Genomic DNA, 56256 nt, shown 5'->3' on the forward strand with positions numbered 1-56256 from the left:
CTGGCCGGCAACGGCAGGATGGCCGAGGTTGCCGGCCAGCGGCCGGCACTACCTGCATGCGCTCAGCGCGGATCGCGCGAGGCGCGGCGGCCGAACCACCAACCGGCCAGCAGTTGCAGCGGCAGCGATGTCAGCAGCGAAATGACGAACCAGAACGGGAAATCCGCACCGGCCGTCCACATCGCGTAGCCACAGCCCAGCGCGATCAGCGACCAGATCGAGAAGCCATGCGAACGCGGCCAGCAGGGGGCGTAATAGGTGGCAAAGGAAACGCCCGCGATGCCACCAAGAACGCTGAAGGTGAGGTCCCAGCCCAGCTGCACGCTGTTGTTGTCCGGCGACAGGCCCAGCAACGGGGGCAGCCAGCTGGCGACGCTGCTGACCAGCGCAAGCGACAGGACGCCGCCGATCAGGGCGACGATGGACAGGAACAGGGTCTTGAGCAGGCCGGGCATGCGCGCATTGTACGGCGGCCACAGAGTGCCCGCGTTGCCGGCCAGCGGCCGGCACTACCGAACCGCCTGGGGTTTGCCGGCCAGCGGCCGGCACTACCGATGAATCGGCATGGCCGCCGTGTCCGTGGGAGAGGGGGACGGAGCGACGGCGGCCATGCACGGGCGGTCAGGCAGCGAAGTCGAGTACCACGCGGCCCTCAATGGTGCCCGCGTGCATGCGCGCGAACACGTCGTTGATGTTCTCCAGGCGGTCGGTGCTGACCGTGGCCGCGACCTTGCCTTCGGCGGCGAACTGCAGCGACTCCTGCAGGTCCAGCCGGGTGCCGACGATCGAGCCGCGCACGGTGATGCCGTTGAGCACCATGCCGAAGATGTCCAGCGGGAAATTGCCGGGCGGCAGGCCGTTGAGCGAGACGGTGCCGCCACGGCGGACCATGCCCAGCGCCTGCTCGAACGCCTTCGGTGAGACCGCCGTGACCAGGGCGCCGTGCGCGCCGCCGATCTCCTTCCTGAGGAAGGCGGCCGGATCGGTGGTACGCGCGTTCACGGTGATCTGCGCGCCGAGCTGCCGGGCCAATGCCAGCTTGTTGTCGTCCACGTCCACCGCAGCCACGTTCAGGCCCATCGCACGGGCGTACTGCACCGCCATGTGGCCCAGGCCACCGATGCCGGAAATCGCCACCCAGTCGCCGGGCTTGGTGTCGGTGACCTTCAGGCCCTTGTAGACGGTCACGCCGGCGCACAGCACCGGTGCGATCTCGACGAAGCCCACATCCTTCGGAAGCAGGCCGACATAGTTGGCATCGGCCAGTGCGTACTCGGCGAAGCCGCCGTTGACCGAGTAACCGGTATTGCGCTGTGTCTCGCACAGCGTTTCCCAGCCACCCAGGCAGTGTTCGCAATGGCCACACGCCGAGTACAACCAGGGGATGCCGACCCTGTCGCCTTCCTTGACGTGCCCTACCCCGCCTCCCACGGCCACGACGTGCCCCACGCCCTCGTGGCCGGGGATGAACGGCGGGTTCGGTTTCACCGGCCAGTCGCCCTCGGCGGCGTGCAGGTCGGTGTGGCAGACGCCACAGGCCTCGATCCTGACCAGTACCTCGCCCGCCCCCGGGCGTGGTACCGAGACTTCCTCGATCACCAGTGGCTTGCCGAACTCACGCACGACAGCGGCCTTCATGGTCGAATTCATGTTCGGATCTCCGTAGTGCGCTTGCCCACAGAATGACGCCGGCACGAGGCCGGCGCTTTGATCACGATCAAACCTTTGAAGATTCGCGGAGCAGGTTCAGCTGGCCAGCACGGACGCCTCGCGGGCCAGGCGTTCGATCGCCTCCCAGTCGCGGGTCTGCAGCAGTGCCGGGGTGGTCAGCCACGAACCGCCCACGCACAGCACGTTGGGCAGGTGCAGGAACTGCGGTGCGGTCTGCGCACTGATGCCGCCGGTCGGGCAGAAGCGCACATCGGCGAGCGGACCGTGCCAGGCGGCCAGTAGCGCGGCGCCGCCGGCCTGTACCGCCGGGAAGAACTTGAAGGTGTCCTGGCCATGCTCCAGGCCCAGGATCAGGTCCGAGGCGGTGGCGGCACCGGGCAGGTACGGCAGGTCGGCATCACGCGCGGCCGCATACAACGCCGGCGTGGCACCGGGGGACACCGCGAAGCGCGCGCCGGCCTGCTTTGCTGCCTGCATCTGCGCGGCGTCGAGTACGGTGCCGGCACCGATCACCGCGTCCGGCACGGCCTCCACCATCGCCTTGATCGCATCCAGCGCCTGCGGCGTGCGCAGCGTCACCTCGATTACCGGCAAGCCGCCGCGGAACAGTGCCTGGGCGACGTCGACCGCTTCATTCACATCTTCGGGGGTGTACACCGGGATCACCGGTGCCAGCTTCAACAGCGCGCGCAGGCGCGGATCAGCGCTGGACATGGTCTTGCTCCTTGCCCGACGGGGCATCGCGGATCGCCGCCGGGTACGGCAGCGCAGCGGCGCATGATGCCACGTGGCTCACGAAGGTGCTGGCAGCGTCGCCCCGCCCTGCCCCGGTCAGGCCGGGTCGGCCTGCAGTGCCTGGATGCGGCGCTGGTACCAGTCGCCACCGAGCGGGTCGAACACCGCCGAGCGTTCCATCTGCGACTCGTACACGTGCACAGAAATCGCCAATGCGTCGTCGCTGGCGTTGCGCAGGGTGTGGTACTCGTGCGGCGGGATCAGGCTGCCGGCGCTGCCGCAGCCTCCGCGCAGCGTGGCGTGGCGGTGGAAACGCCAGCGCTCGCCGGCGCGCTCCAGCAGCTCGTAACGGGTGATCTCCAGTTCGCCCAACCACACTCCCTCCACACACCACATGGCATCGTGGTCGTGCAGCGGCGTGCCCTGCCCTGGGCCCCAGCTCATGGCGATCACGCTGTAGCCGTGTTCGCGGCTGTGGTACAGCGGACGTCGCGCGTAATGATCACTGACCGGCCGATGCACGCATTCGGGCAATTCGATGCGGCTGTCGGTTATGGCTTCCTGCAGCGCCAGCTGCAGGTCGGCGGTGATGCGCCCGGCATCACCGGCGGTCACCGCCGCGTCGACCGCAGCGATCAACCGGTCGCGGCCACGGAACGGCGGAAACGGAGAGGTCTGCAGGTCCATGCACCTGACTGTAGCGGAGCATGGTTAAGGGAATGTTGGCGTTCGCGCGCGTCGCGTCCGCATTCAGGGTGAACACGCGCAGAAGAACGGTTCAGATGCAGAGACACTAGAGCGATCACAAGGGAACCTCGCGCAGCAAAACGTGTCGAACACGACGCGATTCAGATCCGCTGCGACGTTCCGCAACTTCGCATCCGACGGGTGCAAGGCTAGAATTCTCCGACTTACCTGGTTCTATACATGTCAGTGCGAAATATGAGCGATGCCGCGTTGCCGGCATCGAAAGGCAAGGCTGCCACGATCAACGACATCGCACGACTGTCGGGAGTTTCCAAGAAAACGGTTTCAAGAATCATCAACAACTCGCCGCTGGTGCGCAAAGACACCCGCGACAAGGTCGAGGCGTTGATGCGCGAGGTCGGTTATGTGCCCGACCCGCTGGCGCGCGGACTCGCGTTCCGCCGCTCCTTCCTGATCGGGCTGGTGTACGACGACCCCGGCGCCCAATGCATTGTCGACCTGCAGCACGGCGCGCTGGAAGCGCTGCGCGGCACCGGCTATGAGCTGGTGGTGCACCCGTGCAACAGCCAGGATCCGGACTGTGCGGACGGCGTGCGCCGCTTCGTGCAGCAGCAGAAGCTGCATGGGGTGATCCTCGGCCCGCGTGCATCCGAATCGGTTGCACTCGCGCAGATGCTGGACGACATCGACTGCCGCTACGTGCGGATCAACGCGCATGCGTCGGAAGAAGACGTGCAGGCGGTGGTCACCCACGATCGCGATGGCGCGGCAGCAGCAGCGGGCTACCTGCTCTCGCTCGGCCACCGCGACATCGCGGTGATTGCCGGTCCCGGTGACCGGCGCGCTGCCCGCGAGCGGACCCACGGCTTCCTTGAACGGCTGGCGCAGGTCGGCCTGACCCTGCCGGGCGAGCGCGTGCTGGAAGCGGGCGACACCTTCGAGTCCGGCGTGCATGCCGCCGAACGCCTGCTGATGGGCGGACAACGCCCCAGTGCGATCTTCACCGGCAACGACGAAATGGCCGCGGGCGTCTACCAGGTGGCATTGCGTGCGGGCATCGCGGTGCCGCAGCAGTTGTCGATCGTCAGTTACGACGACAGCCCGCTGGCGTCGCGGCTGTGGCCGCCGCTGACGTCGGTACGCCGCCACGTCTCCGACATCGGCCGCATGGCTGCCGCGATGCTGGTGCAGACCGACGTACCGGAGGCGCCGGCTGCGGCCAGCGTGCATCCGCAGCTGATGGTGCGCGGTTCCTGCCGGGCCGTGGACGGCTGAGTGTCCTGCCCTCGCCTGCGCCGTCGCGACAGAACGGTGCAGGCAACAACGAAAACGGCGCACCAGGGTGCGCCGTTTCCACTGCGAAGCGGTGTGCGTTACGCGCTTACACGTCGCCGCCGTCGGCCCAGCCTTCACCCGTGCCCTTCTGGAACACGCGGTCATCGCCCTGCACCTCGCCGGCCGGCAGATGCGCCTGGTCGGCCAGTGCCGCGTAGATCGGGGTGAAGTCCGGCGACGTCGCCTGCATCAGCTGTTCGAAGCTGTCGATGACGAAGTAGGTCTTCTGGAAGGTGTCGATGCGGTACTTGGTGCGCATGATCCGCTGCAGGTCGAAACCGATGCGGTTGGGCGCGGGCGATTCCAGCGAGTACAGCGACTCGCCCTTCGACGACACGATGCCGGCGCCGTAGATGCGCAGGCCGTCGGGCGTATCGATCAGGCCGAACTCCACCGTGTACCAGTACAGGCGGGTCAGGTTCTGCAGTGCATCCGGGCCGATCGCGTGGGCCTTGACGCCGCCACGGCCGTACGCCTCCATGTAGTCGGCGAACACCGGGTTCATCAGCAGCGGCACGTGGCCAAACAGGTCGTGGAACAGGTCCGGTTCGGCGATGTAGTCGATCTGGTCCGGGCGACGGATCCACCAGGTCACCGGGAAACGGCGGTTGGCCAGGTGGTCGAAGAAATCCAGTTCCGGCAGCAGGCCTTCAACGCCGACCAGGGTCCAGCCGGTGGCGGCGCCCAGTACTTCGTTGAGCTGGTCGAAGCGCGGAATCATGTGTGCGCTCATGCCCATCTCGTCCTGCGCGTCCAGGAACTCCTGGCAGGCGCGGCCGACCAGCAGTTCGCGCTGGCGCTGGTACAGCGTGCTCCAGGTGGCGTGGTCATCGGCGCTGTAGGTGTCCCACGGCTGCTCGACGAGCGCGGTGGTATACACCGGCACGTAGCCCTTGTCGGTCTGCTGGTGTTCGACGCGGCGGGGCTGGGCGAGGTCCATGGGGCACTCCTTGACGGGATACCCACGATGCTAGGGCAGGGCGCGCGCAACAGGGTTGCAAAAGTTGCGTCGATTGGCCTTGTTGGCGCAATATCCTTGCGTACTCACCATGTTGCGGGGCAACAATGGCCGGAGAAGTCCAGTTCGATCGCACGGATATACGTCTACTGGCTGAAATCCAGCGGGATGGGCGCGCCACCAACGCCGAGCTGGCGACACGGGTGAACCTCTCGCCCTCGGCCTGCCTGCGCCGCCTGCAGCGGCTGGAAAGCGAGGGCGTGATCGTCGGCTATGGCGCGCGGCTGGAACCGCGCCAGCTGCGCCTGGGCCTGCAGGCCTTCGTGCGCGTGCAACTGGAAAAGCATGACCAGGCCGCCATCGGCCACTTCGTGGACAGCGTGCAGGGCTGGGATGAAGTGGTGGCCTGCCATGCGCTGACCGGCGACATGGACTACCTGCTGCACGTCTACGTGCGCGACCTGGAGCACTTTTCGCACTTCCTGCTGGACCGGCTGCTCAACGCCGGCGGCGTGGCCGATGCCAATTCCAGCTTCGTGCTGCGCACGGTGAAGGGTTTCCAGGCGTTGCCGTTGTCGCAGCTGGAGCCCTGAGCAGCCACCAGGCGTGCCCGGTGGCCTGGCATCAATGGATCAGCACTTGTCCTTGCGACCCATCAGCTTGCCCAGGCGCGAGGCTTCCTCGCACTTTGGTGCGGCCACCGGCGCGGGTGCCGCCGCGGCGGCGCGCGCGCGCTGCAACTGCTGGATCTTCGCGCGGATCTGCGGCATGGCCGCCATTGCGGCCTTCTCGCCTTCCAGGATCGCGGTGCCGCGCTGGCTGAAATCGGCGGCGCCGATGTCCAGTACCTTCGGACGGATGACGATGTCGGCGCGCGCCAGCTCCTGCTCGCCCAGGCGCTGGCCCATGATCGAGATGGACTGGTTGACGATGCCCAGCATGTCCGTCGGTGCCTTGCCGCTGGCCTTGCTGGAGATGTCCACGGCGATCACGAAGTCGGCGCCGAGCTGGCGCGCGGCGTCCACCGGCACCGGGCTGACCACGCCGCCGTCGATATAGTTGCGGCCGCCGATCTTCACCGGCTCGAACACACCGGGGATGCTGCTCGACGCGCGCACCGCCTGGCCGACGTTGCCGCGCACGAAGATCGCGCGCTCGCCCGTTTCCAGCTGGGTGGCAACGGCGGCGAACGGTTTCTTCAGGCGCTCGGCGGGACGGTTGGCGACCTGCTCGTTGACGTAGTCCTGCAGCTTCTGGCCCTGCACCAGGCCACCGGAGAACAGGCGTACGTCGCGGATGCTGGCTTCGTCCAGCGCGACTGCCTTGCTCTGCATCTGGAAGGCGTCCATGCCGCTGGCGTACAGCGCACCGACCACGCTGCCGGCGCTGGTGCCGGAGACCACGGCCGGCTCGAAGCCGTTGGCTTCCAGCATCTTGATCACGCCGATGTGCGCGAAGCCCTTGGCCGCGCCGCCACCGAGGGCGATGCCGATCCTGATCGGCTTGGCCTGCGGCACCACGGTCGGTGCCGGCGGCGGCGTGGGGCGGACCGGGTCGCCACCGCAGCCGGCCAGCAGGCCGATCAGGGCGACGGACAGCAGCATGCGGGGGCGGAACAGGCTCATCGGCAGTGCGCTCGCGGCGCTGGATTCAGGAAAGGGCGCCAGCATACCGAAGCCGTGGCGGGGCGGGCAGGGTGGGGGGAACTCCCTATTCAGCAAAAAAAACGTGAATCGCTTCTGGTGGGTGCGGACCTTGGTCCGCACAAATGCCTGGTCGCGCGCTGAAGGAATGTGCCAACCAAGGTTGGCACCTACCAAATGAGTGGGTCAGAACCGGTTGTCACCATCCAGCATCCGGCCCAGGCCGCCCAGCACCGAGCCTTCGCCGCGGCTCTGGCCGCCGCCCTGCGGTGCGGCCATCCACATGCGGCCGGCCAGGCGCGAGAACGGCAGCGACTGAAGCCAGACCTTGCCGGGGCCGGTCAGCGTGGCCAGGAACACGCCTTCGCCGCCGAACAGCATGCTCTTGATGCCGGCCACCCGGCGCACGTCCATGTCCACGCTGGAGTGGTAGGCCACCACGCAGCCGGTATCCACGTCCAGGCGCTCGCCGGCGGCCAGCTCGCGCTCGATCACGCAGCCACCGGCGTGGATGAACACCCAGCCGTCGCCTTCCAGCTTCTGCATGATGAAGCCCTCGCCGCCGAACAGGCCGGTCATGATCCTGCGCTGGAACTGCACGCCGATCTGCACGCCGCGCGCGCCGGCCAGGAAGCTGTCCTTCTGGCAGATCAGGCGGCCGCCGTGCTGGTCCAGTTTCATCGCCAGCACCGTGCCGGGGTAGGGCGCGGCGAAGGCGACCTTGCCCTTGCCATGCCCGCTCTGGGTGTAGACGGTGGCGAACAGGCTCTCGCCGGTCAGCACACGGCGGCCGGCGGCCATCACCTTGCCCATGAAGCCGCCCTGGTCACCGTTGGCAGCGCCAAACACCGTGTCCATCTGCACCGTGGCGTCCTTGAACATCAAGGCGCCGGCCTCGGCAATGGCGCTCTCGCCGGGGTCGAGCTCGATCTCCACGAACTGCATTTCATGGCCGACGATGCGGAACTCGATGTCGTCGGCGCGGCCGCTGGCGCCGGCGGGGACCGGGACCGGCGGCGGTGTGTTGGGCATGCCCGGGGCTGGAGCCTGCAGCTCGGCCACCTCGGCGATCGGCGTCCACCCGCTCATGCCCTGGCACCATGCCAGGGCGCGTGGATTGGCCTGCGCGTAGCGGCGTGCGGCCCCGTCATCAAGCGGGCCGATGCGCTCGGCCTGGGCGGAGGCATGGAAGTACCACTGGGTCATGGCGGCGGGTCCGTCGCGTGGAAACCCCGAGTCTAGCGAGCGCCCGGGGGTGCCGGCGACGGGGCCATGAACGGCGGGCATTTGCGGCGTAGGTGCTGTATTGCAACAATTATCTGGTAGCGCCGTTTTACCACCCCTCCAAACACAGCCTACCGCCATGTCCCCGACCCGCACTTCCCGTGGCCGATTTCCGGTCGCGCGCCCCCTCGTTGCCGCTCTTTCCGCCCTGCTGCCGCTGGTAGCAGCCGCCCAGGAAACCCCCGCTGCCAAGGATCCGGTTGCCCTCGACGCCCTGCAGGTGACCGCGCAGCGCCGTGTCGAGAACGCCAAGGACGTGCCGGTCGCGCTCTCCGCGATCCAGGGCGAGAAGCTGGATGTGCTCGGTTCGGCCGGCGATGACATCCGTTTCCTGGCCGCACGCGTGCCCAGCCTCAACATCGAGTCGTCCTACGGCCGTGCCTTCCCGCGCTTCTACATCCGCGGCCTGGGCAACACCGACTTCGACCTCAATGCGTCGCAGCCGGTTTCGCTGGTGTACGACGACGTGGTGCAGGAAAGCCCGCTGCTGAAGGGCTTCCCGCTGTTCGACCTGGCCAACGTGGAAGTGCTGCGTGGTCCGCAGGGCACGCTGTTCGGCCGCAACACCCCGGCCGGCGTGGTCAAGTTCGATTCGGCGCGTCCGTCGCAGGATGCCGATGGCTACATCCGCGTCGGCTACGGCAGCTACAACAGCTGGAACGTACAGGGCGCCTACGGCGGCCCGCTGACCGATCGCTGGTCGGCACGCGTCTCGGCGATCTACCAGCGCCGCGATGACTGGGTCGACAACACCCGCGTCGGCGCTCCCAACAGTGGCTTCGAAGGCTATGACGAAGCCGCCGGCCGCGTGCAGTTCCTGTACGAAGGCGATGACTTCGAAGCGCTGTTCAACCTGCACAAGCGCAAGCTCAATGGCACCGCCCGCCTGTTCCGCGCCAACATCATCGAGAAGGGTGGCAACTCGCTGGTCGAGAACTTCGACCGCGACAAGGTGGCCAACGACGGCGTCAACTTCTCCGACCTGAAGACCTGGGGTGGCAGCGCGCGCCTGCAGTGGAACCTCGGCTCGGTGACGCTGCACTCGATCACCGGCTACGAAACCGCCGAATCGCTCAACCGCGGTGACATCGACGGTGGCTACGGCGCGGCGTTCCTTGGCGCCGGCAACTACGGCCCCGGCCTGATTCCGTTCTCGTCGGAGTCGGCTGACGGCCTGCCGCATCACCGCCAGTGGACGCAGGAAGTCCGCATCGAGTCCAACGAGTGGGGCCGCTTCGACTGGCAGGCCGGCGTCTTCTACTTCGATGAAGACGTGACCATCAACAACTTCAACTACGACTCGCTGGCCCCGGCCAATCCGCAGACCGGCCACGTGGTGCAGAACCAGCGCAACAAGGCCTGGGCGGTGTTCGCCTCGGGTGACTTCGATGTCACCGACCGCTTCAAGCTGCGTGCCGGCGTGCGCTACACCCAGGACAAGAAGGACTTCAGCGCCAGCGTGCTGCAGGCCGTTCCGTTCGGCACCCCGGTCAGTGGCCCGTACCTGGCCAACACCGACGTCAACGACGTCAGCTGGGACCTCAGCGGCGTCTACAAGCTGACCGACGACATCAACGCCTATGCCCGTGTGGCCAAGGGCTTCCGCGCGCCGTCGATCCAGGGCCGCCTGGCCTTCGCGCCGGGCCTGTCGCAGGCCGATTCGGAGAAGGTGATCTCGTACGAGGCCGGCATCAAGGCCGACCTGTTCGAGCGCCGCGCGCGCCTGGGCCTGAGCGTGTTCCGCTACAACGTCGATGGCCAGCAGCTGATCGCGGTGGGCGGCAGCAACAACACCGCCACCCTGCTCAACGCCGACAAGACCATCGGCCAGGGCGTCGAGCTGGACCTGGAGGCCTACCTGGCCGACAACGTCCTGCTGACCTTCGGCAGCAGCTACAACGACACCGAGATCAAGGACAAGAACCTGGCGGTGGCGATCTGCGGCGGTGGCTGCACCATCACCGACCCGACCACGGTGATCAACGGCCAGACCTATGCGCTGGTGAACGGCAACCCGCTGCCGCAGGCGCCGAAGTGGATCCACAACGCGACCCTGCGCGTGGGCTTCCCGCTCAGCGATGGCAGCGAGCTGTACGCCTACACCGACTGGGCCTACCGCAGTGCGGTGAACTTCTTCATCTACGAGTCGCCGGAATTCCGCGGCCGTAGTTCGCTGGAAGGCGGCCTGCGCCTGGGCTACAACTGGGATTACGGCCAGTACGACGTGGCGGTGTTCGGTCGCAACCTGACCAACCAGACCCGCGTGGTCGGCGCGATCGACTTCAACAACCTGACCGGCTTCCTCAACGAGCCGCGTACCTGGGGCGTGGAGTTCACCGCGAAGTTCTGATGCGGTGGCTGCGTTGATGCAATGCAGAAGGGCCGGCGCAATGCCGGCCCTTCTGCTGTGCGGGGTCAGAGCCCTTCCCTGCGGAAAGGGATCCGACCCCGATGGGGTCGGCATTCCGCGCCGGGGTCAGATCCCTTTCCGCAGGGAAGGGCTCTGACCCCGAACCATCACTTACAGCGCGCTCTGCGGGCGCACCTTCAGCACCGCATTCTCGGTGGCGCAGTCGCGGCTGGAGTGCCGACCGGCCTTGCGCGCCGCCTCGATCTCCTTGCGTGCGGCCAGCAGGTCCTTGTTGAAGGCAGCGTTGTCATGCAGGCGGGCCACGGCGGCCGCGCCCATGAAGCGGCCTTCGAGGATGTCGCTCTGCCAGTGCACGTTGCACACCAGGCGGCTCTCGCCGTAGTTGCGGCCGCGGGCCTGGATGGCATCGGCGCGGTCCGGCGCGATCTCCGACAGGATCAGGGCCCAGGCCCAGCCGATCGAGGTGTGGCCGGACGGATAGGAACCGTTCTTGCGCAGGCCGTCCTCGTCCTTCGGCGAGCAGGTCGGCTCACCGTTGACCATGAACGGGCGCGGGCGCTGGTAGTGGTTCTTGGCCGCCTTGGTGGCGGCGCTGGCGTCGATCCGGCTGCGCTCCAGCAGTCGGTACAGCGCCGGGGTCTTCACTGCATCGACGTCGATGTCGGCGGCGCAGGAGAAGTGGTTGGCGCCTTCGGGGAAGCCGAGTTCCGCATCGACGCCGGCCTGGGCGAAGCGCGGGCTGCCACGCAGCGCGCGGGCTTCACGGCTGACCTGTTCGTCCAGGGCGAGGGCGGCCGAACCGGCCGCCGGTGGTGCCGGCACCAGGTCCAGGCTGGCCGGAACCGCGCTCGTGTCCAGATAGCCCACCGCCTTGGTGGTGATGTTGGCTTCGACGGCGGTCGGCTTGCTGGCGGTGGCTGCGCAGCCAGCCAGGACCGCGACAACGGTGAGACCGAGCAGTGGGCGGGCGGTGTGGGAAATCAGCGACATGGACGGCTCCAGAGGAAAAACATCGCGTCATGATCGCAGCCCGTATGCGACACCGCAGTGGCCATCGGTCATACGGCCAGACCCGGCATGGTCATCGGGGCAGTATGAAAAACGTCATCGAGTGTCGTCAGTCTCCTGAATCCGGGCGCAGCGCACGGACTTTCACGCGCCTGCGCCGCGAGCATCGACACAACGGTGGTCGAGAGGCCGTCCAGTTCCAGCCGGGTCGGGGGGATCCACTGACAGAGGGAGAGAAGCGATGCGCAGCACCGCAACAGGAAGTACCGTCCTGGCCCTGCTCCTCGGGCTGGCAACCGCCCCGGCGCAGGCCGCCGACGTGGTCGGCGTGGCCTTCGTGCATGGCACCGGCGCGCAGACCAATGCCACCCAGGACTACTGGCAGCCGGCGATCATCGACACCGTGCGCCAGGGTCTGCCGAACAGCAGCAACTACGTCGTCATCAACTGTGACTTCACCCAGTACATGTGGAAACCGGAAGCGGCCGGTTGCCTGGCCAACCAGCTGACCGGCTTCATCGACAGCCGTGGCATCACCCAGCTGGTGGTGATCACCCACTCCAACGGCGGCAATGTGATGCGCTGGATCCTGTCCAACCCGACCTACGACAGCCGCTATCCGAAGATCATCCGCACGGTGCGCAAGGTCAATGCACTGGCTCCGTCCTCGGCGGGCACGCCGCTGGCCGATGCGGTGCTCAACGGCAATACCTTCGAAACGTCGCTGGGCTGGCTGCTGGGCTACAAGAACGACGCGGTACGCCAGCAGCAGGTGGCGAGCATGGCCACCTACAACGCGCAGAACCTGTACGGCACGGCCGGTCGCCCGGCGCTGCCCAAACCGTTCCGTGCGGTGGTCGGCAGCGATGTGGAATCGGCGGTGTGGGACAGCAACAGTTACTGCGGTGGCTACGCCGCCAATGTCGGCCTGGAGTTCACCCAGAACTGGCTGTCGTCCTGCTCCGATGGCTTCCTGGAGTGCAGCAGCCAGAAGGCTGCCGGCACCACCTGGTTCACCGACAAGGCACGCACCCAGGGCGCCGAACCACTCAGCCACAACCAGAGCCGGCGCGAGTGCTTCGGCCTCGGCACCCTGCTGCGCAACGACCTGAACCAGTGAGGGAGATGACCATGACGAACCATTCCACCCTGCTGGCCAGTGCTTTGCTGGCCGTGCTGTCCCTTTCCGCAGCGCAGGCCGCGCAGCCGCTGCAGGCCGCCCGCGCGGGCGATCAGGTGCCTGCCGCACTGGTGGCCGCGCCGCTGCCCGCCGATGAAAGCGAGCACGCGCCGCTGTCCTTTGCCTGGGCGCTGGACCCGGCACAACCGCTGCAGGCGGCCACGCCGTATGCCTCGTTCAGCCGCAGCTACTGGCAGCAGGTCGATGGCACGCAGCTGCAACGCGGCCTGGACCTGCCGCTGACGGCGCCCGATGCGGTGATCCAGCTGAGCCCGGCCGCAGGTGCCCGCGCGCTGCCTGCCAACACCCTGCAGGTGCGCGACCCGGCCGGCCGCAGCAGCGTGGCCCGCAGTGTCGATGCGCGCGCGCTGCAGGATGCCGGCATGCCGGTGAGTGATGGCAGCAGCATGCTGCGCACCGGCGCGACCAGTTCGGCCGGTGCGTACACGCTGCAGAGCACGCAGGCGCAGGGCCGCTATGTGGTGCAGGTGCTTGAGCCGAACAGCCCGCTGCGGCTGGAAGTGCAGGCCAACCAGGCGCAGGTGCTGGCTGGTGGCAACGTGCAGCTGCAGGCACGCCTGCTGGAAGACGGCGCCACCACCGCGCAGCTGGCATCGCGCCGTGGCGGCCTGGGCGGTGAAGCCCTGCTGGTCGCACCGGATGGCCGCAGCTGGCCGCAGCGCCTGCTGCGCACCACCGACGGCAGCCTGCGCGCGCAGGTGCGCATCCCCGCCGATCTCGGCAGCGTGCAGGGGCTGTGGGAACTGCAGGTGTTTGCCCAGGCCGATGGCGTGCCGCGCGACGGCAAGGTGGCTTTCGCGGTGGCACGGCCGACCGCGCGCTTCAGTGGCCAGGCGGCACCGGATCCGTCCAGCCGCCAGGTGGCACTGCCGCTGCAGGTGGCCGCCGCTGGCCGCTACGAAGCACGCGGCACGCTGTACGCCACGGCCCGCGATGGCCAGTTGAAGCCGGTCGCGCAGGCACATGCGGCGGCGTGGTTCGATGGCCCCGGTGCAGGCCAGCTGGTGCTGCCGTTCGACCAGGCCGCATTGCCGGCCGGTTTCGGTGCGCCGTACGAACTGCGCGACCTGCAGCTGCAGGACCAGAGCCGGATGGCACCGATCGAGTCGCGCGCGCTGGCGTTGCGGTTCTGAGCACGGCGGTGGCGGGCCGGGATATCCGGCCCGCTGCATTGCATCCTGTAGAGCCGAGCCGATGCCCGGCTGCTGTTTGTCGTGATCAGGAGCAGCCGAGCATCGGCTCGGCTCTACAGTGGCATGTCGATCACCCCGCGTACGCGGTCAGCCGGCCTTCCTGCTCGCATACGGTGATCGCGCCGCCGAACACCGCCGACAGCGGTTCGTTGCGCAGCAGCTCGGCGCGGGTGCCGTCGGCCAGTACGCGACCATCGCGCAGCAGCACCACGCGCTCGATCTCGGGAATGATCTCTTCGATGTGGTGGGTCACCAGCACCAGGGTGATGCCCTGCTGCGCCAGCACCCGCATGGTCGCCACCAGCTGCTCGCGCGCGACCAGGTCCAGCCCGGTGGAGGGTTCGTCCAGCAGCAGTGCCTGCGGTCGATTGACCAGCGCGCGGGCGATCAGCACGCGGCGGGTCTCGCCGGCCGACAGCTCGGCATAGGCGCGCTCGCGCAGCGTCAGGGCGCCGGTCATCGCCAGCGTTTCACCGACGCGTGCACGCATGTCGGCGGTCACCTCGCGGAAGGCCGGCACCACGTAGCTGGCGAAGAAGCCGGACAGCACCGCCTGTTCCACGGTCAGGCCGGGCATGTCGGCCAGGTTGCTGCTGAGGTCGCCGGTGACGATGCCCAGCTGCGAGCGCAGCCGGTCCACCTGCCAGCGGTTCTGGCCCAGCACCTTCACCGCCACCGTGCCGTCGCCCTGCGCCAGTGGATACAGTTCGCGGGTGATCAGCTTGATGAAGGTGGACTTGCCGCAGCCGTTGGGGCCGAGCAGGGCGGTGTGCTGGCCCTGCGCGATGCGCAGGCTGAGCCCGTGCAGCACCTTCACCTGGCCGCGCACCACGGTGGCGCGGTCCAGTTCGATCAAGGGGGGCAGCTCCGCGACGGGCGGGGCGGCGGTCATGGCGCTGGCGCGTGGATCAAGGCTCGACAACTCAGGTCCCCAACTGTGAACGGTGCCACGGATGGCGATGCGATACATCGCCGCAGGGATGCAGTTTGCAACGCAAGCGGCCATCATGTCTGCCATCCCCGCGTCGATCCGGAGAGCCGTCATGCCTGATGCCCTGATGTCCCTGTTGACCGGTGGTGTGCTCGGCCTGGGGTGGTGGGCCATGCTGGCAGTGCTGCTGGTCTTCACCCAGATCACCATCTTCTCGGTGACCCTGTACCTGCACCGCAGCCAGGCCCATCGCGGGGTCGATTTCCACCCGGCGCTGGCCCACGTGTTCCGTTTCTGGCTGTGGCTGACCACCTCGATGATCACCCGCGAGTGGGTGGCCATCCATCGCAAGCACCACGCCAAGGTGGAGACCGAGGACGACCCGCACAGCCCGGTCACCCGCGGCATCGGCAGGGTGTTCTGGCACGGCGTGGAGCTGTACCGGGAGGCACGCGGCATGCGCGCGGACATCGAACAGTACGGGCGCGGTACCCCGGACGATGCGATCGAGCGCCACCTGTATACCCCGCACGCCACGCTGGGCCCGGTGCTGCTGCTGGTGATCAACAGCGTGCTGTTCGGCCTGCCCGGCGTGGCCCTGTGGGCGATCCAGATGGCATGGATCCCGTTCTGGGCGGCCGGCGTGGTCAACGGCCTGGGCCACTGGTGGGGCTACCGCAACTACGAGTCTGCCGATACCTCCACCAATCTCACGCCGTGGGGGTTCTGGATCGGTGGCGAGGAGCTGCACAACAACCACCATGCCTTCCCCAGCTCGGCGCGCTTCGCGATGCGGCGCTGGGAATTCGACATCGGCTGGAGTGCGATCCGCCTGCTGCAGGCGCTGCGCCTGGCCAAGGTGCTGCGGGTGGCACCGGCCATGGACGTGCGTCCGAACATCGCCGTGCCCGATGCCGAGACCCTTAAGGCGCTGCTGTCGCACCGCTTCCAGGCGATGACCGACTACCAGCGCAATGTGTTCATGCCGGCCCTGCGCGAGGAAGCCGCCCAGGCCGGAGCCAAGCTGCGCCGCCTGCTGCCGCGCCGGCTGCGCCGTGGACTGGTCAACGATGGTCGCTGGCTGAAGCCGGACAGCCGTGCCCAGCTCAGCGCATGGGTGGCACAGCGCCCGCGCATCCGCACCCTGGTTGAGTACCGCGCGCGGCTGGCGGCGTTGCTGGAAGCCCGAGGCCACGACGCCGCCGAGCGCCTGCACCAGTTGCAGGCGTGGTGCCGCGAGGCCGAGGAAAGCGGTATCGCGGCGTTGCAGGCCTACGCCGCACGCTTGAAGGGCTACAGCCTGGTGGGCGCATGAGGGCAGGGTACGGGCTTCTGCTGGCGGCACTGCTGCCGGGCGCGGCGCTGGCCCAGGTCACCGACACCGCCAGCTATCTGCAGCGGATGGACAGCGATGGCGACGGCAGGGTCAGCGAGGCCGAGTACGTGCAGTGGATGCTGTATGCCTTCGACCGCATGGACCGCAACGGTGATGGTGTGCTGACGGCCGAGGAGCTGCCCGGTGGCAAGGGCAGGGCGATCAGCCGCGAGCAGCAGCGGCAGGTGATCGTGCAGCGCTTCCACAAGCAGGATGCCAACGGTGATGGTTTCCTGGATGCGCGCGAACTGGCGGCGCCTCCGCGCTAAAGATTCCCGGCGTGCTGCCGATGGTGGGTTCGACGCGATCCCGGGTACCGGTCGATCCGCACGGGTAAGGCGATCTGGCATGTCGATCGCGATGGATCGCGGTAGGGGGAAGGACATGGAAGGGAGTGCGGTGCCATTGCGATGATCGATGCCGAACGGAATCGCCTGCACTGGCCCGACACGACCCAAGGATCCCCCATGAAATCGAACCCACCGCTGCTGGCGGCCGCGCTGCTCGGCAGCCTCGTCATCGCCTCGCCTGTGCTGGCCAACGAGCCACCCCCGACCGCCCCGTCCGACACGGCGACGGCTGCAGACGTTCCCGCCGCTGATGCCGGCGTTGTCGCCGCCGTGGCGGAGCTGCCTGCCTGGGAAAGCCGGGTGCCGGTGAGCGTAAAGCTGCAGATGGGCGCGGATGGCCAGCCAGTCGGCGACAAGACGCTGCGCCTGGTGCAGCGTTCCACCACCGGCAAGCTGGTGGCCGCGCAGGTTGCCGTGTCATTGTTTTCCGGCACGCTCGTCGGCAGCTCGTTCAAGAAGGACCAGCTGAAGGGAACCCGGGTGGAGACCGTTCCGAACCCGGCCTTCGGTTACCTGCAGGACCAGGTGCGCATGCGCCTGGCCGAGTACTTCACCGCGCATCCGGGCGCCGTGCCGGCAGAGGTACGGCCGGTGCAGATCACCGCCGATGGCTTCACCCTGATCTACAAGGAACTGGGCGATGCCGATACCCAGTACGAGCTGCGCCAGACCCAGCACGTCGGCTTCCCGTATACCCGCAAGCTGTTGCGCCTGGTCGGTGGCGAAGGCGTGCAGTGCCAGGTCGACGCACCGGTGGCCGCACCCCTGGAAGCCTGGCAGGCCGACGACTATGCGTTGGTCAAGCAGACGGCCGAGCGCTACAGCGACCAGTGCCTGGCCCGGTTCGTGGAAACGCTGCCGTCGCTGTTCCCGGACCGTTCCGCCGCTGCGGCACCGGTTCCGGCGGAGCCTGTGCGCGCCGGCCAGGGCGCCTGACACCGGTCGATGCCGGGGATCATTCCCCGGCATCGACGGCCAGGTGCCGGCCGCAGAGCGGGGATAGAATCCCTGCATGCCTGAACTGCCCGAAGTCGAAACCACCCGCCGCGGCCTGGCGCCGCACCTGCAGGGCCGCCGCGTGCATGGCGTGATCCTGCGCCGCGCCGACCTGCGCTGGCCGATTCCACCGGAAGTGGCCGAGCTGCTGCCGGGGCAGCGCATCGAGGACATCCGCCGCCGCGCCAAGTACCTGCTGCTGGATACCGCCATCGGCAGCGCGGTGCTGCACCTGGGCATGTCCGGCAGCCTGCGCGTGCTGCCCGGTGACACACCGCTGCGCGCCCACGACCATGTGGATATCAGTCTGGACAACGGCCGCCTGCTGCGCTTCAACGACCCGCGCCGATTCGGCAGCCTGCTCTGGCAGCCCGCCGGTGAGATCCACCCGCTGCTGCAGGGGCTGGGCCCGGAGCCACTGGACGAGGGATTCGACGGCGACTACCTGTTTGCGCGCAGCCGTGGCCGCAGTGCGCCGGTGAAGACCTTCCTGATGGACCAGGCGGTGGTGGTGGGCGTGGGCAACATCTACGCCGCCGAGAGCCTGTTCAAGGCCGGCATCAGTCCGCTGCGCGAGGCTGGGAAGATCTCGCGCGAACGCTACCAGCGGCTGGCCGACGCGGTGAAGGAGATCCTGGGCTATGCCATCACCCGTGGCGGCACCACCCTGCGCGATTTCATCAGCCCCGATGGCGCGCCGGGCTACTTCGAACAGGAACTGCTGGTGTACGGCCGTGACGGGCTGCCCTGCCCGAACTGTGGCCGCGCGCTGAAGCACGCCACCATCGGCCAGCGCGCCAGCGTCTGGTGCAGCCACTGCCAGCGCTGAGCCGCTGCCAGCGGCAGCTGAACGGGCAGGGCGCGTCTCCGCTGCCCGTTAACGTTTGTCTGCCTATGATGGCCGACCTTCCTCCCTGTGCCTGACGCGCCTGCATGCAACGACGCGACTTCATCCGCAATGCCTCCCTCGCCCTGGCTGCATTCGGCCTGCCGTCCCTGCCCGCGTGCGCGGCCAGCAGGAGCGGCCAGATGGGCCTGCGCCGCCTCGGCCAGCCGCAACCGTTCGACTTCGCTACCCTGAAGGGCCAGGCGCGCGCGCTGGCGCAGGCGCCCTACAAGAGCCACAAGCGGGTGCTGCCGGGCCGTCTGGAAGGACTGGACTGGGACCAGTACCAGTCGATCGGCTACCGCCAGGACCATGCGCTGTGGGCCGACCAGCCCGGCAAGTTCCAGGCCAAGTTCTTCCACCTGGGCCTGTACTTCCATTCGCCGGTGCGCATGTTCGACGTGGTCGACGGCAAGGCGCAGGAGCTGGCCTATGACGGCGCGGCGTTCAACTACGGCAAGAGCGGCATCAAGGATGGCGAGCTGCCGGCCGACCTCGGCTTCGCCGGCTTCCGCCTGAACACCCGCAAGGACACTGACCGCGACTTCGCCGCCTTCCTCGGCGCCAGCTACTTCCGCGCGGTCGGCAAGGAAGGCCAGTACGGCCAGTCCGCGCGCGGCCTGGCGATCGACACCGGGATGGGCAAGCCGGAGGAATTCCCGGATTTCATCGCCTACTACCTGGAACAGCCATCGGCTGATTCGGACACGATCGTGGTCTACGGCCTGCTGGATTCACCCAGCGTGGCTGGCGCCTATCGCTTCGCGATCACCAATGGCGACGTGCTGCTGATGGACATCGACAGCGCGCTGTACCCGCGCAAGCCGATCGAGCGGCTCGGCATCGCACCGTGCACCAGCATGTACCAGGTGGGCGAGAACGACCGCCGCATGGCATGGGACTGGCGCCCGGAGATCCACGATACCGATGGCCTGTCGCTGTGGACCGGCGCTGGCGAATGGATCTGGCGGCCGCTGCTGAACCCGCGCAACCTGCGCTTCAACATGTTCGTGGACCGCAACCCGCGCGGCTTCGGCCTGCTGCAGCGCGACCGCAACTTCGACCATTACCAGGACGACGGCGTGTTCTACGAGAAGCGCCCGTGCCTGTGGGTGGAGCCGAAGGGCGAATGGGGCGAGGGCTCGGTGCAGCTGGTGGAGATTCCCACCGTGGACGAGACGTTCGACAACATCGTGGCGTTCTGGAACCCGAAGGATAAGCCGCAGCCGGGCCAGGAGCTGCTGGTCGGCTACCGCCTGTACTGGGGCGCCGAACCGCCGGCGCGCCCGCCGCTGGCGCACTGCGTGGCCAGCCGCACCGGCCTGGGCGGTGTGGTCGGCAAGAAGCGCGAGTACTTCAGCTGGCGCTTCGCGGTGGACTTCGAAGGGGGCGAGCTGGCCAGCCTGATCGACAAGGGTGAGGTCGAGGCGGTGGTGGAAGCCAGCCGTGGCCGGGTCGAGATCGTGTCGGCGCGCCCGCTGCGCGAGATCAACGGCTATCGCGCGATGTTCGACCTGGTGCCGCCGGAAGGCAGTACCGAGCAGATCGACATCCGCCTGTTCCTGCGCAGTGGTGGCAAGACGCTTACGGAAACCTGGCTGTACCAGTACACCCCGCCGCCGGCGGGTGCGCCGGAGCGCACGCTGTACTAAGAGGGGGTTGGGTTTGCAGGGCTTGCAGCCCTGCACCTGCAGAGGCCAGAGCAACAGCAACAGCCGAAGCAGAAGCTGGTTTCCTGAGGGTAGGCGGGGTGGGTCCGGTGGCGGGAGACGCCGTAAACCCGTCCCTGGGGGCTTGGTCGCGGCATCCATGCCGCGAACACTCCCGCCACCGGACCCACCCCGCCTTCGACAGACCTCCGCGATCTGTCGGAATTGCTCATGGGGTCAGATCCGTTTTACGAAGGAAAACGGATCTGACCCCGGAATTTCATTCGATATCTGACAGATGTGTCGACCAAGGTCGACACCTACCAACAGCCGCGGCCAACTGTCAGAGGTGGGGCGGTGTCGGAGTGCGGGGTGTCAGCCGCATGGATGCGGCTGCCAAGCTTACAGGGACGTACTTGCAGCGTCCCCGCACTCCGACACCGCCCCGCCATCCCACGGAATGCCCGCTGTTGCCGTTGCTGTTGTCTCTGCAGGTGCAGGGCTGCAAGCCCTGCAAAAGAACACCCCTTACAGCGGCAGCGGCGCCTGCGCCGGGTCGATCCGCCCTTCGCCGCGGGTGATCTTCTTGAACTCCGCACGGCTGACCGACACGTAGCGGTCGTTGCCACCGATCTCCACCTGCGGGCCATCCTGCACGGCGTGGCCATGCTCGTCCACGCGCACGGTCATGGTCGCCTTCTTGCCGCTGTGGCAGATGGTCTTGATCTCCTGCATCTCGTCGGCCCAGGCCAGCAGGTACTGGCTGCCTTCGAACAGCTCGCCGCGGAAGTCGGTACGCAGGCCGTAGCACAGCACCGGAATTCGCAGCTGGTCGACTACCTCGCTGAGCTGCCAGACCTGGGCCCGGGTCAGGAACTGCGCCTCGTCCACCAGCACGCAGCCCATCGGGCCGTTGGCCGCCAGATCCTGCTCCACCCAGCGCTCCAGGTCGGTATCGCGGTCGAAGGCCATGCCATCGGCGCGCAGGCCGATCCGCGAGGCGACCACGCCGGCGCCGGCACGGTCGTCCAGGCGTGGGGTCAGGATCGCCACCCGCATGCCGCGCTCGCGGTAGTTGTGTGCGCTCTGCAGCAGGGTAGTGGTCTTGCCGGCGTTCATCGCCGAGTAGTAGAAGTAGAGCTTGGCCATCGGCCAATTCTAGTCGCCCCCCGGCCCGCCGTCGCGGATCTGCTGCGGCGCACCGATCTCGATGCTGGGCGCAAGCGCTGGCCGCCAGTAGTTGTCCTGCAGGCACCAGTAGTCGGCGGCCTTCCAGTAGTCGTTGTCGTAGACGATGTTGCCTGGCGTTGCGATGCCCTGCTCGTCGCCGCGGCGCTGCACGACGACCAGGGCCGAGCTCACGTAGCCGACGCGGCTGCCGGTGATCTGCCGGCGCCCGTCGCTGAGCGCCCGTTCCATGCGGGGCTTGGCTACGCGGTCGCCATAGTCGGCGTATACCTGTTGGCCGCGCTCGATCGCCTGTGCCTGCTGCAGCGGATCAAGGCGTGCCCAGTAGTGTTCCCGCAGGACCAGGAAGTCGTGGTACATGCGCTCGGCGGCCAGGTCCATCCAGATGTAGGCCATCACCGGGTCCGGCGCAGTGCCGATACCCGCCTGGTACAGCCTTGCCACCATTGCCTGGGAGAACTTGTCGGCGTAGCGTGCCGAGCGTTTGTAGTAGACCAGGGCCCTGGCGGGCTGTTTATCCTGTTCGGCCCGTTGGGCCATGCTTCGCCAGAAGAGGTCCGGGTGCGAATCGAAAAACCCTCCGGTCAGGACGGTGGGCGGAATCCGTCGCGGGGCCTCAACCGGACATTCCTTTGCGGCGACGGCAGCGGCCGTCGACAGAAGCAGCAACAGGCAGAGTGGAGCGTGTTTCGCCTTCATGATCGCCCTCCTGGCCATGGTCATGGAAAAAAACCAACGTCATCGCCCCGACTTCGCCAACGCCTCGTCCTGCCATTGCCGGTAGGCCACCGGATCCCAGTAACGGGCCAGCTGGTGCTTCTCCGGTTGCAGCACGCGCGGCCCGGCATCGCCGCGGCCCTGGCTGCGCATGGCGCCGCTCCAGCCGGCGCGGCTGCCGGTCTGCTGCATGCTGCCGGCGCGCAGTTCGCGTTCCAGCCGCGGTGTGGCGGCGGGGTCACCGAACTCGGCGTACAGCGCGCGGCCCTCGCGCACCGCGCGCTCGCGTTCGTCGGCGGACAGCGCCTCCCAGAAGCGTTCGCGCTGCACCACCAGCCACTCGGTGCCGCGCTCGGCCGCCAGGTCCATCCACGCGTAGCCCAGGGCGCGGTCAGCCGGGCCGCCTTGCCCGTTCCAGAGCATGTCGGCCAGCGCTGCCTGTGACAGCTTGTCGCCGTAGCGCGCGGCATTGCGGAAGTCGATGCGGGCTTCTTCGTGGCGGCCCCGTTCGCGGGCCTGCATGCCGAGCCCACGGAAGCGCAGGTCCGGATGGTAGATGAGGAACTCGTGCGACTGCAGCACGATCGCTTCATAGGCATCCGTGCGCGGCGGCGGGCCGGACCCGGCCGCAGGCAGGGCCAGCAGGCCGAGCAGGGCGGCCGCAAGCGGACGGGCGATGACAGTCGGGGACATGGACCACGCTCCTGTGTTCCGGTGCCGATTCAATACCTTACGGGCGGGCGCCATGCAAGTCAGGTGGGCCTGCCGGCACCCCGCTACAATCCTGTCCCCATGCACGGTCTGAATCCTCCCCAAGCTGCCGCGGTCCTGCACGTCGAAGGCCCGTTGCTGGTGCTCGCCGGCGCCGGCAGCGGCAAGACGCGCGTGATCGTGGAGAAGATTGCCCACCTGATCGGCTGTGGCCGCTACCCGGCCCGCCGCATCGCCGCGATCACCTTCACCAACAAGTCGGCCAAGGAAATGCGCGAGCGTGTGGCCAAGCGCCTGCGCGAGCAGGACGCCGACGAGGTGACCATCTGCACCTTCCATGCGCTGGGCCTGAAGTTCCTGCAGATCGAACATGCGGCCGTGGGCCTGAAGCGTGGCTTCTCGATCTTCGATGCCGATGATGCCGCTGCGCAGATCAAGGACCTGATGTACGGGGCCAAGCCCGACGACATCGAGGACATGAAGAACCTGGTGTCGCGCGCCAAGAACGCCGGCCTGTCGCCCGAGCAGGCGATGGCCGCCGCGCGCAGCAACCGCGAGAAGGAAGCGGCCAGCGTCTACGAGCGCTACCAGCTGCGCCTGACGGCGTTCAATGCGGTCGACTTCGACGACCTGATCCGCCTGCCGGTGCAGATCCTGGAAGAGAACCCGGAGATCGCGCTGGCCTGGCGCGAGCGCATCGGCTACCTGCTGGTGGACGAATGCCAGGACACCAACGACGCACAGTACCGCCTGCTCAAGCAGCTGGCCGGTGAGAAGGGCAACTTCACCTGCGTGGGCGACGATGACCAGTCGATCTACGCCTGGCGCGGCGCCAACCCGGAAAACCTGCAGCAGATGGGGCGTGATTACCCCGCGCTGGAAATCATCAAGCTGGAGCAGAACTACCGCTGCTCCAACCGCGTGCTGCGTGCGGCCAATGCGCTGATCGCCAACAACCCGCACGAGCACCTGAAGAAGCTGTGGAGCGACCAGGCTGACGGCGAGCGCATCCGCGTGTGGGAATGCCGCAACAGCGAACACGAAGCAGAGAAGGTCGCTGCGGAGATTGCCTTCGTGGCGCAGTCGCGCAACGTGCCGTGGAGCGACTTCTGCATCCTGTTCCGCGGCAACTTCCAGTCGCGCCCGCTGGAAAAAGCGCTGCAGCTGCTGCGCATCCCCTACCACCTGACCGGCGGCACGATGTTCCTGGAGCGCCAGGAAGTGAAGGACACGCTGGCCTGGCTGCGCCTGCTGGTGAACCCGGACGACGACACCGCGTTCATGCGTGCGGTGCAGTCACCCAAGCGCGATGTCGGTGCCGGCACGCTGGCCAGGCTGGCCGAACTGGCGCAGGAGAAAGACATGCCGATGGCGCAGGCCGCCGAGGCGATCGGCGCCCTGCAGCAGTTGCCGCCGCGTGCGGCCAACAGCCTGGCGCGTTTCACCGACATCCTGCGCGACCTGCGTGCGCAGATGCGCCAGGTCAGTTCCGGCGACATGATCCGCAAGGTGGCCAAGGAGTCCGGCCTGCTCAGCGAACTTCGCCAGCAGGCCAAGGAAGAAGCCAGTTACCAGCGCCGTGCCAACAACATCGAGGAACTGGCGCAGTGGTTCGAGGGCGGCCCGCGCGGTGCCACTGCGGCCGACTTGGCCGGACAGCTGGCGCTGCTGTCGCGCAGCGACAAGGACGAGGGCGGCAACCAGGTGCGCATGATGACCATGCATGCCTCCAAGGGCCTGGAGTTCCCGTACGTGTTCATCGTCGGCTGCGAGGACGGCGTGCTGCCGCACCAGGTCAGCCTGGACGAGGGCAACCTGCAGGAAGAACGTCGCCTGCTGTACGTGGGCATCACCCGCGCCAAGATCCAGCTGTGGATGAGTTACAGCAAGCTCACGCGCAAGTTTGGCGAGCACGTGCGGCTGAAGCCGAGCCGGTTCTTCGATGAGATCCCGGCCGAGGAGATCCAGCGCGATGGTGCGGACCCGGTGGCCGATGCGGCGCGGAAGAAGGAGCGGGCGAGTGCCGGGTTGGCGGCGATCGAGGCGTTGTTCGATTGACCGGGGCCGGACCGCTTCCCGATGGGAAGGGATCCGATCCCAGCTCACGGCTCTACAATCGGTTTTTCCATTGGAGGTCTGCGCGTGCATCCGATTGAAAGTGAACGCCTGCGCCTGCGTGCGATCGAACCTGATCGCGATGCGGAGCCGATGCTGGCGCTGTTGAACGATCCGGGTTTCCTGCGCTTCATCGGCGACCGTGATGTGCGCAGTGAGGCGCAGGCGCGGGAGTACATCGCGCTGCGGGTACTGCACAGCTATGCGTTGAACGGGTTCGGCATGTATGCCATCGAGCGCTTGTCCGATGGTGCCTGGCTGGGCAACGCCGGGCTGGTGCGGCGTGATGGCCTGCCGGGGCCGGATATCGGCTATGCGGTGCTTTCGGAATTTGCCGGGCAGGGCTATGCCGGCGAGGCGGCGCGGGCAGTGTTCGCGCATGCACGCGGAGCGCTGGGCCTGCACGATCTGTATGGCATCACCGACCTGGACAACGTGGTGTCCGGAAAGATCCTGCTGGGCCTGGGCATGCAGGAACGCGGGGTGATCCAGCTGCCGGGCGTGGACAGCCCGAGCCGGCTGTATGCCACGCCGGGCGCGGCCGAGGTTTGATCATGGTGGGTGCCGACAGTTGGTCTGCACTGCATCGGCAGGACATCCGGTAGTGCCGGCCGCTGGCCGGCAACCCGGGATAGCACTGGGGTCAGAGCCCGCCTTGCGGGATCCGACCCCAGTAGATTGCTTCAGACGCGCAGTTCGGCCAGCTGTGCCTGCAGCTCGGCCACGGCCGCTTCCAGCTGGGCCACGCGCTCGGCCAGGCCCGGGTCGGCCGCATCGCTGCTGCCGCTGCTGCTGGCGTACTTCGCCGCCAGCGCCGCGCCATCCACCTCGCCGCACAGCAGGTGCATGTAGCGGTCTTCGCGCTGGCCACTGGCACGCGGCAGCACCACCAGCAGCGCACGCTGCTGCAGGCGCTCGATGGCATGGCGGGCTTCGTCGGTGTCGGCGAAGCGGTGCAGGCGCTCGCTGCGCGTGACCAGCTCGCCCAGCGTCTGTGGACCGCGCAGCAGCAGCAGCGCCAGCAGCACGGTCTGCTGCCGGGTCAGGTCCAGCGCGGCCTGCAGGCGGTGTTCGTAGCGATCGGCGCGCGAGGAGAAGTGCTGGCGGGCCAGGCCCAACGCCTCCAGCTGGCGCAGCGCGTGCTGCACGCTGCCAGCGTCCACGTTCATCACCGGCTCGCGCGCGGTCTTCTGGTTGGCCGCCGATTGGGCCGCGTTGACCGTCAGCGGGTAGGTGTCCGGGGTGGTCGCCTCCTTCTCCACCAGGCAGCCCAGCAGGCGGGCCTGCACGGCGTCGAGCAGGGGGACGTCAGGGGTCTGGGCGGAATCGGTCATGGCGGCCTCCGGAAGGGCAACGGGTCAACCGCCAAGCATAGCCGTCCCGGGGCCGGCTTTGCCGGTAAAATGCGCCGGTATATCTGATTGCCGGTGAATCCATGCGTCGTCCCGTTTCCCTGTCCCTGACCCTGCTCGCCACTGCGGCGCTGGGCCTGTCCGCCTGCAAGCGCGTGGAGGCGCCTGCCGCCGAAGCCGCGGCCCCGCAGGCGCCCGCCGCCGCCGCCAAGGCCGACGGCGCGCTCGATGCCACGGCCAACGACAACCTCAACGCAGTGCTGTGGATGCAGCGCGCGCAGGAGTACAGGGCGATCACCGAGCAGACCTACCGCGCCGCCGCCGACCACCTGGATGCGGCGTTGAAGGAAGCCCACTGGGATGCGCTGGTGCCGGAAGAGCGCGGCAACGACGCCAAGGGCCTGAAGCCGGCCGTGGTGCTGGACGTGGACGAGACCGTGCTGGACAACTCGCCCTACCAGGCGCGCCTGGTGCGCGACGGCAAGGAATACGACGAACTGACCTGGGACCAGTGGGTAGCCGAAAAGAAGGCCAAGGCGATCCCGGGCGTGGTCGACTTCGCCAAGGCCGCCAATGCCAAGGGCGTGACCCTGCTCTACATCTCCAACCGCGCCGTGCACCTGAAGGACGCGACCCTGGCCAACCTGCGCGAGCAGGGCCTGCCGGTGGCCGACGACAGCGTGTTCCTTGGCCTGGGCACGGTGGTGCCGGGCTGCGAGCAGGCCGGCAGCGAGAAGAACTGCCGCCGCCGCCTGGCAGGGCAGAAGTACCGCGTGCTGATGCAGTTCGGCGACCAGCTGGGTGACTTCGTCGAAGTGACCGCCAACACCAACGACGGCCGTGACGCGCTGCTGCAGCAGTACCACGACTGGTTCGGCGAGCGCTGGTGGATGCTGCCGAACCCGACCTACGGCGGCTTCGAGCCGGCGCAGTTCAACAACGACTACAGCCAGTCGCGCCAGGCCCGCCACGACGCCAAGCGCGCCGCCCTGGACTACGCCCCGTGAGCCGCGCACCGCTGCCGTTGCGCGCCGATGAGCGCCTGATCTTCGCGCTGGACGTGCCTGATCGCGTGCAGGCACTGGACTGGGTCGATCGCCTTGGTGACAGCGTGGCGTTCTACAAGATCGGCATGGAACTGCTCGCCTCCGGCGAGTACTTCCAAGTGCTGGATGAGCTGGCCCGCCGCGACAAGCGCGTGTTCGTCGACCTGAAGTTCTTCGACATCCCGGCGACCGCTGCAGCGGTGATCAAGCGCCTGTCGCAGTGGCCGGTCAGCTACGCCACCATCCATGGCTGGCACCCGGCGATGATGGAGGCCTGCGCGGCCGCCAACAGCAGCGACATGCGGCTGCTGGCGGTGACTGTGCTGACCTCGATGGGGCGCGCCGATCTGGCGCAGATGGGCGTCGACCGCGAGCCGGTGGACGTGGTGGTCGAACGCGCGTTGGCCGCCCAGGCAGCGGGCGTCGATGGCGTGATCGCCTCGGGCCAGGAGGCTGCACCGATCCGTGCCGCGACCGGTAGCGGGTTCTCGATCGTCTGTCCGGGCATCCGTCCCGGTGGTCCGGTCGGCGATGACCAGAAGCGCACCGTTGGCGTGGCCCAGGCCTTCGCCGATGGCGCCGACGCCATCGTGGTCGGACGCCCGATCCGCCTGGCGGCTGATCCGCAGGCCGCTGCGCGGGCAATCCAGCAGGAAATCGCGTCGGCTCTGGCTGCACGCTGAGCCCACCGCTGACGCCGGTCACGCCGGCACCACGAACGCCATTCCGATCCATGCGGGATGGCGTTCGCAATTGTTGGCCTGCGACTGTCGCAGGCAGCGCATTGCACCGAAACTGTGCGCGCGTTCGCGCTGCAGGCTTCATCCCTGCTTCCCAATCGATGCACCGGCACGGACCGCGGCCGCGCCGGTTCCAACCATTGATAGAGGAGTACAGGGATATGTATCGCAGCACCTCTTTGTTCATCGGCCTGTTGTTGGCCGCGTCCGCCGTACCCGCCTTCGCTGCGCCGCAGGTGCGCGAAGCACCGCGCATCATCGGCGGTGAAGCAGCGCCGGCTGGCGAGTACCCGTTCATGGTCAGCATCCAGGGCATCTTCGACGGCGATTCGGATCATGACCGCCACTTCTGCGGGGGCACCCTCATCTCGCCTTCGTGGGTGCTGACCGCCGCGCACTGCATGCAGGGGGAAGCGCCGGGCGGCATCGCCGTCGTCGGCAACGCGGCGGCCCTGTCCACCGAAGCCTCGCCCCGCGCCTCCAACGTCAAGGCGATCCACGTCCATCCGGCATTCAACAGCGGCAACTCGCTGGAGCACGACCTGGCCCTGATCCAGCTCAACGCCCCCCTGGACGGTGCACAGCCGGTGGCGCTGCGGCTGCGGCCCGACGCCAGTTATCTCAAGCCGGGCCGCGAATTCACCGTGATCGGCTGGGGCGACACCGACATCGGCGATGGCCGGGTCTACCCGACCCAGCTGCAGACCGTGCAGGTGCCGTTCGTGGCATTCGACGAATGCCAGCAGGCCTACGGCGGGGAACTGTCGCGCGGCAAGGTGATCTGCGCCGGCCGCGAGGGCATCGACAGCTGCCAGGGGGACTCCGGCGGGCCGCTGCTGCTGCGCCTGCGTGAGGGCTGGACCCAGTTCGGCATCGTCAGCTGGGGCGAGGGCTGCGCGCTGGCCGGCTATCCGGGGATTTATGCCCGAATCGCCGAGAAACACGCCGTAGATTTCATTGAATCCGTCTGGCAGCACGATTGATTCAATAAAATCAAATACATACATGGCATTACGTGAAGTGTTGCCTTAACTTGAAGGGCAGCGTAGGATCGCCGCCATCCGGTCCTCGGACCGGACATGTGCCACAACACTGTCCTCCGGCCCCGTGCCGGTTTGAAGAGCCTGTGATCCCCGTGATCCGGGCTCTTTTTTTATCCCGCTGGTGGTTCTGGGGTCAGATCCCTTCTGCCTGCCGGCAGAAGGGATCTGACCCCCTTGGTTGGAAACGTGACCGCACGGCTTGCCGCTGTCACGTCGCAGGCCGCAAGATGCGGGCCGGTCCGGGGAGTCCGAGTGCATGAGCGTGGCGGTGCGAGGAAGGTCTGCGCGTGGATGGGGGCTGGCAGCGATGCTGCTGCTGGCCGTTGCGGCATGCCGCGAGTCTGTGAACGATCCGGCCAGGCCGGCGGCCGAGCCGGTGGCTGCGGTGCAGGCGATGGCGTTGCGCCTGGCCGAAGATGATCTGGTCGGCTACGCAAAGCTGTCGGTACCGCCAGGCCAGTATCAGCGGCTGCAGCAGGCCTGGGCGGAGGGACACAGCCAGTGGCCGCTGACCGAGCTGCCGCTGGGGGACCAGCTGCTGCCGATGCTGGCCGCGCTGCGCAAGCCCGATGCCAGCACCGAACTGCAGCGCAGCTTCGACCGCCAGCTGGCCGGCCAGGCCAGCGCCGTGCGCCAGGCCGCGCAGTCGATGGGCAATTTCGGGGTGCAGTACCTGCGCCATCAGAAGGGCTACACGCCCGGCCAGCAGGCCCATTACATCGCCCTGGTCGAAACCCTTGCTGTCTGGGCGCAGGGCGCGCCGATCAGTGACCGCGCCCGTGCACGCAGCACCATCGCCGCGCTGGTCGGCGCGGCCGGCAAGGTCGGCTTCGATGACGAGGCTGGCCTGCAGGCGGCTGGCATGGAGGGCAGCCTGCAGCAGCTGGCGCCGTTCATCCACACCCTCAAGGCGGTGCTTGGCAGCTACGGGCTGGGCGTGGATGACGCGCTTCGCAGCGTACGGGGCGAGCTGCTCTCGGTGGAAGGCGACAATGCGCTGGTACGCCTGCACTACGACCTGGCCGGCCGCGAGATGAGCCTGCAGCTGCCACTGAGCCGGCGCGAGGGCCACTGGTACCTGACCCGTACCCTGGCCGACACCGACGCGCTGCTGCGCAAGGCCGACGCGGCCCGCGCGGCTGCGTCGCCGGCAGCCGCTGAAGCCCCCGCCGAAGGTGGGGAAGCGGCAACGCCGCCGCCTAAGCCATAATGGCGCCGATGTCGAAACAGAACCCGCTGCCGTTCCCCGGCGAAGAATCCCAGTCGACGCCCGCCGATACGGTGCCGGCGTCCCCCTCGACCGGTACCGGCCCGAACCCGGTACCGCCGCCCGCGCACGCGCGTCCGGCCGGCCGCCGCCCGCTGTGGGCTCGCCTGCTCGGCCGCCTGGTCGAGCCGTGGCTGTCGCTGAAGATCGAACCGGAAGACCCGGGCCAGTACAACGATGGCCGCCCGGTCATGTACGTGCTGGAAGACTACGGCCTGTCCAACGCGCTGATCCTGGACAAGGCCTGCCGCCAGGCCGGCCTGCCGTCGCCGCTGGTGCCGCTGGCCGGTGACCCGACCGGCCGCAAGCGCGCCTACCTGGCGCTGTCGCGGCGCAGCTCCAGCAACTCGCTGATTCCCGAGCAGCGCGGCGCCAAGACCCACTCCGACTCGCTGGCCAAGGTCCTGCAGGCGCACCGCGTGCGCGATGACCTGGACGTGCACCTGGTGCCGGTGTCGATCTTCGTCGGCCGCGCCCCGGACAAGCAGAGCGGTTGGTTCGCGGTGCTGTTCTCGGAAAACTGGGCACTGGTCGGCCGCTTCCGTCGCCTGCTGGCGGTGCTGCTCAACGGCCGCAGCACCATCGTCCGCTTCGCCCCGCCGATCTCCCTGCGCAACACCGTGGATGAAGGCCTGGAGCCGGAGCGCACGGTGCGCAAGCTGCAGCGCGTGCTGCGTACGCACTTCCGACGCATCCGTGAATCGGTGATCGGCCCCGACCTGTCGACCCGGCGCCTGCTGGTGGATCAGGTGCTGGCCGCCGAGCCGGTACGCGAAGCGATCGCCGCACAGGCCAAGCGCGACAACTCAAAGCCGGCCGATGCCTGGAAGAAGGCACACGCCTACGCCTGGGAAATCGCTGCGGACTATTCCAGCCCGGTAGTGCGCTCGGCCAGCTTCATGCTCAGCCACGTGTGGAACCGCATCTATGCGGGCGTGCTGGTGCACCACCTGGACAAGTTCAAGGCCGCCGCGCCGGGGCACGAAGTGGTCTACGTGCCCAGCCACCGCAGCCACATGGACTACCTGCTGCTGTCCTACCTGCTGTACGACCGTGGCATCGTGCCGCCGCACATCGTGGCCGGCATCAACCTGAACCTGCCGGTGGTCGGCACCCTGCTGCGCAAGGGCGGTGCATTCTTCATCCGCCGCTCGATCCGTGGCAACGCGCTGTACTCGGCGGTGCTCAGCGAATACGTCGCGCAGCTGGTGGCCGGCGGCTACTCGCTGGAGTACTTCGTCGAAGGCGGCCGCTCGCGTACCGGCCGGCTGCTGCAGCCCAAGGGCGGCATGATCTCGATGACGCTGCGCGCGTTCCTGCGCCAGCCGCGCAAGCCGGTGCTGTTCCAGCCGATCTACATCGGCTACGAGAAGCTGATGGAAGGCGGCAGCTACCTGGACGAACTGTCCGGCCGGCCGAAGGAGAAGGAATCGATCTGGTCGCTGCTGTGGGGCATCCCCAAGGTGCTCAAGCAGAACTATGGCCAGGTGGTGGTGAACTTCGGCGAGCCGATCGCGCTGAACGACGTGCTGGCCGAGAAGGCGCCGGAGTGGAAGGGCGAGGCGGTGTCCGAGGACGAAAAGCCGGCCTGGCTGTCGACCACGGTGGACACGCTGGCCGAACGCATCCAGGTGCGCATCAATGGCGCCGCCGACGTCAACCCGATCAACCTGCTGGCGCTGGCCCTGCTGTCCACGCCGAAGCACGCGATGGGCGAGGCCGACCTGATCGCGCAGATCGAACTGTGCAAGACCCTGCTGGTCGAGATGCCGTACTCGGACCGGGTGACGGTGACGCCGCACTCGCCGGAGCGGATCATCGCCCACGCCGAGGAAATCAACGTCCTCACCCGCATCAAGCACCCGCTGGGCGATGTGCTCAGCGTCAGCGGCGACACCGCAGTGCTGCTGAGCTACTTCCGCAACAACGTGGTGCACCTGTTCACCGCCTCGTCGTGGGTGGCCTGCTGCTTCCAGAACAACCGCCGCATGAGCCGCACCGGCCTGGTCCAGCTGGGCCGTACGGTGTACCCGTTCCTCCAGGCCGAGCTGTTCCTGCCGTGGAGCGAGGACGAGTTCGCCCAGCGCATCGACCGGACCATCGATGTGTTCGTGCGCGAGGGCCTGCTGCAGAACGTCAACGATGACGACGGCGGCATCCTGGCGCGCAACACCGGGCAGACCGACGAGGTGTTCCGCCTGCGCGCGATCGGCCATTCGCTGCAGCAGGCGTTCGAGCGCTATTACATTGCCATCTCGGTGCTGGTGAAGAACGGCCCCGGCGTGCTCGGCGCTGCCGAGCTGGAAAGCCTGTGCCAGCAGGCCGCGCAGCGGCTGAGCCTGCTCTATGCGCCGGCCGCGCCGGAGTTCTTCGACAAGTCCCTGTTCCGTGGCTTCATCCAGAAGCTGCGCGAACTGCGCCTGGTGTGGCCGGACGAGAACAGCAAGCTGCTGTTCGACGAGCGCCTGGATGCCTGGGCCAAGGATGCCAAGTTCATCCTGGGCCGTGAGCTGCGCCACACCATCGAACGGGTCAGCCCGGAAGCGGCCCGCCCGGACGAGCCTGCGCCGCAGGATTGAAGGCAGCGCCGGCCATGCGGTGGGTGTGGACCTTGGTCCACACCTCCCAGCCGTGCCAACCAAGGTTGGCACCCACCAGGACGGTCTTTAGGCCGGCTCGTCGGGAATCTGCAGGCTTTCCAGCCTGGCGATGCAGTCCTTCAGCTGCAGCTTGCGCCGCTTCAGGCGCTTGGACTCCAGCTCGTCCTCGCCGTTGGCGGCCATGCGGGTGATCTGTTCATCCAGCAGGCGGTGCTCGGCGCGCAGGGCGACGAGGCGCTCGACGATCTCGGCGGGGCTGTAGGTGTCCACAGCCTCCGAGCATACACAGCGATGATGACCGCCGGGAGAGGGGAATCCCGATCCCCGGCCGGGGCGGCTCCGAGCCGTTAGAATGGAACCCATGAGTGCCGTGATTTCCCTTCCCGATCCCCCACCGCGCGCCGCCCGCGATCCGCGCGTGGCCGAGCGCGAGCAGCACAAGCTGGCCAAGCGCCTGCGCCGCCAGGTCGGCGAGGCGATTGCCGACTTCGGCATGATCGAGGCCGGCGACAAGGTCATGGTGTGCCTGTCCGGCGGCAAGGACAGCTACACCCTGCTGGACGTGCTGCTGCAGCTGCAGAAGAAGGCGCCAGTGCCGTTCGAGCTGGTGGCGGTGAACCTGGACCAGAAGCAGCCGGACTTCCCCGAGCACGTGCTGCCGGAATACCTGGCAGGCCTGGGCGTGCCGTACCACATCATCGAGCAGGACACCTATTCGGTGGTCAGCCGGGTCATCCCGGAAGGCAAGACCATGTGTTCGCTGTGCTCGCGCCTGCGTCGTGGCGCGCTGTACAACTACGCCGAGATCCACGGCTTCACCAAGATCGCGCTGGGCCACCACCGCGACGACATGGTGGCCACGTTCTTCATGAACCTGTTCCACCACGCCAAGCTGTCGGGCATGCCGCCGAAGCTGCGCAGCGACGACGGCAGGCACGTGGTGATCCGGCCGCTGGCCTACGTGCGCGAGAGTGACATCGTCGAGTACGCGCAGGCACGCCGGTTCCCGATCATTCCCTGCAACCTGTGCGGCAGCCAGGAGAACCTGCAGCGCCGCCAGGTCGGCCTGATGCTGAAGCAATGGGAAAAGGACCACCCGGGCCGCATCGAGCAGATCGCGCGCGCCATGGGTGAAGTCCGGCCCTCGCAGCTGGCCGACACCACCCTGTTCGACTTCATGGCGCTAGGCCGTCGCGACGACGCGCCGCTGCCCGACGCCCATGCCTGGCTGGCCGGCTCCCCGGCCGACGCCGACGCAGATCCCGAGACGCCCACCGTTTAAGGTCGGGCGCCCTTCCTCTTCGCCATCCGGAATTCCATGTTCTTTCGCAACCTGACGTTCTTCCGTTTCCCGACCACCACCGATTTTTCCGAAGTCGACACCCTGCTGCCGCACGCCCTGCTGAAGCCGGTCGGTGCGCTGGAAATGAATTCGCGCGGCTTCATCTCGCCGTTCGGCCGCGAGGAGAAGGAACTGCTCTCCCACCGCATCGCCGAACACCTGTGGCTGACCGTGGGCGGCGAGGACAAGATCCTGCCGGCGGCGGTGGTCAACGACCTGCTCGAGCGCAAGCTGGAGGAGATCGAGGAGAAGGAAGGCCGCCGCCCGGGTGGCCGCGAGCGCAAGCGGATGAAGGACGACCTGCTGCATGAACTGCTGCCGCGCGCCTTCGTGAAGTCCTCGCGCAATGATGCCTTCATCGACCTGCAGCACGGCTACGTGGCGGTGGATACCTCCAGCCGCAAGACCGGCGAGTACTTCATGTCCGACATCCGCGGCCTGCTCGGCAGCTTCCCGGCGATGCCGCTGAACGCCGAAGTCGCACCGCGTTCGATCCTGACCGGCTGGATCGCCGGCGAGCCGCTGCCGACCGGGCTGAGCCTGGGCGAAGAGTGCGAGATGAAGGATCCGGTGGAAGGCGGCGCCGTGGTCAAGTGCCAGCACCAGGAACTGCGCTGCGACGAGATCGACAAGCATCTGGACGCCGGCAAGCAGGTGACCAAGCTGGCGCTGATCTTCGAGGACAACCTGTCCTTCGTGATCGGCGACGACTTGATCGTGCGCAAGCTGAAGTTCCTCGACGGCGCACTGGACCAGCTGGAGCATGCCGACGAAGACGGCCGCCGCGCCGAGTTCGACGCCCGCTTCGCCCTGCAGAGCGCCGAGATCCGCCGCCTGTTCCTGTTGCTGGAAGAAGCGTTCAAGCTCAGCAAGGCTGACTGAACAGGCACCCTGTGGGCCGCCGGTCATCCGGCGGCCCGAAGCAGCGCTATGCTGGGCGCATGAGCCGTCTGCTGCGCCGCCTGATCAGCCCGACCCCGCCCGCTACCGTGCAGCGCGACACCGTTCGCCTGCGCCTGGAGGATGCCGAGATCGAGGTGCTGCGCGTGCGCGATCCGCGCGCGCGCCGGATCAAGCTGAGCGTGGACGAGCGCGGCGCACGGTTGACGCTGCCGCCGCGGGCCAGCCTGGTGATGGGCGAGCGATTCCTGGAACAGCACCGCGACTGGTTGGCGCTGCAGCTGCGCCAGTACCAGAGCCAGGGCCTGCCCGCCCCGTTGCAGCCGGGCGAGGACGGCGTGCTGCCACTGCGCGGCGACCTGTTGCCGCTGCGCTGGCAGGAAGGCCGCTATGCGCGGCTGGAGATCGACGAACACGGCGCCTGCGTGCAGTGGCCGACCCGTGCCGGCGATGCCACCCTGCGCCGCCTGCTGCGCGAGTTCTACGAAGCACAGACCCGCGCCGATGTCGGCCGCTGGCTGCCGAAGTACCTGCCCACCCTGCCACGTGCACCCAGCCGCCTGCGGCTGAAGGTGATGTCTTCGCAGTGGGGCTCGCTGGCGCCGGACGGCAGCATGGCACTGGACCTGGCACTGGTGCTGGGGCGCCCTGAAGCATTCGAGTATGTGCTGGTGCACGAACTCTGCCACCTGATCCAGCCGAATCATTCGCCCGCGTTCTGGCACGAAGTGGAACAACGTTTCCCCGCGTGGCGCGAGCAGCGCGACTACTTCCAGCTGGAAGGGCGACGCTTGAAAGCTATGCTCCGCCAGCTGTTGTAGAGCCGAGCCGATGCTCGGCTGACGCGCGTGGCGCGGATATCCAGCCCTCGCGATCGACAGCAGCCGAGCATGGCTCGGCTCTACAAAAGCGCGCGCAGCGCGCGACCCGCTCCTGCTCTTCCTTCTTTCTTCCGTGATGGGCACACAGGAAACTGTCCGTGGCCGGGCGGGGTGGGTTGCGCAGGGGCGTGAGCCGCATGGATGCGGCGACCGAGCTTACAAGGACATACTTGCAGCGACCCCTGCGCAATCCACCCCGCCCGGCAGAGCACGGCTTCTGATTTGAACGACCCACCACGAGGGGCTCAGCCGTTGGCCGAAACCCTCACCCCGCCCGCAACGCCGCCGCTGCCGCCCAGCGTGCCGCCACCCGCGGCGCCGTGATGCACACCGCCTGGTCGGTCACCGTCGTCACCGCGCGCTCCAGCAGCTGGATATCGGCCTCGTGCTGGCGTGCCACATGCGGGTCCTCGAAGAAGATCGCGCGCTGGCAGCGCCCCTCCAGCACCCGGTCGGCAATCTGTGCATCGCCGCCCATCGGGCCACTCTGGTAACGCGTCACCCACGGCGTATCGCTGGGCCAACCCCGGCTCCAGGCCAGCTCGTTCAAGCGCTGCCCGGTGGTGCCCGTCGCAACGCGTTGGCCAAACCGGGCCAGCACATCGAAGTGCTCGTCAGCGAAGGCCAGCATCGCCGGCTTCATCGCATCATGCGCGATCAGCGCCAGCGTCTGCCCCTGGAAGGCATGCAGGTCGTCGGCACCGGTGTCGGCAGCCAGCCCGGCGTGGATGCGCTCCACCTCGATCCAGTCGCGTGCAGTGGCCACGGTTGAAATGAACGGCTTGCCGTGGATCACGCACTGCCGCTTGAGCGCGGTTGCTTCCGGAAACACCGAGGACGGATCGACCGGGTCGATCAGGTAGATCGCACCGTCCAGTGTCCGCTCCGGCCCCATGCCGACCACTTCGGCCACCAGCTTCATCAGGCCTCCCTCGCGCCCGTAGGGATACCGGTGCAGGCCGCCGTAGCCGGCCAGGAATCCCTGCCGTTCGATCGCATCGTGGGTGCGCCCGACCGCATGCAGTGACACCCCCAGTTCGCGCAGGCCTGCCTCGCTGGCACGCAGCCAGCGGAACAGCGCCGCGCGCGCATCGTGGTGATGGAGACGGTTGGCGGCCAGGCCGATACGCATCGAGCGCTCCGTAGGACGGGTAGAAGCGGCAGTGTATGTCGGCATTCGCCGATGCGGATGCTTTTCCAATTTTTCTCATTGTGGCGGAAGCCTGCCTCGCTAGCGTGGCTGGCAGCGGTACCGCTGCGCGGCCGTGGTTCCTGCCCGCGAAATGAGGACGTCTACCGTGAATGTCGCCGGCCGCCGCGCCGTCGCCGCCGTCATGGCATCGCTGTTGCTGCCCGGCATCGCCGCTGCATCCGGTTGTACGGGCCCCCTGCAGGTGGCATGGCGCTCCGACCGGCCGCCCCTGTCATACAGCCAGCAGGGCGAGGTTGCGGGACTGGCCGCGGATTACCTGCCGCTGCTGGGCATGCAGGCGGCGCAGCATGCGAAGCCGTTGCCTGCGACGGTACTTACCGAGGGAGCACTGCCGGCCGGCACCCAGGTGCTGCTGGGCTGGCCGCGCGCACAGCTGCCGACAGGCTGGGTGGCCAGCAGGGCCTACCTGGAGGTGCCGCAGGTGATCGTGCGGCGCGAGGGCGCCGCTGCGGTGCTGGGGCTGGAGGGCCTGCGTGGCCGCAGCGTGGCCAGCCCGGACCGGCTGCCGCTGGAGCCATTGCTGGCCGAGCAGGCCCCGGGGGCGCAGCTGCTGGCCCCTGCGCCGCTGGACCACGCGCTGTCACTGCTGCGCGCCGGGCTGGTCGACGCCGTGGTCGCCAATCTCGCTGAACTGGAGGCCGCGCTCCGCGCGGAGCCAGGCGATGCTGTGGTGATCGCGGCACCCGCGGGCTTCGGCGATGCACTGGTACTCGCGGCCGTGCCGGCCTGTGCCGAGGTGGTCGCTGCTTTCGACCAGCGGCTCCTGCAGGAGAGCGATGCACATCGCGCGTCGAGCCGCAGCGCCTGGCTGCCGGACCGGCCACGCGCGCGGCTCACCGGTTCGGCGCTGCGCTGGCTGGTGCCGGCGTCGCTGATCCTGCTCGCGCTCGTGCTGCTGCATGCCTTCGGCTACTGGCGCGTGCATCGCGAGAGCGTGCGTCGCCGCGTGCTGGAGCAGCGGTTGCACGACGTCACCGCGAACCTGCCGGCGGTGGTCTACCAGGCCCGCCGTTCGGCAACCGGCCACTACAGCCTGGCGCAGATCGCCGGTGACGTGCAGGCGTTGTTCGGCGTAAGCGTGGAGACTGCGCGGATCGACCATCTGCAACTGCTGGCCGCGGTGCATGCCGACGACCGCAGCCGGGTGATGGCGTGCATCGAAGCGGCCGCGCTGGTGCGCGGTCCCATCGACGTTACGTTCCGCACCCGGTCGGCGCAGGGCTGGCGCTGGGTCCGCTCACAGGGACGACCGCTGCAGTGCGATGACAGCAGCGTGGAGTGGAGCGGCTACTGGTTGGATGTCAGTGAAGCACAGGCGCGTGCAGTAGCGCTGGCCGAGGCGCGCCGCGCGGCCGAGCAGGCGGCGCTGGCCAAGAGCCATTTCCTGGCGACCATGAGCCACCAGATCCGCACGCCGATGAGTACCCTGCTGGGCATGCTGGAGCGATTGGCTGCCAGTGACCTGGATGCGGGCCAGCGGCAGGTGCTGACCACCGTGGGTGATGCCGCGCAGATGCTGCGGCAGATCCTGGACGATGTGCTGCACAGCCAGCGCCTGCAGCCAGCGCCACTGCAGCTGCGGCCGACCGATCTTGCGGCGCTGGTGCGCGCGGTGCAGCAGCTGTTGATGCCCGTCGCGGCCAGCCGCGGCCTGCACCTGCACAGCGAGATCGACCCCATGCTGCAGCAGTGGTCGCTGGCCGATGGGCTGCGCCTGCGCCAGGTCCTGTTCAACCTGGCCGGTAATGCACTCAAGTTCACTCTGCAGGGAAGCGTGGTGCTGCAGGCCCATGTGCTGCAGCAGCGCGATGGCGGGCAGCGGTTGCGCCTGCAGGTGACCGATACGGGCGTGGGCATCAGCATGGAGCGGCAACAGGCGGTATTCGCTGCCTACGAGCAGGCCGAGACCTCGACCACGCGCCGCTTTGGTGGCAGTGGGCTGGGCCTGTCGATCTGCCGCGAGCTGGCGGCATCGATGGGGGGCCAGCTGCACCTGCGCAGCGCGCCGGGCAAGGGAACCACCGTATGGCTGGAACTGGTGCTGGCGGCCTGTGCGGCACCGACGGTGGTACCGGTGCTCACGACGGCCGTGCAACGGCCGCTGCCGCCGGCGCGGGCACTGGTTGTTGAAGACCATCCGACCAACCTGCAGTTGCTGGTACAGCGCCTGCGCGAGCTGGGGCTGCAGGTACACGCCTGCGACGACGGCCAGCAGGCATGGGAGGCCTGGCAGGCGCAGCCCTTTGATCTGGTCATCACCGACTGCCATATGCCGCACATGGACGGCTTCGCGCTGGCACGGGCGATCCGTGGCGATACCTGCACCATCCGTGCGCAGGTGCCGATCGTCGCGCTGACTGCCAGTGTGCTGGAACGCACACGCGAGGCCTGCCGTGATGCGGGCATCGACCATTTCCTGGCCAAGCCGGTGGCGCCGTGCGAACTGCGCGCGCTGCTGGAGGAGCTGCTGTTGCCGGACTCAGTGCGCCAGTAGGCGGACGATGCTGGCAGCGGCGTCGCGGCCTTCGGCCACGGCGGTCACCACCAGGTCTGCACCGCGTACCGCGTCGCCACCGGCGAACAGGCGTGGATGCGCGGTCTGGAACGGCAGGCGGTCCTTGCCCCCGGCGACGATGCGGCCGTTGGGCTGGCCTTCCACCCCCAGGTCCGCCAGCCACGCCGGCACGCTCGGCGAGAAGCCGAAGGCGATGATCACCACGTCCGCTTCCAGCAGGGATTCACTGCCTTCGATCGGCACGGCGTTCTGGCGGCCATTGGCATCGGGTTCGCCCAGCCGGGTTTCGACCACGGTCACGCCGATCACTTCATCGTCGGCGCCGGCTTCGATCGACAGCGGTTGGCGGTTGAACAGGAAGCGCACGCCCTCTTCGCGCGCATTGGCCACTTCGCGAGCGCTGCCGGGCATGTTGGCTTCGTCGCGCCGGTAGGCGCAGGTGACCTTGGCCGCGCCGAGGCGCACCGCGCTGCGCACGCAGTCCATGCCGGTATCGCCACCACCGAGCACCACCACCCGCTTGCCGTTGAGGTCGGGCAGGGCGATGGTGTCTTCCCAGCCGGCAATCGGCCGGCCCTTCGGGTCATCGCCGCCGACGATGCGGCTGTTCTGCACCAGGAACGGCAGCGCCGGCAGCACGCCCTTCAGGTCCTGGCCGTCGAGGCCACCATCGGTGTAGCGGTAGGCGCCGGTACCGATGAACACCGCATCGTGGGTGTCCAGCAGCTGCTGCACGCTGAGGTCGCGGCCGATCTCCACGCCGAGGCGGAACTGCACGCCCATGCCCTCCAGCACGTCGCGGCGCCGGTGGATCACGTCCTTGTCCAGCTTGAAGCTGGGAATGCCGAACTGCAGCAGGCCGCCGATCTGCTCGTAGCGGTCATAGACCACCGCGGCAATGCCGGCGCGGGCCAGGCGGTCGGCGCAGGCCAGGCCCGCGGGACCGGCCCCGATCACCGCCACGCTGCGGCCGGTCGGCTGCACCGCGCCCAGGTCAGGGCGCCAGCCGCTGGCCAGCGCGGTATCGACGATGTACTTCTCCACCGCACCGATGGTGACCGCACCGAACTCTTCCAGCGTGCAGCTGCCCTCGCACAGGCGATCCTGCGGGCAGACCCGGCCGCACACCTCCGGCAGCGGGTTGGTGCTGTGGCACAGCGTGGCGGCTTCGTGGATGCGGTTCTCCTGCACCAGCTGCAGCCACTGCGGAATGGCGTTGTGCACCGGGCACTTCCAGCTGCAGTACGGGTTGCCGCAGTCCAGGCAGCGGCCCGCCTGGTACTGGGCGTCCTCCTTGCCGAATTTTCCGTACAGCTCGCCCCAGTCGCCGGACGTGCGCAGTTCCACCGGGATGCGCTGCGGCATGGTGCGGGGCAGGTCGAGGAACTGGAAGGCGTGCTTGCGGCTCATGGCGGGCTCTGGAATGCGGGGGGGAACGTTGCCGGCCAGCGGCCGGCACTACCGGAAAACATCACGCGGCGCGTCGCAGGGTTTCGGTCAGCGACTCGATGCTGGCGGCCTTGGGTTTGACCAGCCAGAACTTGCCGATGTAATCGCGGAACTCGTCCAGGATCTGCTGTGCCCAGATGCTGCCGGTCAGCTCGCGATGGCGGCCGATCAGGCGGTGCAGGTGCTGGCGGTAGTTCTCGAAGCCTTCGGCGGACACGCGATGGATGTCGATCAGCTCGTGGTTGTAGCGGTCGACGAAATCACGGTCCACGTCCAGTACGTAGGCCAGGCCGCCGGTGAAGCCGGCGCCGAAGTTCAGCCCGACCTTGCCCAGCACCAGCACCACGCCATCGGTCATGTACTCGCAGCAGTGGTCACCGGCACCTTCGACCACGGCCAGTGCGCCGGAATTGCGCACCGCGAAGCGCTCGCCGGCGCGGCCGGCAGCGAACAGCTCACCGCCGGTGGCACCGTACAGGCAGGTGTTGCCGATGATGGCGGTGCTGCGTGCCTCGAAGCGCGCGCCACGCGGCGGCCGCACCACCAGCCGGCCGCCAGCCATGCCCTTGCCGACGTAATCGTTGGCTTCGCCTTCCACCTCCAGGTGCAGGCCACCGACATTGAAGGCGCCGAAGCTCTGCCCGGCGCTGCCACGGAAGCGCAGTTCCAGCGGTGCCTCGGCCATGCCCTGGTTGCCGTGCGCGCGCGCCACGGCACCCGCCAGGCGGGTACCGATGCTGCGGTCGGTGTTGTGGATCAGGAAGCGATGCTCGCCGCCGCGCTTGTGCTGGATCGACGGCGCCAGCAGGCCATCCATCTGCGTGGCCAGGCTGTCCGGCGATTCGTACAGGCGCTGCGCGGCGCAGTGGCTGCCCTCGTAGCGGCTGTCGGCCAGCAGGCGCGACAGGTCCACGCGCACGCCGTCGCGCGGCGCAGATTCGATCTGGCGCAGCAGGTCGGTACGGCCGACGATCTCTTCCAGCGAACGCGCGCCCAGGTAGGACAGCCAGCCGCGCACTTCTTCGGCCAGCAGCCGGAAGAAGTTCTCCACGCGCTCGGGCTGCCCGGTGAAGTGGTTCTCGCGCAGGCGCTCGTCCTGGGTGGCCACGCCGGTGGCACAGTTGTTGAGGTGACAGATGCGCAGGTACTTGCAGCCCAGCACGATCATCGGCGCGGTGCCGAAGCCGAAGCTGTCGGCGCCCAGCAATGCGGCCTTGACCACGTCCAGCCCGGTCTTCAGGCCGCCATCGGTCTGCAGCAGGGTACGGCCGCGCAGGTCGTTGGCGAGCAGCGCCTGGTGCGCCTCGGCCACGCCCAGCTCCCACGGCACGCCGGCATAGCGGATCGAGCTGACCGGCGAGGCACCGGTGCCGCCATCATGGCCGGAGATGGTGATCAGGTCCGCACCGGCCTTGACCACGCCCGCCGCAATCGTTCCGACGCCGGCATGGCTGACCAGCTTCACCGACACCAGCGCGGTCGGGTTGACCTGCTTGAGGTCGTAGATCAGCTGCGCCAGGTCCTCGATCGAATAGATGTCGTGATGCGGCGGCGGCGAAATCAGACCGATGCCCGGGCGCGCATAGCGCAGCCGCGCGATCAGTTCGTTGACCTTGTGCCCGGGCAGCTGGCCACCCTCGCCGGGCTTGGCACCCTGCGCGACCTTGATCTGCAGCACCTCGGCATTGACCAGGTACTCGGCGGTCACGCCGAAGCGCCCGGAGGCCACCTGCTTGATCTTGCTGCGCCTGGCGGTGCCATAGCGTGCGGGGTCTTCACCGCCTTCGCCGGAATTGCTGCGGCCCCCCAGGCGATTCATCGCAATCGCCAGCGCTTCATGCGCTTCCGGTGACAGGGCGCCGAGGCTGATCGCCGCGGTATCGAAGCGCGGGAACAGTTCGCTGGCCGGGGCCACTTCATCGAGCGGTGCGGGCGTGGCGGCAGGGACCAGTTCCAGCAGGTCACGCAGTGCCGAGGGCGGGCGCGCATGCACCGCATCGCAGTACTGCTGCCAGGCACGCGGATCGCCGCTGCGCGCCGCGCGCTGCAGGGTGGTGACCACGTCCGGGTTGTACATGTGGTACTCGCCGCCGTGCACGTACTTCAGCAGGCCGCCGACATCCACGTCCTGCTGCGCGTCCCACGCCTGCGCGCACAGCTCGCGCGCGTCGGCATCCAGGCGCGCGAAACCCGCGCCACCGATGCGCGAGGCGGTATCCGGGAAGCACAGATCGACGACCTCCGGTTCCAGGCCGATGATCTCGAACAGCTGCGCGCCGCGGTAGCTGGCCACGGTACAGATGCCCATCTTCGAGATGATCTTCGACAGCCCCTTGTAGACGCCCTTGCGGTAGCGGCGGCCGATCTGCGACTGCTCACCGCCCTTGCTGAGCTTGAGGATGCCGCGGCGGCCCAGGTCGAACAGGGTCTGGTAGGCCAGGTACGGATACACCGCCGTGGCGCCGAAGCCGAGCAGGCAGGCCATGTGGTGCGGGTCGCGCGCGGTGCCGGTCTCGACGATGAGATTCACGTCGCAGCGCAGGCCCAGCCGCGAGAGGTGGTGGTGGATGGCGCTGGTGGCGAGCAGCGCATGCACCATCGGCCGCCCGGCCACCGGGTAGCGGTCGGACAGCAGCAGCATCACCATGCCGTCGCGCGCGGCCTGTTCGGCCTCGGCGCAGATGCGCTCGATGCCGGCACGCAGGCCCTCGTCTTCGCTGTAGGACAGGTCGAGCAGACGGTTGGCCTGCGCGTACTGGTCCATCTTCAGCAGCTGGCGCAGCTTGCGCTGGCTGAGCACCGGCGAATTGAGGATGACGTGGTTCACCGTCTCCGGACCGGCATGGAAGATGTTGGTCTCCTTGCCGAGCTGGGTGGACAGGGACATCGCGCAATCTTCGCGCAGCGGATCGATCGGCGGGTTGGTGACCTGCGCGAAGGCCTGGCGGAAATAGTCGTACAGCGGGCGGCTGCGCTGGCTCAGCACCGCCATCGGCGTGTCGTCGCCCATCGAGCCGGTGGCTTCCTGCTCGGTCTCGGCCAGCGGCCGCAGCACCTGCTCCACTTCCTCGCTGCTGAGCTGGTACAGCTTGTGGTAGCTGCGCAGGGTGGCTTCGTCGAACGGCTCTTCCACCAGCGACGGGTCGATCAGTTCGGTCTGCAGGTAGGTCACGCCCTGCTGCAGCCACTGCTTGTAGGGCGCGCGGCCGCGGTTGATGCGGTCGACCGCATCGGAGTCGAGCAGGTCGCCGCGCTTGAGGTCGATCGCGATCATTTCGCCGGGGCCGAGCTTGCCCTTGCGCACCACCCGCTCGGTGGGCACTTCCCACACGCCCGCTTCAGAGGCAACCAGGAAGTGGCGGTCGGCGGTCAGCATCCAGCGTGCCGGGCGCAGGCCGTTGCGGTCGAGGGTGCAGACGGCGTAGCGGCTGTCGCAGGCAACGATGCCGGCCGGGCCATCCCACGGCTCGCTGTTCAGGCCGTGGAACTCGTAGAACGCGGCCAGGTCCGGGTCCTTGAACTCCAGCGACTGGGTGGCCGGCGGCACCAGGATGCGCAGCGCCTGGATCAGCTCCATGCCACCGGCGACCATCAGTTCCAGCATGTTGTCCAGGCTCTGCGAGTCCGAGCCGTGCATGGAGATCACCGGGTCGAATTCGGCGATGTCGAAGCGCGGCGTCTTCCACACCTTGCTGCGCGCCTGGGCCCAGCGGCGGTTGCCTTCGATGGTGTTGATCTCGCCATTGTGGGCGAGCATCCGGAACGGGTGGGCAAGCGGCCAGCGCGGCAGCGTGTTGGTCGAGAAGCGCTGGTGGAACACGATCGCGCTGGAGGCCAGTTCGCGCCGCTGCAGGTCGGGATAGAAGCGGCTGAGCTTGTCCGGCAGCACCATGCCCTTGTAGCTGATCGCATCGGGGGTGAGGGTGGTGACGTAGAAATCAGCGTGATCGCGCAGCTGCTGTTCGCTGCGGCGACGGGCCAGGAACAGCGCCAGCGCGAAGCCGGCATCGTCCTGGCCGACACCGGCATCGACGAACACCTGTTCGATGCGCGGCAGGGTATCGCGCGCCAGCTGGCCGCAGACGCTGTCATCGGTGGGTACCTCGCGCCAGCCGGCGACCTTGCAGCCGACCGCTTCCACCTGCGCCTGCAGCTGGGTACGGCAGGCGTCGGCGGCCTCGCTGTCGTGCGGCAGGAACACCAGGCCGGCAGCGAAGCGCGCGGCGGTGGTGATGCCGGCTTCGCTGGCCAGCAGTTTCAGGAATGCATCGGGGCGGCGCAGCAGCAGGCCACAGCCATCGCCGGTCAGGCCATCGGCGGCGACGCCGCCACGGTGGGTCATGCGCGAAAGCGCGGCGATGGCGGTATCAACCAACAGGCGCGAAGGTTGATCGTCGAGCTGGGCGACCATGCCAAATCCACAGGCATCGCGCTCGGAGCGCGGGTCGTAAAGCCCTTGGCGGTTGCGGGGGGCCATCTCTACCTCGATGCGTATAGGGTTGGCGGCGACACTCGTCCCCGCTCATTCCCTGGAGCGCATCGTGAGGCCACCGGATGCCTCGACTAGATCACAGGTTGCTGCAGCGCCGCAATACACGGTTGCAGGTGCAACAGAACGCGCCGGCAACCCCGTGCCGGCGCGGGGTCGGCCTCAGCCGCAGCGCACGCCGCTGACCAGGCCCTTGTCGTCCACTTCGATGTTCAGGCGGTCGCCGAGGAATTCCATCGTGGCCACGTCGTTGGGCTTCATGACGCGCAGCTGGTGGGCACCGGCATCTTCCTGCGCCTGCTTGCCCAGCGCGTCGGCGTAGGCCTGGCCGACCAGGCTCTGCACCTGGCTGGCATCGCAGGTGCCGACCGGCGGTGCCTCGGTGGCCTTGCCGGCTTCGTCGGCCGGTGCCTTGGCGGCTTCGGCAGCCTGCTGGGCATGGGCCGTGGCCGAATCCTGTTCATCCAGCGCCGGTGCCTGGCAGGCGGTCAGGGCCAGCACGGCCGGCAGCAGCAGGGCGGAGAGCGAACGGGCGCGAATCGGGAACGACATCATGACTCCGGAAGGGATTGTGAAAGCCCGAGCATAGCGGCGAACCGATCCTCACGTGTTTGTCTTGTGTTATCGACAGGATCGCGGCAGCGCGGCAGCGACACTGCGCGCATGCCGACCCCCTCTACCCCCGAACGACAGGCCGCGCGCGCTGCGGGCCTGCGCTATGTCGATGACACCCAGCCGGGCATCAGCCGGCGCCGCGCCGGCAAGGGCTTCAGCTACCGGGATGCCGATGGCCATGCGGTGCGCGATGCCGCCACCCTGCAGCGCATCCGCGCGCTGGCGATTCCACCGGCCTATACCGCCGTATGGATCTGCGCCCACGCCAATGGCCATCTGCAGGCCACCGGCCGCGATGCCCGCGGGCGCAAGCAGTACCGCTACCACGCTGATTGGGCCGCAGTGCGCGACGCCGGCAAGTTCGACCGGGTGATCGCCTTTGGTGAAGCACTACCCGCGCTGCGGCGCCGGCTCAGCCGCGATCTCAAGCACAGCGGCTTCCCCCGCGAGAAGGTGCTGGCGGTCGTGGTCGCGCTGCTGGCCGACACCCTGGTGCGGGTAGGCAATGAGTCCTATGCCAAGGAAAACAGATCCTTTGGCCTGACCACGCTGCGCAACCGGCACCTCGACCTGCTGCGCGGCGGGCGCGTACGGATGCGCTTCCGCGGCAAATCCGGGCAGCTGCACGAAGTGACGGTAGGTGACCGCCGGCTGGGCACGCTGGTGCGCGGCGTGCAGCAGTTGCCGGGCCAGGCGTTGTTCCAGTATCGCGACGACGACGGTGCCATCCAGCCGGTCGACTCCGGTGCGGTCAACGATTACCTGCGCGAGGTGATGGGCGAGGAATTCACCGCCAAGGATTTCCGCACCTGGGGCGGCACCCTGGCCGCGGTGCAAGCGTTCGCGGCCACCGAGTTGCCCGAACCGGCCAGCCAGCGTGCGCTGGCCAAGGTACAGCGTGAGGTGGTGTGCAAGGTGGCGACCCAGTTGGGCAATACGCCTGCGGTGTGCCGCAAGGCCTACATCGACCCCTGCGTGTTCGCCGGCTGGGAGCGCGGTGAACTGGCGGAACTGGCCGGCCTGCGTGGGCCGCGCCAGTGGGAGCAGGCCACCCTGCGCGTGCTGCGCAGGGCGCGCCGGCTCAGCCGCAATAGATCGCGGTGATGTTGTTGGTGCGGCCCTTCTCGATGGTCAGGCGGTCACCGCCTTCGTGTGCCGGCGGCACGCGCGGGCCGTCATGGCGCAGCACCTGCACGTGCAGGCTGTCGCTGTCCACGCGCGCGCGCTCGACGGTTGCGGCGGAGGCGGCCAGGCCGAGCGCACCACGCACCCTGTCGCTGTGGCACTGGCCGGAAATCACGCCGTCGATCGGCTGCACCTGGGCCACCGGCGTGCTGCTGCAGGCGGCGAGGGCGAGACAGACGGCGGCGGTGGCGATGGCATGCTTCATGGAAGGATTCCTTGGTGTGGTTGCGTGCAGCGTGCGACGGCGCACGTGGTGGCGGAATGAACACCGTGCACATCGTGGATACGGTGCGCTCACCCCCGCCAACAGCCTGTGTGGAGACACTGCAGTCGCGGCGGATGCCGCCCCCGGTACTGCGGCGCATGCGCCCGGTAATGCCGGCCGCTGGCCGGCGATCCCATTCCCCCCCCGAGGAGACCTGCATGGCCACCACCCGAAAGACCCCCGCCCGCCGCAAAGCCTCACCCAAGGTGCGCAAGGGCAGCACCGCGACCCAGACCGCTGCCGACCCCGCTCGCCCGCGGGTGGTGAAGACCGCAACCCGCAAGGCGGCGGCTGGTGATCCCCGCGCCGCCCGCGTTGCCGCCCGGCAGCGGCGCCTGCAGGACCAGGAAAAGGCCAAGGACGCCCGCGCGGCCAAGAAGGCCACGAAAAAGACCGCGACCCAGGCCGGCGCACGCCGCCAGCCGGAGGACATGCCGGCCCAGCAGCTGGCAAAGCCGGGGCACGAGCACGAACTGGAGCTGGCACCGCGCTTCCTCGCGCCGGACTACACCGGCAGCGGCAAGCTGCAGGGCATGCGCGCGATCGTCACTGGCGGTGATTCCGGCATCGGCCGTGCTGTGGCCGTGCTGTTCGCACGCGAAGGCGCCGATGTGGCGGTCCTGCACCTGGACGAGGCCGAAGATGCCGACATCACCCGCCAGCACGTGGAGCGCGAAGGTGGCCGCTGTGTGGTGATCGCCGGTGACGTGCGCGACCCGCGCTTCTGCAACAAGGCGGTCAAGCAGGTGGCCAAGGCCTTCGGTGGCATCGACATCCTGGTCAACAACGCCGCGTTCCAGCTGCACTGCGAGCGGCTGGAGGATCTGGAAGACGCGCACCTGCAGGAGACGCTGCAGACCAACATCGGCGGCTACATCCAGATGGCGCGTGCGGTACTGCCGCATCTGGGCGAGGGCGCCAGCATCATCAACACCGGCTCGGAAACCGGACTCTTCGGCAGCAAGGCGCTGATCGACTACTCGGCCACCAAGGGCGCGATCCATGCGTTCACCAAGGCCCTGGCCAGCCAGCTGCTGCCGCGCGGCATCCGGGTCAACTGCGTGGCGCCGGGGCCGGTATGGACGCCGCTGAACCCGGCCGACAAGCAGGCCGGGGATGTCGCCGAGTTCGGAAAGGACAGCGACATGGGCCGGCCTGCACAGCCTGAAGAGCTGTCACCGGCGTATGTGTTCCTGGCCTCGCCGGTCTGTGCAAGCTACATCAGCGGGGCGATCCTGCCGGTGATGGGTGGGCCGCGCGGCTGAGTCGTGTCGGTTCCCGCCTGGATCCGGCGGCAGCGAAGGTGTGCGGCCTGTCAAAGGCCCCACACCGTGCGATTGGGGTAGGCTGATCCTGTACCGACCATGTTCAAGGACCGACCATGCCCGAAATGGATATCAATGCCGCAGCCAACGAGGTCGTCGCCCTGCTGCGGCGAAACGATGCGCGTGCTGCCGCCACCCGCCTCCAGGCCCTGCACGACGGCCAGAGCGCAGTGGTGCAGGAATCGCTGGATCGCTATATCTCGGCGCGTGCGGCCGCCGAGCTTGAGGGCTTGCGCCGGAACGGGGGCGTGGCCGCAGCGGATGCAGCTACGGTGAATCCGATGCTGGATCGCTTGGGCGAGGCGACGCGCCCGCCGCGGATGCCCGATGCTGCCGAGACAGCGGGATTGAGCCAGGCCCAGCAGTACGACGTTTATGGCAGCATCGTGGCCCAGCGCGGCAACATCGCAGCGAACGATGCAATGGCAACCCAGGACCGCGTGGTGCTGGGGTTGCGCGATGAGAACCGCACGACCGAGGCGCGCGGACGTGGGGTCTACGATGACCGCATCGTGGTGCTGTGGAAGGATGCGCAGGGCCGCGGCCACGTGCGCGAGTTCAACCAGGCCACGACCGAGCCGACCGCCCAGTACGACGGCCATGCCAAGACCGCGCCGCGCAGCCCGGGCTTTGGCAATGTGGCGCCGCGTACCAAGACCGAGGGCGAGGACGTCAACGGCGACCGGGTCAAGGATCTGGGGCGCCTGGGCGAGGGCACCATCGAGATGCGCGCGACCACCCATCCGCGCAATGGCCATCCCGATGAGTTCGCGCTGCGTCCTTCGCAGGACGCGATCACTGCGGGCGCCGGACGGGTGGAGCGCGACAGCAATGGCGATGGCTGGTTCGATGCGCGTGATACCCAGGGCGTGCAGGACCTCAACGACACCTTCAAGATCCATCGTGGCAGCCATTCCAACACCGATTCGGCCGGTTGCCAGACCATCGGTGGCGGCGAGTATGACGACTTCGTGTCGACGGTGCGCGGCACGCCTGGGCAGAACCGCTGGCAGTACGTGCTGACCTCGGTTGCACCCGGCCAGACGCGCGAATTGGGGCAGGACGTGCCGCTCGCGGCCAACGATGACCCCCGTCAGCCGCAGCATCGCGATCATGCCCTGCAGCAGCAGATCAGTACGCGCCTGCAGGCCCTGGGCGGACGCTACGCCGAGCATGCCGAGGACTACAGCCTGGTGATGCTGCGCGAAGCGAAGGCCGCGGGCATCACCCGGGTCGACCAGATCGTGGCCAGCAATCCCAGCGCCGGCCGTGCGGCTGGCGAGACACTGTTCCTGGTGCAGGGCAGCCCGGGCGATCCTGCGGCGCTGCGCGCAGGGGTCAATGCGGCCGAGGTGCGCGAGACCGCGGTGGAAACCGGCCTGCGCCAGCTGCAGCAGCAATCGCGCGAACAGGCTGCACCTGCGCCCGCGCCGGCACAGCAGCAGGACGCGCCGGCGATGGGAGGGCGTTGATCGATGATCCGATCGCAGTTGACGCCGAGCGTTCCATTGATGCTGCTGCTGGCCTGCAGTGCCTGCGCGCCCGCTGGAGAGCGCGTCGCGCCGGTGGCGCCCACTGCCAGCTCGGCCGCGAAACCGGAGGCCCTGCCTGCGCAGACCCTTCCCACGGATCGCGGACTGCCCGCATTGCCGAAGGCTTCCGGCAGCGGCCATCCCGGCGGCCGCTACGCTACGCTGCCCGAACCTGCCAGGCAGGTGCTGGCGCAGTTGAAGTGCAACGTGGAGAGCGCCAGCAAGGTGCAGGTGCTCTCCATTCCCGCGCAGGATGGCCAGCAGGATTTGATGGTTACTGATCGCAGCGGGCCGCGTTTCCGCTATTGGATGCGGTCGTTCTCCGGCAGTGGCGGTACCACCGGCTATCTGGTGCAGCTGCAGGGCTGCCCGGCAACCACCACGGGCATGCGCGCCTACATCGCACAGGGAGCCGCACCGCTGCAGGATGTCACCGCATCCATCCTGGCGCAGGCCGGATTGCCCGATGCGGCGACCATGACGGCCTACCAGGACAAGGGCGCGGGCGATCTGTTCGCCTTCATCGGCGTGCTGGACAAAGTGCCAGTACTGCGCTGGGTGGCCGAAGCCGACCCCGAACAGCCACTGGCCGCCGATGCACGCAGCTTCGACCATGGCAATGCCATCCACGGCGGTTTCCTGCACTGGAACCAGGATCACTTCGAAGTGGCCAGGGCCGTTCCCGCCGCGCTATGGCCCTGCGATGACAGCCCCTTGCGGCCGTGCAAGGCCGACCCGTTCGTGACGGGGCGTTGAGGCATCGCGCACATAGAAGTCGGCAATGCGCGGAATGAACTGCTGCGGATTGGCACCGACAAGATTGGTCAGCACCACGACCGCCACGCCGCGCTCGGGATAGACCACGAAGGCCGAGCGCGCACCGCCGATACCGGCCACCTGAAGGTCGGGCGATGCGCGCAGTACCGCCCAGCCACCCGCCCACGGGCCGGCGCGGCCATCAGCGAGGCGCTCTGCGCTCCACATCCGCCGCAGTGCCGTCTCCGGCAGCAAACGGCCTTCGGTCAGTGCGACGAGCCAGCGCGCGGTGTCGTCAGCGGTGGTGAGGATGCCGCCACCGGCCCAGAGCGAAGGCGGTATGTCGTAGAACCAGTGCGACAGGCGGGACGGTGCATCCACAGCATCGGTGGCACGCGGGGCCAGGCTGTACATCGTCGCCGCATCCGGAATCAGGTCGTAGCTGTCGCCGAAGGTGGTGCGGGCCATGCGCGCGCTGCTGAACTGGCGTGTGGCCAGGAAACGTTCGTAGGACATACCGGATTGCTGCGCGATGATCCGTGCCAGCAGGACATAGTTGGTCTGGTTGTAGGCGAAGCGCTGCCCGGGCGCCGCTTCCAGCGGCCGCGCTGTCACCGCCGTCCACGCCTGTGCTTCGGAGCCACCGCCCAGCAGTCCGTTCGCATCAAGGATGTCCGGAAGGCCTGAGGCATGCGCCAGCAACTGGTGTACGCGCACGTCTCTCCACGCTGGCGGAAGATCATCCAGGTAACGCGAGGCCGGCGCGTCCAGATCCAGTCGTCCCTCCTGCGCCAGCTGCGCAGCCGCCACGCCGGTGAATGCCTTGGTGGCCGAGTTGAGCGGGAAGCGGGTGTCGCGCGAGGCACGCACACCGTTCTCGACATTGGCCAGACCGTAGGCCTCGGACAGCACGATCTGCCCGTCCTTGACCACCGCGACCTGCAATCCGGGGATGCGCTGCTCCAGCATGATCTGGCGGATCAGGCGGCGGGTCTGGTCGTTGGCCTGGTCCTGGCTGGCAGCAACGGCGGCGAAGGGCAGTGCACTGATGAGCATGAGCAGGGCACGGAGCATTGGGCGGGACATGTGGAATTCCAGCGGGGCGTTGCGGATCGGATGCAGCGGGCGGGTCAAAGGTTTAGGCGCTCGGTGGTGCCTACCGTTCGTCGGCCCATGACTTCCGGGGGGTTGACTACAGTTGTCGTCACGCAGACAGTGGCGACACGTGTAGTCAAGGGAGTGGTGTCATGCGTGGCAAGACGATCGGGGACCAGGAGCTGGCCCTGCTGCAGTACATCGATGAACATGCGCCGGCCACGGTCGGCGAGGTCGCCAGTGGCTACGGGGAGGCCCGTGGGCTGGCCCGCTCCACCGTGCTGACGATGATGGAGCGACTGCGGGCGAAGGGGTATCTTCAGCGCCAGCAGCAGGACGGTGTCTACCGCTACCAGGCCACGCGTGGCCCGCAGAGCGTGCTGCAGGGCGCGGTGGCGCAGTTCGTCGACAACACCCTGCAGGGCTCGGTGTCGCCGTTCGTGGCCTACCTGTCGCAGCGCCAGCAGGTCAGCGACAACGAACTGGCCGAGCTGGAAGCGCTGGTCGCCCAACTCCAATCGCGTCGCCACGAGGGCTGAGCCATGGACACCACGATGCTGATCCCGATGCTGGAACGATTGGGCTGGACCAGCCTGCAGACCGTGCTGCTGGTGGCCCTGGTGTATGGCGTATGCCGCGCGCTGCCGTCGCTGTCGGCGGCGACCCGCTGCCGCCTGTGGTGGCTGGTCTCGCTGCAGGCTGTGCTCGGCCTGTTCTGGAGCCAGCCGTTGCAGCTGGCCTGGCTGCCGGCGCCGCAGGCGGTGGCGATGAGCGCGACCGATGTGGCCGCCGACATGGTCTACCCGCTGGCCCCGGAGGCCTCGGCACAGCTGTTGGCCGCAATGCCGATGCCCGCCGCGGATGTGCCGGCGGTGGCATGGTGGGCCGTCGCACTGGCCACGCTGTGGATGTCCGGCGTGCTGCTGATGGCCCTGCGTACCTTCGGTGAGTGGCGTCGCTGCCGCGCGCTGCTGGCAGCGGCCTATCCCTGCGAGGACGAGGCGCTGGTGCAGGCCCTGCAGCTGGCTTCCGATGCGCACGGCGTGCGTCCTGCGCCGCGGTTGTGGATGAGCACGCAGGTGGACGCACCGCAGCTGGTCGGGCCGTTCCGCCCGGTGCTGCTGCTGCCGGCGGGCGACAACGCCCTGCAGGGCGACGCGCTGGACCTGGCTCTGACCCACGAACTGCAGCACCTGCAGCGGCGTGACCTGCAATGGGGCCTGCTGCCTGCACTGGCCCAGCACCTGTTCTTCTTCCACCCGCTGCTGCGCCTGTCGGTGCGTGAATATGCACAGGCGCGCGAGGAAGCGGTGGATGCAGCGGTGGTTGGCCAGCACGGTGCCAGCCGCCAGGCCTATGGCCGTCTGCTGCTGCAGCTGGGCGTGGCACCGCAGCCGCATCTGGGCGTGGCCAGTGCCGCACCGGATACCACCAGCCTCAAGCGCCGCCTGCTCTCGCTGCAGTCGCGCCGGTCCTGCCCGCGCATCCTGGCGATGGCGTTGACTGCGGTGGTGCTGGTGGTGGGCGTGGCGCCGATGCGGCTGGTCGCAGCGCCGGTGCCGCCGGCACCGCCCGCGCCTCCTGCGGCGCCGAAGGTCGTGCCGCCGCAGCCGCCGAAGGCTCCGAAAGCGCCGCCCGCACCGCCTTCATCCGCGCGCGTGCCGGCCGTGCCGGTGGCGCCCGCGCCGCCCGCCGAGCCGGCTGATGTCGAGGCGTTGTCAGGTCCGGACGATGCGGATGTGGCGGTCGACGTGGATCCGGATGTCGATGTCGATACCGGCATGCACAGTGAACACACGACCTCCCGCACCACTTCCATCACCACCTACGGCCGCCTGGACCTGGGCAAATCGCCGCCGGAGGCCTTCGTGCTGGTAGATGGCGATTCGACCTTCGCCAACGGCGGCATGGACGACGTGACGGTGGCCCGCAGACAGCTCGGCAAGGGCCCGGCGCTGTGGTTCCGCAAGGGCGACAAGCGCTACGTGGTGCGAGACCCGATGATGATCCAGAGCCTGCAGCGTGCCTACAGCGGCGCGGCGGATCTGGGCCGCCAGCAGAGCGAGCTGGGCCGCCAACAGAGTGCGCTGGGTCGCCAGCAGGGCGAACTCGGCAGGCAGATGGGCGAGATGGGCCGCCTGCAGGGCGAGGAGGCGCGCCGCATGGCACTGGCCGCTGCCGAGGCTGCGCGCAGCGCGATGGCCGCGCATGACATCAACCGCGAAGCGGCGGCAGAAGCGGCAAAGGCGGCGCGGGGCGCGACCAACGATGCGGCCATTGCACGTGAGGCTGCACGTGAGGCTGCTGCAGAGACACGTCGTGCGATGCAGGAAGTGGACAACGAAACCGCGCGGGCCACCCACACCCGCGGCATGCAGCGACTGGCCAGCCAGCAGTCTGAACTGGCCAGCCGCCAGGCGGCGCTGGGCAGCCGGCAGGCTGCGTTGGGTGAGCGTCAGGCACGCGTGCATGAGCAGGCGTCGCGGCAGGCGCAGCAGGTGATCGCGCGCGCACTGGCCAGCGGCAAGGCCGAGCGACTCTGACTGGTAGTGCCGGCCGCTGGCCGGCAATGTGGGGTGCCGGCCAGTGGCCGGCACCCACTGGGTTGATCAACCGCAGCTGGCGCGCTCGATCCGGTTCTGCGCGTCCACCTGCACCGTCACGCGGTCCTGGCGGAAGTCCATGGTGACCGCCATGCCCGGCTTGACCACGCGCGCGTTGCGGGCGCCGCTGTCGGCGACCAGTTTCTTGATGGTGGCCTCGTCGGCGGTCTTGCCGGTGAAGGCTTCCAGCGCTTCCGGCCTGCATTCGTGGGCGGCATCGGCCACCGGTGCCGGTGCCGGTGCCGGTGCGGCATCGTGGGTGGTGCTGCTGCCGGCGTGGCTGCAGGCGGCCAGCGGCAGGATGGCGAGCAGGGCAAGCGGATTGAGGCGCATCGTCGGGCTCCAGGCGTGGATGGTGGCGGCAGTGTCACCGCTGCCACCGTCAGGGCATGTCAACGCGGCCCTGGGCCATTACTGCCCGACCAGCGCCAGTGTTTCGCGCTCGCGCTGCTCCTCGCGCACCAGTCGCTGCAGCAGCAGGGCCAGGGTGACCACGTCCTGATGGTTGTGGTCGGCCACCCGACGCAGGTTCACCGCATCGCCGCCGCGCAGGAAACGCAGCCATGCGCCCGGGGCTTCGGAGCCAGGCAGGTCATCCTCGCGCACCACGCGCAGCAGCTGGCGCTCAATGGTGGACAGCTTGCAGTTCTCCCACGTGCCGCGATAGCGGCGGCGGGTCGGGTAGAGCAGGTCGACGTGATCCAGCGCGCTGATCGGGCAACGCTGGCGGGCCAGCCGGTAGCGCGTCTTCAGCAGCGGCGCATCGTAGCTGCGCCCGTTGTAGCTGCAGAACACGGTGGACGGCTGCAGCCAGCGGGCGAAGGTGGCCAGCATCGCGTCCTCGGCGGCCATCGTCGACATCAGCAACTGGCGGATGCGCAGGCCTTCGCCACGCTGCGGGCACACGTGCCAGTCGGCGGCGCCGATCATGAAGGCGCGGGTGCCAGTGCCGCCGGCCAGGCCGGTGGTCTCGGTATCGAAGAACAGCAGGTCGCGCGCGGCGACGTGCTCGTGCTCG

49 protein-coding genes (1 of these 49 only partly in view) are annotated in these 56256 nt (G+C 68.3%); 27 read left to right on the top strand and 22 right to left on the bottom strand.

Annotated features, from left to right (window positions below; genetic code table 11):
- Nucleotides 1–62: 62 nt before the first annotated feature.
- The 4 genes from VG566_RS13335 to VG566_RS13350 form a co-directional block, all read right to left on the bottom strand.
- Nucleotides 63–455: a hypothetical protein gene (locus tag VG566_RS13335; RefSeq protein ID WP_049408881.1), complete on the bottom strand. Its 393-nt coding sequence runs from the start codon at nucleotides 453–455 to the stop codon at nucleotides 63–65.
- Nucleotides 456–621: 166 nt separating this feature from the next.
- A complete protein-coding gene (gene adhP, locus VG566_RS13340) occupies nucleotides 622–1650 on the bottom strand; it encodes an alcohol dehydrogenase AdhP (protein WP_014645423.1) in 1029 nt (342 codons plus the stop codon).
- Between the two features lie 96 nt (nucleotides 1651–1746).
- Nucleotides 1747–2385 (bottom strand): bifunctional 4-hydroxy-2-oxoglutarate aldolase/2-dehydro-3-deoxy-phosphogluconate aldolase, encoded by a 639-nt coding sequence (gene eda, locus VG566_RS13345; protein ID WP_241884657.1) that lies wholly within the window; start codon nucleotides 2383–2385, stop codon nucleotides 1747–1749.
- Nucleotides 2386–2502: 117 nt separating this feature from the next.
- Nucleotides 2503–3093: a cysteine dioxygenase family protein gene (locus VG566_RS13350; RefSeq protein WP_014645425.1), complete on the bottom strand. Its 591-nt coding sequence runs from the start codon at nucleotides 3091–3093 to the stop codon at nucleotides 2503–2505.
- A 240-nt stretch (nucleotides 3094–3333) separates the two neighbouring features.
- Here VG566_RS13350 and VG566_RS13355 point away from each other — a divergent pair, with 240 nt between their 5' ends.
- A complete protein-coding gene (locus VG566_RS13355) occupies nucleotides 3334–4389 on the top strand; it encodes a LacI family DNA-binding transcriptional regulator (protein WP_134967037.1) in 1056 nt (351 codons plus the stop codon).
- Nucleotides 4390–4495: 106 nt separating this feature from the next.
- Here VG566_RS13355 and phhA read toward each other — a convergent pair whose 3' ends face one another.
- Entirely contained in the window at nucleotides 4496–5389 is an 894-nt protein-coding gene (gene phhA / locus VG566_RS13360; protein WP_032958411.1) for a phenylalanine 4-monooxygenase, read from the bottom strand.
- A 125-nt stretch (nucleotides 5390–5514) separates the two neighbouring features.
- On the opposite strand from phhA, the gene VG566_RS13365 reads away from it, so the two are divergent.
- Entirely contained in the window at nucleotides 5515–6000 is a 486-nt protein-coding gene (locus VG566_RS13365; RefSeq protein ID WP_049446786.1) for an Lrp/AsnC family transcriptional regulator, read from the top strand.
- Between the two features lie 39 nt (nucleotides 6001–6039).
- On the opposite strand, the gene VG566_RS13370 is transcribed toward VG566_RS13365, so the two are convergent.
- Both VG566_RS13370 and VG566_RS13375 read right to left on the bottom strand, forming a co-directional pair.
- Complete coding sequence (locus tag VG566_RS13370) at nucleotides 6040–7032, bottom strand: patatin-like phospholipase family protein (protein WP_032958418.1); 993 nt, start codon at nucleotides 7030–7032, stop codon at nucleotides 6040–6042.
- Nucleotides 7033–7236: 204 nt separating this feature from the next.
- On the bottom strand, nucleotides 7237–8256 hold the full coding sequence (locus VG566_RS13375; RefSeq protein ID WP_049442533.1) for a TIGR00266 family protein: 1020 nt from the start codon (nucleotides 8254–8256) through the stop codon (nucleotides 7237–7239).
- 157 nt (nucleotides 8257–8413) lie between these two features.
- On the opposite strand from VG566_RS13375, the gene VG566_RS13380 reads away from it, so the two are divergent.
- On the top strand, nucleotides 8414–10684 hold the full coding sequence (locus tag VG566_RS13380) for a TonB-dependent receptor domain-containing protein (RefSeq protein WP_241884656.1): 2271 nt from the start codon (nucleotides 8414–8416) through the stop codon (nucleotides 10682–10684).
- A gap of 171 nt (nucleotides 10685–10855) precedes the next feature.
- Here the strand turns inward: VG566_RS13380 and VG566_RS13385 are convergent, their stop codons facing one another.
- Entirely contained in the window at nucleotides 10856–11695 is an 840-nt protein-coding gene (locus VG566_RS13385) for an acid phosphatase (RefSeq protein ID WP_049408886.1), read from the bottom strand.
- A 259-nt stretch (nucleotides 11696–11954) separates the two neighbouring features.
- Between VG566_RS13385 and VG566_RS13390 the strand changes: the two genes are divergently transcribed.
- Both VG566_RS13390 and VG566_RS13395 read left to right on the top strand, forming a co-directional pair.
- Nucleotides 11955–12833 (top strand): hypothetical protein, encoded by an 879-nt coding sequence (locus VG566_RS13390; protein ID WP_032962353.1) that lies wholly within the window; start codon nucleotides 11955–11957, stop codon nucleotides 12831–12833.
- 11 nt (nucleotides 12834–12844) lie between these two features.
- On the top strand, nucleotides 12845–14047 hold the full coding sequence (locus tag VG566_RS13395; protein WP_423172687.1) for a DUF4785 domain-containing protein: 1203 nt from the start codon (nucleotides 12845–12847) through the stop codon (nucleotides 14045–14047).
- Between the two features lie 130 nt (nucleotides 14048–14177).
- On the opposite strand, the gene VG566_RS13400 is transcribed toward VG566_RS13395, so the two are convergent.
- Nucleotides 14178–14999, bottom strand: coding sequence for an ABC transporter ATP-binding protein (locus tag VG566_RS13400; RefSeq protein ID WP_032962356.1), 822 nt, complete (start codon nucleotides 14997–14999; stop codon nucleotides 14178–14180).
- 151 nt (nucleotides 15000–15150) lie between these two features.
- Here VG566_RS13400 and VG566_RS13405 point away from each other — a divergent pair, with 151 nt between their 5' ends.
- The 5 genes from VG566_RS13405 to VG566_RS13425 all read left to right on the top strand — a co-directional run bounded on the left by VG566_RS13405 (nucleotide 15151) and on the right by VG566_RS13425 (nucleotide 20297).
- On the top strand, nucleotides 15151–16353 hold the full coding sequence (locus VG566_RS13405; RefSeq protein WP_014645436.1) for a DesA family fatty acid desaturase: 1203 nt from the start codon (nucleotides 15151–15153) through the stop codon (nucleotides 16351–16353).
- Nucleotides 16350–16682, top strand: a complete 333-nt coding sequence (locus VG566_RS13410; protein WP_014645437.1) for an EF-hand domain-containing protein — start codon at nucleotides 16350–16352, stop codon at nucleotides 16680–16682. Before VG566_RS13405 ends, VG566_RS13410 begins: the two co-directional genes overlap by 4 nt.
- Before the next feature lie 198 nt (nucleotides 16683–16880).
- Nucleotides 16881–17699: a hypothetical protein gene (locus VG566_RS13415; RefSeq protein WP_134966937.1), complete on the top strand. Its 819-nt coding sequence runs from the start codon at nucleotides 16881–16883 to the stop codon at nucleotides 17697–17699.
- Between the two features lie 76 nt (nucleotides 17700–17775).
- Nucleotides 17776–18588: a bifunctional DNA-formamidopyrimidine glycosylase/DNA-(apurinic or apyrimidinic site) lyase gene (gene mutM / locus VG566_RS13420; protein ID WP_014645439.1), complete on the top strand. Its 813-nt coding sequence runs from the start codon at nucleotides 17776–17778 to the stop codon at nucleotides 18586–18588.
- A gap of 104 nt (nucleotides 18589–18692) precedes the next feature.
- Complete coding sequence (locus tag VG566_RS13425; protein ID WP_046427647.1) at nucleotides 18693–20297, top strand: glucan biosynthesis protein; 1605 nt, start codon at nucleotides 18693–18695, stop codon at nucleotides 20295–20297.
- Between the two features lie 525 nt (nucleotides 20298–20822).
- Here VG566_RS13425 and VG566_RS13430 read toward each other — a convergent pair.
- From VG566_RS13430 to VG566_RS13440, 3 genes are all read right to left on the bottom strand, one after another.
- The gene (locus VG566_RS13430; protein WP_164110674.1) at nucleotides 20823–21443 is read right to left on the bottom strand and encodes a thymidine kinase; all 621 of its coding nucleotides are present in this window, start codon (nucleotides 21441–21443) and stop codon (nucleotides 20823–20825) included.
- Nucleotides 21444–21452: 9 nt separating this feature from the next.
- Nucleotides 21453–22022: a hypothetical protein gene (locus VG566_RS13435; RefSeq protein WP_235650296.1), complete on the bottom strand. Its 570-nt coding sequence runs from the start codon at nucleotides 22020–22022 to the stop codon at nucleotides 21453–21455.
- 198 nt (nucleotides 22023–22220) lie between these two features.
- Complete coding sequence (locus tag VG566_RS13440; RefSeq protein WP_049404934.1) at nucleotides 22221–22892, bottom strand: SEL1-like repeat protein; 672 nt, start codon at nucleotides 22890–22892, stop codon at nucleotides 22221–22223.
- Between the two features lie 99 nt (nucleotides 22893–22991).
- Between VG566_RS13440 and VG566_RS13445 the strand changes: the two genes are divergently transcribed.
- The gene (locus VG566_RS13445; protein ID WP_049404935.1) at nucleotides 22992–24968 is read left to right on the top strand and encodes a UvrD-helicase domain-containing protein; all 1977 of its coding nucleotides are present in this window, start codon (nucleotides 22992–22994) and stop codon (nucleotides 24966–24968) included.
- Nucleotides 24969–25052: 84 nt separating this feature from the next.
- Nucleotides 25053–25577 carry a GNAT family N-acetyltransferase gene (locus VG566_RS13450; protein WP_111205507.1) on the top strand — a complete coding sequence of 175 codons (525 nt, stop codon included), beginning with the start codon at nucleotides 25053–25055 and terminating at the stop codon, nucleotides 25575–25577.
- A gap of 131 nt (nucleotides 25578–25708) precedes the next feature.
- Here VG566_RS13450 and VG566_RS13455 read toward each other — a convergent pair whose 3' ends face one another.
- Entirely contained in the window at nucleotides 25709–26359 is a 651-nt protein-coding gene (locus VG566_RS13455) for a YceH family protein (RefSeq protein ID WP_046427683.1), read from the bottom strand.
- Between the two features lie 101 nt (nucleotides 26360–26460).
- Here VG566_RS13455 and VG566_RS13460 point away from each other — a divergent pair, with 101 nt between their 5' ends.
- From VG566_RS13460 to plsB, 5 genes are all read left to right on the top strand, one after another.
- Nucleotides 26461–27384, top strand: a complete 924-nt coding sequence (locus VG566_RS13460; RefSeq protein WP_032962372.1) for a 5'-nucleotidase, lipoprotein e(P4) family — start codon at nucleotides 26461–26463, stop codon at nucleotides 27382–27384.
- A complete protein-coding gene (gene pyrF, locus VG566_RS13465; protein ID WP_032962374.1) occupies nucleotides 27381–28106 on the top strand; it encodes an orotidine-5'-phosphate decarboxylase in 726 nt (241 codons plus the stop codon). The genes VG566_RS13460 and pyrF overlap by 4 nt, the downstream gene beginning before the upstream one ends.
- 218 nt (nucleotides 28107–28324) lie before the next feature.
- A complete protein-coding gene (locus VG566_RS13470) occupies nucleotides 28325–29146 on the top strand; it encodes a S1 family peptidase (protein ID WP_241884654.1) in 822 nt (273 codons plus the stop codon).
- A gap of 316 nt (nucleotides 29147–29462) precedes the next feature.
- A complete protein-coding gene (locus tag VG566_RS13475; RefSeq protein WP_014645453.1) occupies nucleotides 29463–30416 on the top strand; it encodes a hypothetical protein in 954 nt (317 codons plus the stop codon).
- Entirely contained in the window at nucleotides 30416–33052 is a 2637-nt protein-coding gene (plsB, locus tag VG566_RS13480; RefSeq protein WP_032962379.1) for a glycerol-3-phosphate 1-O-acyltransferase PlsB, read from the top strand. The genes VG566_RS13475 and plsB overlap by 1 nt, the downstream gene beginning before the upstream one ends.
- Before the next feature lie 87 nt (nucleotides 33053–33139).
- Here the strand turns inward: plsB and VG566_RS13485 are convergent, their stop codons facing one another.
- Nucleotides 33140–33343 (bottom strand): YdcH family protein, encoded by a 204-nt coding sequence (locus VG566_RS13485; RefSeq protein ID WP_032962381.1) that lies wholly within the window; start codon nucleotides 33341–33343, stop codon nucleotides 33140–33142.
- A gap of 91 nt (nucleotides 33344–33434) precedes the next feature.
- Between VG566_RS13485 and ttcA the strand changes: the two genes are divergently transcribed.
- The 3 genes from ttcA to VG566_RS13500 are packed head-to-tail and all read left to right on the top strand — an operon-like array spanning nucleotide 33435 to nucleotide 36136.
- Complete coding sequence (gene ttcA / locus VG566_RS13490) at nucleotides 33435–34355, top strand: tRNA 2-thiocytidine(32) synthetase TtcA (RefSeq protein WP_197561592.1); 921 nt, start codon at nucleotides 33435–33437, stop codon at nucleotides 34353–34355.
- Nucleotides 34356–34391: 36 nt separating this feature from the next.
- Nucleotides 34392–35297: a recombination-associated protein RdgC gene (locus VG566_RS13495; RefSeq protein WP_005411825.1), complete on the top strand. Its 906-nt coding sequence runs from the start codon at nucleotides 34392–34394 to the stop codon at nucleotides 35295–35297.
- Nucleotides 35298–35356: 59 nt separating this feature from the next.
- Complete coding sequence (locus VG566_RS13500) at nucleotides 35357–36136, top strand: M48 family metallopeptidase (protein ID WP_032962385.1); 780 nt, start codon at nucleotides 35357–35359, stop codon at nucleotides 36134–36136.
- A 325-nt stretch (nucleotides 36137–36461) separates the two neighbouring features.
- On the opposite strand, the gene VG566_RS13505 is transcribed toward VG566_RS13500, so the two are convergent.
- A complete protein-coding gene (locus VG566_RS13505; protein WP_014035467.1) occupies nucleotides 36462–37328 on the bottom strand; it encodes a methylglyoxal synthase in 867 nt (288 codons plus the stop codon).
- A gap of 166 nt (nucleotides 37329–37494) precedes the next feature.
- Here VG566_RS13505 and VG566_RS13510 point away from each other — a divergent pair, with 166 nt between their 5' ends.
- The gene (locus VG566_RS13510; protein WP_241884653.1) at nucleotides 37495–39903 is read left to right on the top strand and encodes an ATP-binding protein; all 2409 of its coding nucleotides are present in this window, start codon (nucleotides 37495–37497) and stop codon (nucleotides 39901–39903) included.
- Here the strand turns inward: VG566_RS13510 and VG566_RS13515 are convergent.
- The 3 genes from VG566_RS13515 to VG566_RS13525 all read right to left on the bottom strand — a co-directional run bounded on the left by VG566_RS13515 (nucleotide 39889) and on the right by VG566_RS13525 (nucleotide 46414).
- On the bottom strand, nucleotides 39889–41334 hold the full coding sequence (locus VG566_RS13515; protein WP_032962391.1) for an FAD-dependent oxidoreductase: 1446 nt from the start codon (nucleotides 41332–41334) through the stop codon (nucleotides 39889–39891). The genes VG566_RS13510 and VG566_RS13515 overlap by 15 nt on opposite strands.
- Nucleotides 41335–41395: 61 nt before the next feature.
- Nucleotides 41396–45850 carry a glutamate synthase large subunit gene (gltB, locus tag VG566_RS13520; protein ID WP_241884652.1) on the bottom strand — a complete coding sequence of 1485 codons (4455 nt, stop codon included), beginning with the start codon at nucleotides 45848–45850 and terminating at the stop codon, nucleotides 41396–41398.
- A 174-nt stretch (nucleotides 45851–46024) separates the two neighbouring features.
- The gene (locus VG566_RS13525) at nucleotides 46025–46414 is read right to left on the bottom strand and encodes an I78 family peptidase inhibitor (protein WP_014035471.1); all 390 of its coding nucleotides are present in this window, start codon (nucleotides 46412–46414) and stop codon (nucleotides 46025–46027) included.
- A gap of 111 nt (nucleotides 46415–46525) precedes the next feature.
- On the opposite strand from VG566_RS13525, the gene VG566_RS13530 reads away from it, so the two are divergent.
- On the top strand, nucleotides 46526–47581 hold the full coding sequence (locus VG566_RS13530; RefSeq protein ID WP_111206357.1) for a DNA topoisomerase IB: 1056 nt from the start codon (nucleotides 46526–46528) through the stop codon (nucleotides 47579–47581).
- Here VG566_RS13530 and VG566_RS13535 read toward each other — a convergent pair.
- On the bottom strand, nucleotides 47559–47867 hold the full coding sequence (locus VG566_RS13535; protein WP_014645461.1) for a hypothetical protein: 309 nt from the start codon (nucleotides 47865–47867) through the stop codon (nucleotides 47559–47561). The two genes, VG566_RS13530 and VG566_RS13535, sit on opposite strands and share 23 nt — an antisense overlap.
- A 218-nt stretch (nucleotides 47868–48085) precedes the next feature.
- Here VG566_RS13535 and VG566_RS13540 point away from each other — a divergent pair, with 218 nt between their 5' ends.
- From VG566_RS13540 to VG566_RS13550, 3 genes are all read left to right on the top strand, one after another.
- Nucleotides 48086–49192 (top strand): SDR family oxidoreductase, encoded by a 1107-nt coding sequence (locus tag VG566_RS13540; protein WP_241884651.1) that lies wholly within the window; start codon nucleotides 48086–48088, stop codon nucleotides 49190–49192.
- Nucleotides 49193–49308: 116 nt separating this feature from the next.
- A complete protein-coding gene (locus tag VG566_RS13545; RefSeq protein WP_164110653.1) occupies nucleotides 49309–50724 on the top strand; it encodes an XVIPCD domain-containing protein in 1416 nt (471 codons plus the stop codon).
- Nucleotides 50725–50727: 3 nt separating this feature from the next.
- Entirely contained in the window at nucleotides 50728–51540 is an 813-nt protein-coding gene (locus VG566_RS13550; RefSeq protein ID WP_241884650.1) for a hypothetical protein, read from the top strand.
- Here the strand turns inward: VG566_RS13550 and VG566_RS13555 are convergent.
- A complete protein-coding gene (locus VG566_RS13555) occupies nucleotides 51475–52596 on the bottom strand; it encodes a serine hydrolase domain-containing protein (protein WP_241884658.1) in 1122 nt (373 codons plus the stop codon). The two genes, VG566_RS13550 and VG566_RS13555, sit on opposite strands and share 66 nt — an antisense overlap.
- Nucleotides 52597–52787: 191 nt before the next feature.
- Here VG566_RS13555 and VG566_RS13560 point away from each other — a divergent pair, with 191 nt between their 5' ends.
- Entirely contained in the window at nucleotides 52788–53174 is a 387-nt protein-coding gene (locus VG566_RS13560; protein ID WP_014645465.1) for a BlaI/MecI/CopY family transcriptional regulator, read from the top strand.
- Nucleotides 53175–53177: 3 nt separating this feature from the next.
- The gene (locus VG566_RS13565) at nucleotides 53178–55178 is read left to right on the top strand and encodes a M56 family metallopeptidase (RefSeq protein WP_241884649.1); all 2001 of its coding nucleotides are present in this window, start codon (nucleotides 53178–53180) and stop codon (nucleotides 55176–55178) included.
- Nucleotides 55179–55244: 66 nt separating this feature from the next.
- Here VG566_RS13565 and VG566_RS13570 read toward each other — a convergent pair whose 3' ends face one another.
- Entirely contained in the window at nucleotides 55245–55571 is a 327-nt protein-coding gene (locus VG566_RS13570) for an I78 family peptidase inhibitor (RefSeq protein WP_197561635.1), read from the bottom strand.
- 78 nt (nucleotides 55572–55649) lie between these two features.
- Nucleotides 55650–56256, bottom strand: partial view of a ribonuclease H-like domain-containing protein gene (locus VG566_RS13575; RefSeq protein WP_049404226.1) — the 3' portion only. The gene runs 416 nt beyond the window's last position; the window shows 607 of its 1023 coding nt (coding positions 417–1023); its start codon lies off the right edge, out of view; it ends in the stop codon at nucleotides 55650–55652.

The sequence above is a fragment of the Stenotrophomonas sp. CASM114 genome, assembly GCF_049384325.1.
In the GTDB taxonomy this organism is placed as follows: Bacteria; Pseudomonadota; Gammaproteobacteria; order Xanthomonadales; family Xanthomonadaceae; genus Stenotrophomonas; species Stenotrophomonas muris.

What these genes read in the sequence shown, in the direction of transcription:
- VG566_RS13335 (WP_049408881.1), bottom strand. Translation starts at nt 455, where the DNA reads ATGCCCGGCCTGCTCAAGACCCTGTTCCTGTCCATCGTCGCCCTGATC.
- adhP (WP_014645423.1), bottom strand. Translation starts at nt 1,650, where the DNA reads ATGAATTCGACCATGAAGGCCGCTGTCGTGCGTGAGTTCGGCAAGCCA.
- eda (WP_241884657.1), bottom strand. Translation starts at nt 2,385, where the DNA reads ATGTCCAGCGCTGATCCGCGCCTGCGCGCGCTGTTGAAGCTGGCACCG.
- VG566_RS13350 (WP_014645425.1), bottom strand. Translation starts at nt 3,093, where the DNA reads ATGGACCTGCAGACCTCTCCGTTTCCGCCGTTCCGTGGCCGCGACCGG.
- VG566_RS13355 (WP_134967037.1), top strand. Translation starts at nt 3,334, where the DNA reads ATGTCAGTGCGAAATATGAGCGATGCCGCGTTGCCGGCATCGAAAGGC.
- phhA (WP_032958411.1), bottom strand. Translation starts at nt 5,389, where the DNA reads ATGGACCTCGCCCAGCCCCGCCGCGTCGAACACCAGCAGACCGACAAG.
- VG566_RS13365 (WP_049446786.1), top strand. Translation starts at nt 5,515, where the DNA reads ATGGCCGGAGAAGTCCAGTTCGATCGCACGGATATACGTCTACTGGCT.
- VG566_RS13370 (WP_032958418.1), bottom strand. Translation starts at nt 7,032, where the DNA reads ATGAGCCTGTTCCGCCCCCGCATGCTGCTGTCCGTCGCCCTGATCGGC.
- VG566_RS13375 (WP_049442533.1), bottom strand. Translation starts at nt 8,256, where the DNA reads ATGACCCAGTGGTACTTCCATGCCTCCGCCCAGGCCGAGCGCATCGGC.
- VG566_RS13380 (WP_241884656.1), top strand. Translation starts at nt 8,414, where the DNA reads ATGTCCCCGACCCGCACTTCCCGTGGCCGATTTCCGGTCGCGCGCCCC.
- VG566_RS13385 (WP_049408886.1), bottom strand. Translation starts at nt 11,695, where the DNA reads ATGTCGCTGATTTCCCACACCGCCCGCCCACTGCTCGGTCTCACCGTT.
- VG566_RS13390 (WP_032962353.1), top strand. Translation starts at nt 11,955, where the DNA reads ATGCGCAGCACCGCAACAGGAAGTACCGTCCTGGCCCTGCTCCTCGGG.
- VG566_RS13395 (WP_423172687.1), top strand. Translation starts at nt 12,845, where the DNA reads ATGACGAACCATTCCACCCTGCTGGCCAGTGCTTTGCTGGCCGTGCTG.
- VG566_RS13400 (WP_032962356.1), bottom strand. Translation starts at nt 14,999, where the DNA reads ATGACCGCCGCCCCGCCCGTCGCGGAGCTGCCCCCCTTGATCGAACTG.
- VG566_RS13405 (WP_014645436.1), top strand. Translation starts at nt 15,151, where the DNA reads ATGCCTGATGCCCTGATGTCCCTGTTGACCGGTGGTGTGCTCGGCCTG.
- VG566_RS13410 (WP_014645437.1), top strand. Translation starts at nt 16,350, where the DNA reads ATGAGGGCAGGGTACGGGCTTCTGCTGGCGGCACTGCTGCCGGGCGCG.
- VG566_RS13415 (WP_134966937.1), top strand. Translation starts at nt 16,881, where the DNA reads ATGAAATCGAACCCACCGCTGCTGGCGGCCGCGCTGCTCGGCAGCCTC.
- mutM (WP_014645439.1), top strand. Translation starts at nt 17,776, where the DNA reads ATGCCTGAACTGCCCGAAGTCGAAACCACCCGCCGCGGCCTGGCGCCG.
- VG566_RS13425 (WP_046427647.1), top strand. Translation starts at nt 18,693, where the DNA reads ATGCAACGACGCGACTTCATCCGCAATGCCTCCCTCGCCCTGGCTGCA.
- VG566_RS13430 (WP_164110674.1), bottom strand. Translation starts at nt 21,443, where the DNA reads ATGGCCAAGCTCTACTTCTACTACTCGGCGATGAACGCCGGCAAGACC.
- VG566_RS13435 (WP_235650296.1), bottom strand. Translation starts at nt 22,022, where the DNA reads ATGGCCCAACGGGCCGAACAGGATAAACAGCCCGCCAGGGCCCTGGTC.
- VG566_RS13440 (WP_049404934.1), bottom strand. Translation starts at nt 22,892, where the DNA reads ATGTCCCCGACTGTCATCGCCCGTCCGCTTGCGGCCGCCCTGCTCGGC.
- VG566_RS13445 (WP_049404935.1), top strand. Translation starts at nt 22,992, where the DNA reads ATGCACGGTCTGAATCCTCCCCAAGCTGCCGCGGTCCTGCACGTCGAA.
- VG566_RS13455 (WP_046427683.1), bottom strand. Translation starts at nt 26,359, where the DNA reads ATGACCGATTCCGCCCAGACCCCTGACGTCCCCCTGCTCGACGCCGTG.
- VG566_RS13460 (WP_032962372.1), top strand. Translation starts at nt 26,461, where the DNA reads ATGCGTCGTCCCGTTTCCCTGTCCCTGACCCTGCTCGCCACTGCGGCG.
- VG566_RS13470 (WP_241884654.1), top strand. Translation starts at nt 28,325, where the DNA reads ATGTATCGCAGCACCTCTTTGTTCATCGGCCTGTTGTTGGCCGCGTCC.
- VG566_RS13475 (WP_014645453.1), top strand. Translation starts at nt 29,463, where the DNA reads ATGAGCGTGGCGGTGCGAGGAAGGTCTGCGCGTGGATGGGGGCTGGCA.
- plsB (WP_032962379.1), top strand. Translation starts at nt 30,416, where the DNA reads ATGGCGCCGATGTCGAAACAGAACCCGCTGCCGTTCCCCGGCGAAGAA.
- ttcA (WP_197561592.1), top strand. Translation starts at nt 33,435, where the DNA reads ATGAGTGCCGTGATTTCCCTTCCCGATCCCCCACCGCGCGCCGCCCGC.
- VG566_RS13495 (WP_005411825.1), top strand. Translation starts at nt 34,392, where the DNA reads ATGTTCTTTCGCAACCTGACGTTCTTCCGTTTCCCGACCACCACCGAT.
- VG566_RS13500 (WP_032962385.1), top strand. Translation starts at nt 35,357, where the DNA reads ATGAGCCGTCTGCTGCGCCGCCTGATCAGCCCGACCCCGCCCGCTACC.
- VG566_RS13505 (WP_014035467.1), bottom strand. Translation starts at nt 37,328, where the DNA reads ATGCGTATCGGCCTGGCCGCCAACCGTCTCCATCACCACGATGCGCGC.
- VG566_RS13515 (WP_032962391.1), bottom strand. Translation starts at nt 41,334, where the DNA reads ATGAGCCGCAAGCACGCCTTCCAGTTCCTCGACCTGCCCCGCACCATG.
- gltB (WP_241884652.1), bottom strand. Translation starts at nt 45,850, where the DNA reads ATGGCCCCCCGCAACCGCCAAGGGCTTTACGACCCGCGCTCCGAGCGC.
- VG566_RS13525 (WP_014035471.1), bottom strand. Translation starts at nt 46,414, where the DNA reads ATGTCGTTCCCGATTCGCGCCCGTTCGCTCTCCGCCCTGCTGCTGCCG.
- VG566_RS13530 (WP_111206357.1), top strand. Translation starts at nt 46,526, where the DNA reads ATGCCGACCCCCTCTACCCCCGAACGACAGGCCGCGCGCGCTGCGGGC.
- VG566_RS13535 (WP_014645461.1), bottom strand. Translation starts at nt 47,867, where the DNA reads ATGAAGCATGCCATCGCCACCGCCGCCGTCTGTCTCGCCCTCGCCGCC.
- VG566_RS13540 (WP_241884651.1), top strand. Translation starts at nt 48,086, where the DNA reads ATGGCCACCACCCGAAAGACCCCCGCCCGCCGCAAAGCCTCACCCAAG.
- VG566_RS13545 (WP_164110653.1), top strand. Translation starts at nt 49,309, where the DNA reads ATGCCCGAAATGGATATCAATGCCGCAGCCAACGAGGTCGTCGCCCTG.
- VG566_RS13550 (WP_241884650.1), top strand. Translation starts at nt 50,728, where the DNA reads ATGATCCGATCGCAGTTGACGCCGAGCGTTCCATTGATGCTGCTGCTG.
- VG566_RS13555 (WP_241884658.1), bottom strand. Translation starts at nt 52,596, where the DNA reads ATGCTCATCAGTGCACTGCCCTTCGCCGCCGTTGCTGCCAGCCAGGAC.
- VG566_RS13560 (WP_014645465.1), top strand. Translation starts at nt 52,788, where the DNA reads ATGCGTGGCAAGACGATCGGGGACCAGGAGCTGGCCCTGCTGCAGTAC.
- VG566_RS13565 (WP_241884649.1), top strand. Translation starts at nt 53,178, where the DNA reads ATGGACACCACGATGCTGATCCCGATGCTGGAACGATTGGGCTGGACC.
- VG566_RS13570 (WP_197561635.1), bottom strand. Translation starts at nt 55,571, where the DNA reads ATGCGCCTCAATCCGCTTGCCCTGCTCGCCATCCTGCCGCTGGCCGCC.